Raw genomic sequence first — 54,772 nt, forward strand, 5'->3', positions numbered from 1 at the left:
CCTGCGTCGCGCCCTGCCAGGCCATGACGGCCGCATGGACCACGCTCGACCAGACGGTGAACCAGACAAGCGAAGCGTTCGCCATCGGGTCCCTCGCCGCGCGGATCAGAAATACGCCGAGCGTGGCGTACACCCCGACGATCATCATGTAGTAGTCGTTCGAAGCGGGTGAGCCCTCATGCCAGGCCCAGCCCGAAGGCCAGACAAGCGCGAGAACATAGAGCAGGCAGCACGCCGCTCCGGAGAGGACCAGGGCAGCGGAAAGCAGGGGGTCCTTCGTAGACATTTGAGTTCACCTTTCCTGAGCTAGCGCGACCCGTTTCGCGGTCCCGTTAGTTCGCTTGGAGTCTTCGATGCCAATTGAAGATCATGCGTGCCCCATAAGGCAGACTTATGGATTCGAGGGGCGACCTAGCTCTTCCAAACCGTCTCTGCGCTTCCAAGCCGATTCCCCGCTTGCGCTCGCCCCTCGCTGTGGCAGGATAAAGTCAACGATAAGGGAGAGGGGGAGCCATGGCCCTGCAGGCCTATCCGGACGTGCCGCTGTTCCGGTATCCGTATACCGATCTCGGCGAAGCGCAGATCGCCGCCGCGCTGGCCGCGCCGGGACGGGTCGGGCCGGCGGGCAAGGGGCCGCTCGACAACAACCTCTCCGGCAAGGTGCTGAGCTTCACCGGCGACGGGGGCAACAAGCTCTCGTGGACTTTCGGCAGCGGCAATCGGGTGACTTTCGCCGGCAAGCAGGCCGGCTACGGCTCCCTCGATCTCGATCACCTGACGCTGTTCGCCCATCTTGTGCCCGGCACGACCACCGGCTACGCGGTCGCCTGGGACCGCCAGACGGGCGCGGCGACGGTGTTCGAGCTGTGGTTCGGCGGCGGCCCGGCGCCGCGGGCGCGCGAGCTCAATCGCGAAGTCTATTTCGGTCGCATGGCCGGTGCGATCGATGCGAAGGAGAAACACGGCCGCACGCTGCGGGTCGAGGGCCGCGCGTTCATGTGGCAGGAAGACACCGGCAACCGCACGATCGAGTACTACCCGAGCTCGACTTACAGCCACTGGGTCGAACTCGACCGGTTGAAGGATTACCGCGGCTATTCGGCGCCGACCGACTACGTCCAGCTGACCGAGGACGTCTACGCCGTCGCGCGCATCGAGGCGGAATTCTCGGGCCTCCTCCAGCTCTACATTGCGGACGTCAACCGGCTGCAGCAGGTCGGCGTGCGCCTGGGCTTCAATGGCGCCGACGCGCTCGAGTTCTACATGTTCCGCGGCACTGGCGAATGGCTCGGCCAGATCGCCCGGTTCGAGAAGCTCGGCGATTTCTCGGCCGACCCGTTGCCGATTCCGAATGGCAAGAAAGGCGAACGACGCGTCTATCGCCCGCTGGCGACGATGGACAAGATGACCCGCGCCGAAGTCGACGCAGTGGTCGCCAAGGGCGTCCACGTGTTCGACAGGCCGAGCCCGATGGCCGGCAACGGCACGGCGGCCAGCGGCGCGCTCGCCGGCAAGGTCTTCGCCATCGAATACGACGGCGGGCAGCGGATGGAATACCGCTTCACCGGTCCCGACACGCTGCAGTGGTCGATGAACGGCGGGGACGTCGTGCCGGCGCGCTACAACGCGTGGGAAATGATGCCCGGCGCGTTCATCTTCGGCCACTTGCTCGAAGGCCAGCCGAACCACGACGGGCACATCGTCGTCGTCGACCTCTCGACCGGCATGGCGACGAACTACCACGGCTATCTCAACACGCCTTACTTCGCCAACGAGGCGGGTTGCGAGACGCTGTTCGGCAAGGTCGTCGGCCAGGGCATTCCCGATCCCGGCCGCAAACGGCACGAGCGCACGCGCGACATGCTCGGGCGGGCGTTCACCTGGGAATATTCGCCCGGGCTCAACTCGATGCACCTCTATTCGACGCCGTGGACCACCTCGTGGATCATCCCGACCCCGGACGGCCACTTCGCCACCGAATGGAGCGGCAGCGGCGACTTCGTGAAGATCCGCGACCAGCTCTATTTCGGCCGCTGGCAGGAGGAGGCCTGCAACGGCACGCTCGGCACCGTGCTGATCAACATGCGCACCATGCACGATGCCGGGATCGGCTATCACTGCGGCAAGCAAGGGGGCCTGAGCATGAGCGCCGTGGGCGCGCCCAGCCGCCACGCCGGCAAGTTCGACGTCGAGCGTTTCTTCCCGGTGCGGAAAGGGAACTGACCATGGAAAAGACCGCTACCGCCACCGATCGCCGGAGCTTCATCAAGAGCGGAGCCATCGTCGCCGCGCCTCTCGCCGTGATGGCGCCGGCGGCCGCGTTTGCCGCCGACGACGGCAGTAAGGCGAGGCTCGTGCGGCTCGAGGACGAGAAAGCGATCCAGGCGCTCCACCGCGACCTCGTGCGCGAGGTGAACGGCGGCGAGCACAAGCTCGCCGAGGGCCTCACCGCCCTCGCAGTTGATCCCGCGGACGAGTTGCAGATCGCCTTCGCCGAGGACGGCCGCAGCGCGCGCTGCCGCCGTGCCTGCACGGCGAGCTTCCGCACCGAATTCACCGGCCACTCGACTCTCGAGCAGATGCACCGGCTGCAAGGCCAGGGACAGCACAGCCATGAGGAATCGCGCGAGCTGGTCGTCGAATATGAAAAGGGCAAGCACGGCTGGGCCATCGCCCGCGCCCGGCTTGCCTGAGGTCGCAACAGGGAGAGTACCATGCGTTACGCACTGATCGCCGGACTGGCGCTGCTGGCTTGCGGCTGCACCACGACCACTTCGAGCGGTGGCACCGCCACCGGTGCGGGTTCAACCGCGGGCTCAGCCGCATGCACGGCGTTCGACGCCTCCAGGCTCGGCCTCGCCGACGCCACGGCAACCTACTTCCCGGCCGACGCGGCCAAGGGCCTGCCGGCCAATTGCGACATCAAGGGCACCCTGCACCCGGTCGCCGGATCGAACATCGGCGTGGTCTATCGCCTGCCCGACAACTGGAACGGCAAGGTCTACGGCATCGGCGGCGGCGGCTGGGCGGGCAACGTGACGCTGCAGGCGGCCACCGAAGCGCTGCAGGCCGGGTATGCGACGATGCAGACCGACGGCGGCCATCCCGGCACCGGGGTGTGGGACAATGCCTGGGCGCAGAACCCCGAAACCGCGAAGGACTTCAGCTACCGCGCGATCCACGAGATGACGGTCGCCGGAAAGGAGCTCGCCACCGCTTATTACGGCCGCAAGTTCGACAACGCCTACTACGTCGGCTGCTCGACCGGCGGGCGCATGGGATTGATGGAGGCGCAGCGCTTCCCCGACGACTACGACGCCATCGTCGCCGGCGCGCCGGTCTACACGCTGCAGACTCAGACCACCGGGCTGATGCGCACTAATGCGTTCGGCGCGCGCGGCGCGGCGTTCAGCGCCGACGACCTCAAGCTGGCCCAGGATTCCGCCCTCGCCCAGTGCGACGCCGACGACGGGCTCAAGGACGGGCTGATCAACGATCCACGCGCTTGCCACTGGGACCCGGCGACGATCGAGTGCTCGGGCGCCAAGACCGCCAGCTGCCTTGCCGCGCCGCAAGTCACCGCGCTGAGGTCGCTCTACGACGGGATCAAGTCGCCCGACGGGCAATGGGCGATGTGGCCGATCAGCCGCGGCGGCGAGACCGGGTGGAGCTTCTTCATCGGCACCAGCGGCAAGCCCGACACCACCGGCGGCGGCGGGCTGCTCGGCCTCAAGCCGCTGGTGTTCCCCAATCGCGACATCGACTGGGCGCATTTCTCGGCGGCGACCGACGCGCCGCAGGTCCGCAACAGCGCCTTCGCGAAAATGTACGAGGCCAAGGACCCCAACCTGTCGAAGTTCTTCGCCCGCGGCGGCAAGCTGCTCGTCTGGCACGGCGAGAGCGACCCCGGCCCCGCGCCCACGGGCACGCTCGACTACGCCCGGCAGGTCATGGCGCAGAATCCGCGTGCGGCGCAGCAGTTCCGCACCTTCCTCGCCCCCGGTGTCGGCCACTGTGGCGGCGGCCCCGGCGCGGACGTGCTGCCGGTGGCGCAAGCGATCGACAGCTGGGTCCACACGGGCACCGCGCCCGAGAGCCTGATCGCCACCAAGCGCGACAAGTCGCTCACCCGGCTCGACTGTGCCTGGCCCAAGGTCGCGCACTACGCCGGCGTCGGCGATCCGAACGATCCCTCAAGCTGGCGCTGCGTGGCGCGTGCCGGCGCCGGCAAGGTCTCGGGGCCGGGCGAGCGCGGCTAAGCGCACAAAGAAAGGGTGGCCGGACGGGCCACCCTTTCAGCTTTGCCGCGTGCGAGGGGGAGGTTACGCCGCCTTGTGATACTGACGGCGCAGCTCGGGCCAGTTGTTCGGATACTGGCTGAGGTCGATGCGCGGCTCGCGGTCGAAGGTCACGCCGAGCGACTGCATGATCAGGCGCGCGCGCTTCATCCGCTGGCGACGGTCGGTGAACGGGTTGGCCCTGTCCGGCCGCGCGTTGGCCATGCGTTCGAACAGCGCATTCCGTTCCTCGTAGCCCTCGGGCAGCGTCGCCGGCAGGTCGACCGCGGCGCCGTCGCTCGGCAGCGCACCGGCGACAGGGCTCGGGTCGCGGCGGCGAAGCATCGTCGGCGCCGCCAAAGGCGTGGCAACGACCGGTTCGGCAATCGCCGTTTCGGCGACCGGGCGTCTCACCAGCGGGTCCTCGATGGTTTCGCTGATGACCGGATTGCGGCGACGGAAGAACATCAGCCCCACGGTCAGGATCGCCAGCGCGAGCAAGCCGAGAAGGATCAGGCCAAGCGTGCCGGTCACGTTCTCGGTCTGTGCGGGAGCCGGCTCGGCGGCGGGAACCGGTGCGGCGTCGACCGGCGCCGTATCGACCGTTTCGGCAGGCAGCGGCGCGACGTCGTTGGCCGGCGGGGGAACCGCGGCGAGGGGTGCGACACCGGCCGGCGCCGTCGTGCGGCTAACGGTGGTGTGAGTTGTCTTGCGTGCGGACGGAGCAATAGTGGTCTTGGTGGTGGTCTTCGTGACGGTCGCTGAAGGCTCGGACGCTGGCTCTGTATCGCCCGCGCCGGAAGCCGCCTGAGCGGTGATGTCGGGGATGACGACCGTCGGCGCCGGGCTGGCGGCGACTGTCGGTACCGGATCGACCGGCTGAACCGGCGACGGCTCGGTTACGGGGGCGGCGGCGTCCTGCGCCGCGAGCGGGGTTGCGGATAGCGCAAGCGCTGCGGCAATCGCGGCGGTAGCACTCCATGAGGTGTGATTTTGATGTTTCATAGCAAGCACAAAACGGGCCACGCTGATGCGCTGTTCCCTTCCCGAATCTTTCAAGACTGCCTCTAATCGTTGATTTAGATTGCTTTTGTCTTAGCCAAGCGACGGCGGGTCGGGTTTGGTTTACGGCCAACGGAGCCGCGCCACATGGCGCGACTCGGACATTGACCGACTCAAAAAGCGGCGAGCGGAGCCGCCCCGGCGTTTACTTTTCGTTCTCCCCACAGCATCGTCGCGGCGATGGACTCGCTCGCCCTTCCCGCGCTTCACGCCAGCCACGCCGGCAGCTGGCTTCGCGGGCCGGAGGGCACCACGCGGACGGTATCCAAGGGCGACGCGATCATGGCCGCGGCGGACACGCCGCTGCTGCTGCTCAACGCCCCGCTGGTCGCCAGCCGGCTCGGCTATCCCGACCTCTCGGGCCTCGACCTGCTCGAGCTGTTCGCCTTCGTGCACCCGGCGCGCTTCGTCGTGCCGACTCCCAAGGGCCTCGCCCACGCGCTCGGCCTCGACGAGCCGGCGAGCGACGACGCCGTTCCCGCGCTGCTCCAGCGTGCCGCCGCCGCGCTGCTGGCGGATTGCGCACGCGAGGACTGGCCCGAACGTGAGGGCGCGTGGTCGGCGCTGCAGTCGCTTGCCAAGCTACGCTGGCCGTGGGCGGGCGTGCTTGCGCCGCACGTGCGCCAGCCCGACAAGGCCGAGAAGTGGCTGTTCTCGCGCCTGCCGGAATGGGAGGAAGCCCCCGAGCGGCCGCAGCCGGCGCAAGTCGCGCTCGACGAGGCCGAAGTCGAGGCCAGGCTCGAGCGGCTAACCGGAGACGGCGCCGAGCGCCGCGAAGGCCAGCGCAGCTATGCCCGCGAGGCCGGCCGGGTATTCGCCCCGCGCGAGAAGCGCCGCGCGCCGCATATCCTGCTCGCCCAGGCCGGCACCGGCATCGGCAAGACATTGGGCTACCTCGCCCCCGCATCGCTGTGGACCGAGAAGTCGCAAGGCACGGTGTGGGTCAGCACCTTCACCAAGAACCTCCAGCGCCAGCTGCGCCGCGAGAGCAAGCGGGCCTGGCCCGAGGCTCGCGCCGACGGCAGCAAGCCGGTCGTGGTGCGCAAGGGGCGCGAGAACTATCTCTGCCTGCTCAATCTCGAGGACGCGCTGCAGGGGGGCTTCGGCGGGCGAGCGGCCATTCTCGCCCATCTCGTCGCGCGCTGGGCGGCCTATTCGCAGGACGGCGACATGATCGGCGGCGACTTGCCCGGCTGGCTCGGCACGCTGTTCCGCAACCGCGCGATCCGCAGCCTGACCGACCAGCGCGGCGAATGCGTCTACGCCGGGTGCCCGCATTACCGGAAGTGCTTCATCGAACGCGCCGCGCGGGCCAGCGCGCAGGCCGACCTGGTGATCGCCAACCACGCGCTGGTGATGGTCAACGCCGCGCGCGGGCGCGATCACGCGCAGCGGCCGACGCGGATCGTGTTCGACGAAGGCCATCACGTGTTCGACGCCGCCGACAGCACCTTCGCCGCCGCGCTGACCGGGCAGGAAACGGTCGAGCTCAAGCGCTGGGTCACCGGACCCGAGCGCGGCTCGAAGGGGCGGCGCCGCGGCCTCGCCGCGCGCCTCGCCGATGTCGCCAGCTACGACGAGGACGGCGGCAAGGCGATCGCCGCCGCGCGCGAGGCGGCCGAGGCGCTGCCGCAGGACGGCTGGCTCCAGCGCCTGGCCGACGGCATGCCGTCGGGGCCGATCGAGGCGCTGCTCGCCGCTGTGCGTGCGGTGACTTACGCCCGCGACGAAAGCGGCGGGCAGGAGGCCGGCTACGGCATCGAGACCGAAGCCGCGCAACTCGACGGCAACTTCGTCGAGCTCTCCCAGCAGGCGGCGAGCGCGCTGGCCGAGATCCGCCGCCCGCTGATCAAGCTGGGCGTCCGGCTCGAGGCGCTGGTCGAGGACGCGCCCGACTGGCTCGACGGGCAAGGCCGCGCGCGGATCGAAGGCGCGCGCCACTCGCTCAGCTGGCGCGCCGACACCTTGCAGGCCTGGGAAGCGCTGCTCGACCGGCTCGGCGGCGCGGCCGATCCCGATTTCGTCGACTGGCTGGCCGTCGAGCGCTCCGACGCGCGCGAGTTCGACGTCGGCATCCACCGCCGCTTCGTCGACCCGATGAAACCCTTCGCGCAAGTCGTTCTCGAACCGGCGCACGGCGTCATGCTGACCAGCGCGACGCTGCGCGACGGCGACGATTGGGAGGCGGCGATCAGGCGCTCGGGAGCGCGGCATCTCGAAACCCAGCCGCTGCTCGCGAGCGCCGAGAGCCCGTTCGACTACGCCGGCAACGCCGAAGTGCTGATCGTCACTGACGTGAAGAAAGGCGACCTCGCCGGCCTTGCCGGAGCCTACGCGCGGATCATCGAGGCCTGCGGCGGCGGCGTGCTCGGGCTGTTCACCGCGATCCGCCGGCTGCGCGCGGTGCATGGCCGCATCGCCGACCGGCTCGCCCGCAACGGGTTGCCGCTCTACGCCCAGCACGTCGACCCGATCGACACCGGCACGCTGGTCGACATCTTCCGCGACGACCCGCGCTCGAGCCTTCTCGGCACGGACGCCCTTCGCGACGGCGTCGACGTTCCCGGCGAGAGCTTGCGCTGCGTGGTGATGGAGCAAGTCCCGTGGCCCAAGCCCTCGATCCTCCACCGTGCCCGCCGCGCCGCCAACGGCGGCAGCGCGCACGACGACGCGATCATCCGCGCGCGCCTTGCGCAGGCGTTCGGGCGGCTGATCCGCAGCAAGGACGACCGTGGGCACTTCGTGGTGCTTTCGCCGGCCTTTCCCAGCCGGCTGCTCGGGGCCTTCCCCAAGGGCACGCCGATCGTCCGCTGCACGCTCGACGAGGCTTTACAGCGGCTCGGCGCGCGGCTTTCATCCGACCGGGCGGGAATCGCTTCGCGGGAAGAGGAAATGCGGTGAAACGGCTCGGGCTGCTGCGTCATGCCAAGTCCGACATGGACGACGCCGCCCCGCGCGATTTCGACCGCGGCCTCAACGACCGCGGCCGGCGCGGCGCGGCGCTGATCGGGCAGCACATTGCCGGGCTCGGGATCGCCTGGGAGGCAGTGATCGCTAGCCCCGCGGCCCGCGTCAGGCGCACGCTCGAGGCGAGCGGCCTTGCGGTGGCGCCGCAATTCGAGGAGCGCGCCTACCTCGCCGACGCGCCTACGCTGATCGAGCTGTTGCGCCAGGTCGAGGGCGATCCCGTCAGCGTACTCGTCGCCGGGCACAACCCGGGTTTGCACGAGCTGCTGTTCCGGCTGGTCGACCCGGACCACGAAACCGCGCTGTTCGCCCGCGCGGCGGAAAAATTTCCGACCGCGAGCTTCGCTTTGCTCGAGCTGCGAATCGACAAGTGGGCCGACCTGGCGCCGGGTTGCGGCACGCTGGTTCATTTCGCGCGCCCCCGCGACCTGGATCCAGAGCTGGGGCCAGAGCGGGTCGGGTAAATTAGCTATTTGAACGAATTGAGGCCGATTGTTGCAGCATCTTCGGCAAAGGTTTTCGCGCCCCTCAGGGCAACACGGCTAATAAAATCTTATCCGTGTTTGCAATTCGGCAATCACTCTGCGGCAAAAGCGGCCTCGCAGAGAGGCGAGACCCTTGATCGAGATCGAAGTCCAGAACGAGACCCACCAATCCGAGATCCGGATGAAATTCGTGGTCGTGCCGCGGATCGGCGAAGGCATTCGCCTGCTCGAGCCGAATGGGCAGTGGGCGTCGTACGACGTGCTCGACGTGTGGTACCAGAAGGCCGAGTACGGCGACATCTGGGTACCCTTCATGCACGTCCGCCAGACGCCGCCCGAGAAGGATTACGGCGCCGTGTTGCGTCCGGATCTCGAAATCTATCCGATCGAGAATTAAGCCGCTTCGAGCGCCTGGGCCAGCCGCGCGCGGATGGCGCGCAAGTGCGGGAGGATGTCGGTCACCTCGATCGACGGCGCCTGCGCCGGCTGCACCGCCCCGCCCGCCAGCGCCTGGCGAGCGCCCTTCAGAGTGTAGCCCTCGCGGTTGACCAGCCGGTCGATCGTCTGGACCAGCGCGACGTCCTCGGGCCGGTAGTAGCGGCGGCCTCCGCTGCGCTTCAGCGGCTGGAGCATCGGGAACTGCTGCTCCCAATAGCGCAGCACGTGCTGGCGCAGGTCGAGGGCCTTCGCCACCTCGCCGATCGTGCGCAGGGCCTGGGCATCCTTGCCGTCGTCGAAACGCAGCTGACCAAGCCCGCCCTCGCTCATCCTTCGCCGATCCGGGCTTTCAGCTTCTGGCTGGCGCGAAAAGTCAGCACCCGCCGAGGGGTGATCGGCACTTCGACGCCGGTCTTCGGGTTGCGCCCGATGCGCTCGCGCTTGTCGCGCAGGATGAAGCTGCCGAACCCGGAAATCTTGACGTTCTCGCCGTCAGCCAGCGCGTCGCACATCTTGGCGAGAATCGCCTCGACGAGCGCCAGGCTCTCGGCGCGCGAGAAGCCCATCTTGCGGTTGATTGTTTCGGCCAGGTCTGCCCGCGTTAGCGTGCCCACGGATCGCATCATCGGTGCAGTGACTCCCCACTTAGCGACCGTGACTAACATTTAGCAAGATTGCGGGGCTTGGCAAGCCGGGCTTTGGTCAGATTCCGGCGTTTTTCACAGCCTTATGAGGCTGGCGCCCCAGGTGAACCCGCCGCCCATGGCTTCGAGCATGACGAGGTCGCCCTGTTTGAGCCGACCGTCGCGGCGTGCCTCGTCGAACGCCAGCGGGACCGAGGCCGCCGAGGTGTTCGCGTGACGGTCGACAGTGACGATGACCTTGTCGATGGGAAGGCCCAACTTCCTGGCGGTGGCGTCGAGAATCCGCCGATTGGCCTGGTGCGGCACGACCCAGTCGATGTCGGCGGCGGTGTAGCCGGTCGCGGTGAGCACTTCCTCGAGCACTTCGGCGAGGTTGACGACCGCGTGGCGGAACACCTCGCGGCCCATCATCCGCACCTTGCCGACGGTGCCGGTGGTCGAGGGGCCGCCGTCGACGTAGAGCAGGTCGCCATGCTCGCCGGCGGCGTGGAGGCGGCTGGCGAGCACGCCGGGGCCGTCCTCGGCCACGTCTTCGGCGCTGAGCACCACCGCGCCGGCGCCGTCGCCGAACAGCACGCAGGTCGCCCGGTCTTCCCAGTCGAGGATGCGGCTGAAGGTCTCGGCGCCGATCACCAGCGCGCACTTCGCCATGCCGGTCTTGATCATCGAATCCGCCGTCGCCAGCGCGTAAAGGAAGCCCGAGCACACGGCGGCGACGTCGAATGCCGCCGCGCCGTCGCAGCCGAGCGCATCCTGCACCAGCGTGGCGGTGGCGGGAAACGTCCGGTCGGGAGTCGCGGTGGCGAGGACGATCAGGTCGATCGCCTTGGCGTCGATCCCCGCGTCGGCCAGCGCGGCGTGCGCCGCGGCCGTCGCGAGGGTCGAGGTGGTCTCGCCCTCGCCGGCGATATAGCGCTGGGTGATCCCGGTGCGCTCGCGGATCCACTGGTCGCTGGTGTCGACGGTCTTGGCGAGTTCCTCGTTGGTGACCACGCGCTTCGGGAGCGACGAGCCGGAGCCCTTGACGACTGAACGGATCACTTGGCGGTCGCCGCGGCGTTGTTGCTGCGGGTTTCCTTGAGCCGCGCTTCGCCAAGCTCGGCGAGGTCCGCGGTGATCCGCTCGGTGAGGCTTTCCTCGAGCAGCCGCGCCGTCACCGCGACGGCGTTGGCGACTCCGGCGGCGGTGGCGCTGCCGTGCGACTTCACCACCACGCCGTTGAGGCCGAGGAAGACCGCGCCGTTGTGGTTGTTGGGATCGAGGTGGTGCTTGAGCAGCTCGGTCGCCGGACGCGAAACCAGGAAGCCGACTTTCGAACGGAACGAGCTGGTGAAGGCGTTGCGCAGCAAGTCGGTGACGAAGCGGGCGGTACCCTCGATCGACTTGAGCGCGATGTTGCCGGAAAAGCCATCGGTCACCACCACGTCGGTATCGCCGCGGTTGATCTTGTCGGCTTCGACATAGCCTTCGAAGGCGAGCGACAGGCCGGTCGCCGCGCGCAGCTGGGCGGCCGCCTCCTGCAGTTCCTCGGTGCCCTTCATCTCCTCGGTGCCGATGTTGAGCAGGCGCACGCGCGGGGCCTCGCGGCCGGTGACGATCCGCGAATAGGCCGCGCCCATGATCGCCCACTGGACGAGGTTGCGCGGGTCGCATTCGGTATTGGCACCGAGGTCGAGCATGACCACGTCGTGCTCTTCGAGCGTCGGCATCAGCGCGGCGAGCGCCGGGCGGTCGATGCCCGGCATCGTGCGCAGCGCCAGCTTGGCCATCGCCATCAGCGCACCGGTGTTGCCGGCGCTGACCGCGGCGCCGGCGCGCCCGTCCTTCACCGCCTGGATCGCCAGGCCCATCGAGGTGGTCTTGGCCCGGCGCAGCGCCTGGGTCGGTTTCTCGTCGCCGCCGACGACATCCTCGCAATGGAGGATTTCGGAGGCCTGGCGCATGTTGGGGTGGGCTTCGAGCGCGCGCTCGATCCGCGCCTGGTCGCCGACCAGCAGGAAGTGGAAGCGATCGTGCCGCCGGCGCGCCAGCGCGGCGCCCGAGATCATCGTGCGCACGCCTTCGTCGCCGCCCATCGCATCGACAGCGATCCGCGGCAGGCTCATGCGCCCCTCCTCAGCTGAATGACGGGCTTAGAGCCCGACCGAAACGATCTCGCGACCGTTGTAGTGCCCGCAGTGGCCGCACAGGTTGTGCGGCCGCTTGAGCTCGCCGCAGTTGCCGCACTCGTGGAAGGCTTCGACCTTCAGCGCGTCGTGCGAACGGCGGTTGCCCCGGCGATGCGGCGATACTTTTCTTTTTGGGACAGCCATTGCGGCACCTGTTCCTTAAGTCTCTGAAACCGAAATTTGTTGCGGCCGCCCTAGGCCAAGGCCTGTGTCCGCGCAAGCGCGGCGGCGGCCAGCCGTGCGGTGAAGGCGCGCGCTATAGCGATTTTTCGTCTCGGTGCAAGCACGGGCTCAAGCGCCCGCCGCCATCACCGCATCGCCGACGAACGGATTGCTTTCGCGCTCGCGGCCGAAGGTGCTCGGGCGGCCGTGGCCGGGGACGAAGGTGACCTCGTTGCCGAGCGGCCAGAGCTTGAGCGTGATCGAATCGAGCAGGTCCTGGTGATTGCCCATCGGGAAGTCGGTGCGGCCGATCGAGCCTTCGAACAGCACGTCGCCGACGAAGGCGAACTTGGTCGGGCGGTGGAAGAACACCACGTGGCCGGGCGTGTGGCCGGGGCAGTGGATCACCTCGAGCGTCTGCTCGCCGACGATGACGGTGTCGCCGTCCTCCAGCCAGCGCGTCGGCTCGAACACCTGGGTCGTCATGCCGAAGCGCGGGCCGTCCTCGTCGAGGCGGCTGATCCAGAAGCGGTCGGCCTCGTGCGGGCCCTCGATGGGCAGGCCGAGCTCGGCGGCGAGCATGCCCGCCTGCCCGCAATGGTCGGCATGGCCGTGAGTGAGAATGATCTTCTCCAGAGTGACCCCGGCTCGTGCGACCGCGTCCTTGAGCTTGTCGAGATCGCCCCCGGGATCGACCAGCGCGCCCCGCAACGTCTTCGAGCACCACACCAGCGAGCAGTTCTGCACGAACGGCGTCACCGGGATGATCGCGGCGCGCAAGGGGGATTCCTGGGTCATTTGGGCCTCGTGACCCTATGCCAATGGCATTGCAAGGAACTCAGTCTGGAGGCGGAGAAAATTGCAAAGCACGATCATCGGTTGACGTGAAAGACACTCGTTCATTCTCATAGCCTACTCGAAACACGTTCCCGTAGCCCGCAGGCCCTAGTGCCCAAAAGACCGGAGCGCGCCGTTCCCGCAGGGCCATGACCTTCTTGTACGCGTTGCGTTCGCGTCCAGATGGAGGTGGTGGCGCATCCGGATCTTGGCCGAAATGCACCATCAGATTGATGAGCGCATCGATCTCGGAGGCAGATTTCTTCACCTCACCTGCAACGTGTTCAATCTCACTCCCGGGACGAAAGCAGACGACGTCAAAGGCCCAATCGTCGGATTGTGTACCGATCAAGTCGGCAGGCCAGCCGAAGTCGAGATGAAGCCGCGCCAATGCTGCGAATGATATCAGCGGCTCCAGCCAGAGCGTATAAGAGCGAGGAACAGGAACCTTCGGACCGTCCCAGAAGAACTGCTCAAGGGCAGCCCCTCGGTGCGCGCGATAACACCCGGGTCTTTCGCGCCGGACCAAGCCCGAATTCCAAGCCCTGAGAAAGTCGAGAGCGTCAGACGCTGCCAATCGAACCGACCCCCATTTGAACCCGCACGAGTTCATCTCGCGAAGCGGATCGGCACACCAATCGGGAATAAGCTCTTGCTGGAGCAGGCTCGCAAAATCTGCCAGCGGATCGTCCATTCTCAACGCGGCCGCCGCGCCGCCATTTCCTTCACCCACTCCTCGGCCGTCGGCATTAGAGGGTGGTCGATGCGGTGGAAGATCTTCCACTCGCCGTTCTCGCGCACGAACTCGTCCTCATACCAGCCGGCGAGCGTCGGCGTCGGGTGGCCCTGCTTGTCGCGGGTCATCATCAGGTGGCGCGAGCGGGCGTGCGCGTGATCCCCGTCAACGTCGACCTCGACGTTCGAGACCAGGTGATAATCGGCGCCGTTGACGTATCCGGGCGGCGTGGCGCCGAACAGGCCCACCAGCATCGCCTTGATCTCGCCCGGGCCGCGGCGGACGGTCTGGCCGGTCTGCCAGGTGCCGTCATGCGCGAACAGTGCGGCGTAGCCGTCGAAGTCGCGCGCATCGAGCTTCTCGGCGTAGTCGACGATCACCCGCTCGATGGCGATGTGATCCTCGGCGCGCTGCAGGCGCTGGTCGGTCGACAGCGCGGGCGAAGCCGCCGCTGGGCCGCCGCCGGCCGCCGGCGGCTCGTTCGGATCGCGGAACGGGATCGCGCCCCAGGTCGCCCGCTTCGCAATCTTCCACTGCCCGTTCTCGCGCACGAAATCGTCGACGTAGCGCCCGGCGAGCAATGGCGTCGGCTTGTTGTCGGCCGACTTGGTCCAGAACAGGTATTTCGAGGTCACGTGCGCGCGGTCGCCGTCGATCTCGATGATCGGGTTGCTCAGCAGGTGGAAGTTGGCCTTGTTGACGAACCCCGGCTCGGGCGCGCCGAGGTTGTCGACCAGCATCTTTTCGATCGCCGCCGGGCCGGTAAAGGTGCCGAACCCGCCCTGCCACACACCCTGGCTGGCGAAGAGCCCGGCGTAGGAATGGTAATCCTTGGCATCGAGGAACGCGCCGTACTCGATGAGCACTTTGCGGATCGCGGATTCGTCCTCCATCCGCTGCACGCGCTGCTCGAGCGAGGGTTTGGCGTCCCTTGCCTGAACGACGCCCGGCACGGTCAGCAGAAGCGCCATGGCCAATGCGCGATAGCTCATGAGTCCCTCCCCCGAATCAATTCTCCGGCTGCGAGCCTAACACCGACCCGCCGCTCGCACCCAACTTCCGTCACCCGGGCTCGACCCCGGGGGCCGCTTCCCTTGCGAAGCTCGCGCGGTCCAGACTCGTCCGCGCACGGGCATCTTAACTCTTCCGGCCCTACGACGCTGCCATGAAAACAATTCGGGACGAGTCCAAATGACTGAGTCGGCAGCAAATCTCGTGGCGATCATCCTGGGGGTGGGCATCTTCCTGGTCATCGTCGCCGTCGGATGGCGGGGCGTGCAGAACCGCCGCATCCTGCGCGTGCAGGATGCCGACGGTCACGAGACCATCATCGTAGCCGGGGAAGACGATGACGTAAGCAGCATCGTCACCACCACGACCGAGGCGCCCGTAGTCGCATCGCCCGCGCCCATCGATGACGCGAAGAGGGTGGCCGACGCGTAAGCCCCGAGGCTGCGTGCGCTGAACGTCCGCTTTCGACCCATTGCGGACAATGGCCAACGGGGTCTACATCGTCGCATGCCCGTCTCGATTAGCCCTTTGTGGTCAATCTTCTTTTCGATGCTCTTAGGGCTCTTGGTTCTTGTCCCAATCGCATTAGAGCGGCCAAATGGCATGTGGAACCTGCCTATTCGGGAGCGTTTGCGATACCCCTACTTTTGGTTGGTTCTGATTGTTGCGCTCGCCGGTGTTAGCAGCGCAGCGCTATATCTTTTCGGCGCTCTACGCGGTTGAACCACCGGGCGAAGGGTCCGCTTTCCACCCATTGCAGACCTTCCCCTAAATCCGCCCCCCCTTCCACACCACGCGCCCGACCACGTCGACGTCGCTCATCGGCACTTCGACCGGCTCATAGGCCGCGTTCTTGCTGATCAGGCGCAGGCGGCCCGGGGGGACTGCCTGGAGCAGCTTGACGTGGAGCGCTTCGCCGAGGCGGATCACGTGGACGCCTTCACGGAAGGCGCGCGGCGTGCGGTCGACGAGGATCTCGTCGCCGTCGCGCAGCAGCGGGTCCATCGAATCGCCCATCACCCGGATCGCCGAAAGCTGTGCCGGCTCGAGCCCGTTCTCGCGCAGCCAGCGGCGCGAGAAGCGGAACGCGTCGAAGGGAATCTCCTCGGCCGCCGTGGCGCCGGGCCCCGCGGAGGCTTCGAGCGAGATGCGCGGCACCTCGACCCAGTCGCCGCGATCCTTCAAGGATTTTTCCTCCGGTGCACCGAGCTCGGCTTCGGCCACGCCGAAGAATTCGGCCAGCCGGCGGCGGTCGTCCTCCTCCAGCTTCCGCGGGCTGCCCTTGCTGATGTACTGCTGCAAGTAGCTGGAATTACGTCCGATCATCCGCGAGAGCGCGGACAAGCTGGTGCGGGCCTGCCCGGCCAGTTCGGTCAGCCGTTCGCGCGGGTCCATCGTCATCTCCTGCGTTTCCTACAAAACGTCGTAAACGAAAGATTTTTCCTAGACAAGTAGGAAATCGCTTGCGAGGTTTCCAACATCGAGTCGGGAACCAGTCAGGAGGTCGCACCCATGCTCATCCGCAAGATCGAGGCGTTCATGCGCCAGACCAAAATGCCGCAGACCAAGTTCGGCCGTCTGGCCGCCGCCGACCCGCGTCTGGTCGACGACTTGCGCAAGGGCCGCACGCCCGGGTCGCGACTGGAACGACAGGTGGAACATTTCATGAACAAATATCGGGAGGACCTCCATGCAAATTGACTTGCTGCCACTGCCGCGCGGGCCCCGCCGCGGCGCCACCGAACGCCTGCGCGAGGAACTCCAGGCGCTCGCCCGCGGTCACGCCGAGTTTCTCTCGCACTCGGAGAAGAGCTGGGCGAGCGTGACCTTCGCCGGCACGCGCCACCGCCTCGACATCGCCTTCGCCGGCGAGGACGCGGTGGAGGCGGCGGAGAACTTCATCGCCTACCTGCCCGAGCACGAGTTCACGATCCCGCGGCAATTGGTGGCCGACGCGGCGGTGACCGCGGTCGATCACCGCATCGGCCCGGCCCCGCGCATGGAAGTGCGGATCGAGCTGCTGCTGCTGGACGAGGATTGATCGCCCGCGGGTGTTTCGAGTTGGAAAGGTGTCACCCTGTCGCCCGGGCGCAAAGCCGCGGAAATGCGTGGTTTCCAGGGCGACACCTGGGTGACAGAGTCCGTAAAGTGTCACCCGGTTTTTTCGCCTGCGGGGCGCGCCTCAGTAGCCGAGTGCCAGGTCGACCCGGGCTTCGAGCGGCTCGCCCTTGCGGAACCGCTCGCAATTGCGCGCAAACCGCTCGGCGGCGCGTTGGAGGCTGGCGGGGGTGGGTATGCCCGAGAGGTGCATCGTGATGTGGGCATTGTCGAGCGACCATAGCGGATGGCCCGGCGGCAGGGGCTCGGGATCGGTCACGTCGAGCACCGCGGCGGCGATGCGCTTCTCGCGCAAGGCGTCGGCCAGCGCGGCCTGGTCGACGATGTCGGCGCGGGCGAAGTTGACCAGCACCGCCTCGCGTTTCATCGCCGCCAGCTCCGTGGCGCCGATCAGCCCGCGCGTCTCGGACGTGCCGGGGAGCGCGAGGACGATCCAGTCGAACTCGGCCAGCCGCGCCTTCCAGCCCACGCCGTCCCCGCGGCGCACGGCGGCGGTCTCGACTTCGAAGCCTTGCAGCATCCGGTCGATCGCCCGCCCGATCGCGCCCTGGCCGAGGATCAGCGCCCTGCTGCCGGCCAGTTCGCGCGTGCCGGGGGCGTGCTCGAGCCATTCGCCGCGATCCTGCGCGCGGACGACGGCGGGATAGCCTTTGGCCACGGCGAGCATGGTCATCACCGCGAACTCGGCGACCGCGGTGGCGGTCAGGCCCCGGCCGCAAGTGAGCGCCACCCCGCGCCGCTCGAGGTCGGCCAGCGGCAGCCAGTTGACCCCGGCGTAAGCGGTGTTGAGCCAGCGCAGCTCCGTCGCCCCGGCGACGGCCGCCAGCACCGGCGGCTTGTCGTGCAGGTCGAACCAGCCGATCTCGGCTTGCGGCGCGAGCGCGACCAGCTCCTCGGGCGAGTTCCACCAGCGTGGCGCGAGCCAATCCGGCAGCAGCGGCTCGACCAGCGCGCGCATCCGGCCGGGGAGCACGGCGAGAGTCACCGTTGCCGATCGTCCGCGGTCGTGCGCCGGATCGTAGCCTTGAGCCCCGAGGCGAAATCGGGCGCGAGCATGTCGTCCAGCTTCCACGCGCCACCTTCGAGATTGAACAGCAACCGCGCCGAACGCCATTCGCCGGGCGACAGCTGGAACCGCACGTCGACCGCGGCGTGGCCCGGTGCGCCAAATCGCGGAGGGCGGACCGTCAGCTTGAAGGCGTGCTCGTCCCAATCCTGGCACTGGCACAGCCAGTCGCCGTCGCTGAGGTCGTCGACCTCGTCGCTCGGCGTGACGCGCCGCCAAGCCGCGATCAACTGGGCCGTCTCGCGCGACCAGATCGGCCGCTGCCACACCGCCGGCGTTCGCGCGGTGGCGGGGCTGGAATACGGCTCGAACAAGCCCTCGACGGCCTGCAGCAGCGCGGCCTGTTCGAGTGGGAACGGGCCGGGCTGCGCGGCAAGCAGCAAAGCGGGAAGGATCGTCAGCACCACCGTTCAGCTCCCCAGCTTCCACTCCCAGCCGAGCGGGTCGCCGTCCATGACCTCGACGCCCTTCGCGGCGAGCTCGTCGCGGATCGCGTCGGAGGTGGCGAAGTCCTTCTCGGCGCGGGCGGCCTTGCGGCGGGCGAGCGCGGCTTCGATTTCGGCTTCGGCGATCGCCGCGGCTTTCGGGCGCAAGCGGAGGTCGGAGCGTGTCAGGGTTGTCAGCTTCAGCCCGAGCACCGTGTCCATCGCCGCCGCCGCGACGAGCTTTTCGCGCGGGTCGGCCTTCTTCAGGGCGAGCAGTTCCTCGAGCACGGTCAAGGCGACGGGGGTGTTGAGGTCGTCCGACACCGCCGCGTCGAAGCGCGCGAGGTACGGCAGGAACACCGCGTCGAGCTCGTCATGCGCGCGCAGCTGGGTCCAGCCGCCCTCCGGCTCCGCGACGGGCTCCGCCACCTGCGCCCTCAGCGCCTCGACCGCCATCACCAGCCGCTTGAGCCGGGTCAGCGCCGCGCCCAGCCCGTCCCACGAAAACTCGAGCTCGCTGCGGTAATGCGCCTGCAGGCACATCATCCGGTAGGCGAGCGGGGGGTAGCCCTTGTCGACCAGGAGCTGCAGGCGAAGGAACTCGCCCGCGCTCTTGCTCATCTTGCCGCTGCGCTCGACGAGGAAGTTGTTGTGCATCCACACGCGCGCGCCCGAGCAGGCGGCATCGTCGAGCGAGCCGCATTCGGTGAACGCCTGGTTCTGGGCAATCTCGTTCGGGTGGTGGATCTCGCGGTGGTCGATGCCGCCGGTGTGGATGTCGAACGGGAAGCCGAGCAATTTGCCGCTCATCACCGAGCATTCGAGGTGCCAGCCCGGCGCGCCGCGGCCCCACGGCGAATCCCATTCCATCTGCCGCTTCTCGCCCGGCGGGGTCTTGCGCCAGATGGCGAAGTCCGCCGGGTGGCGCTTGCCTTCGACGGCTTCGATGCGGCCTTCGCCCTCGTCGGTAGAAGCACGCGCGAGGCGGCCGTAGTCCGCGACGGTCGAGACGTCGAAGTAGAGCCCGCTGTCGAGCTCGTAGCAGTGCTTCGGCGCGATCTCTTTCGCGAACGCCAGCATCGGCTCGATGTAGTCGGTCGCCACCGACCACCGCGCCGGCTGGCGGATGTTGAGCGCGTCGATGTCGGCCCAGTAAGCCTCGGTATAGTGTTTCGCGATGTCCCAGATCGACTGCGCGCGCTCGGCCGCCGCCTTCTCCAGCTTGTCCTCGCCCGCGTCGGCGTCGTCGGTCAGGTGGCCGACATCGGTGATGTTGATCACGTGGGTCAGCGCGTAGCCCTTCCAGCTCAGCGTCCGCCCGAGAATGTCGGCGAAGACATAGGCGCGCATGTTGCCGATGTGCGGGTAGTTGTAGACCGTCGGCCCGCACGAATAGACCCGCGCCTCGCCGGGGTGGACCGGGTGGAAGGTCTCGAGCTCGCGGGTGAGCGAGTTGAACAGGCGGAGGGGTGCGGTCATTTTTCTGCCTTCTCGTGCAGATCGCAGCTCATTGAAATAGGTCGTCGCGCAGCTCGTCAATTAACGGCCCGCAGAATTTGTCGTGCAGCTCGATGGAAGTACCGGCCGAATTGAGATCAAGATCGAGTAAGTCCTTCGTCCTCTGCCTCAAGCCAATGCTCGTCCCATACAATTTGACCCCACTGTTTCGAAAATACTCTGGAAGTATCAGCTCGATATTACGAGGATGAAAGCCGAAGCCCAAAAACACGATCTTATCAGCCTCGCGCATAAGCTCTTGAATGGCGGCTCTGTGCTCGGATTCCGACTCCTCGGTGAAAGTGCGGATGCTCGAAGCGCCCCGCTGAATATCATACGGGGCTTCGGAGCCGAGAGGAACGACACCATCATTTGGAATGGGCAAGCCTCCGAGGCTTCCGTAGGCATGTTTAATGGGAATGAACCGATACTGCTGGACGGCTTGGTCCTGAGGTTGGTTTTGACCAAATCGAATGAACCAATAGAGCGCCCGCTCCAACAGCCTATCATAATTGAACGTAATGAACGAAATACCGCGCAAGCAATCGTTTACCTGCCGGCGGGGAGCTCCAGGATTGGCGTAGCGAAGGACGAGTCCTAGCCAAGAGTCTCTGATTGCCGTCATGACGGGCGCGATCGCTCCCGAGTTCTCTTCTTTCAAGAAGAACGGCGTCGCTCGCTCGCTAGTCAAGATTTGATGAGATATGGCTAGCTTGCCCACGGTGAGCATATCCGGGACATCACGCCATTCATCGAGGAATTCGTCAATCGAGTCCTTGAATGTGATTCCGCTCTCGATTTGCCTCATTGCTTGGATGTGCGAATCCCGCAGCCCTGGAGTCCTAGACAGAGCATCCGAAATGGGACCATCTGGCCACCGAGAACCATTCTGAAGCTCGGCTGCAAACCCCTGTTGAATTCGGTTAGCCAGTTCGCTTCCGACCGGCATGAAGCCATTGGAATCGAGCTCCTTGTTTGCGGCAGCGCCAAGCACAAACACAATGCGTGGGTCGGAACTCACCTCACTCCACCTCGAACAACCCGGCCAGCTGCTCGATGATCGTGCCGCCGAGCTGCTCGACATCCATGATCGTCACCGCGCGCTTGTAGTAGCGGGTCACGTCGTGGCCGATGCCGATGGCGACGAGCTGGACTGGGCTCTGCTTCTCGATCCAGTCGATCACCTTGCGCAGGTGCGTCTCCAGATAGCCGGCGTTGTTGACGCTGAGCGTGCTGTCGTCGACCGGTGCGCCGTCGGAGATGACCATCAGGATGCGGCGGTCCTCGGTGCGGGCGAGCAGGCGGGTATGAGCCCACAGCAGCGCCTCGCCGTCGATGTTTTCCTTGAGCAGCCCCTCGCGCATCATCAGGCCGAGGCTCTTGCGCGCGCGGCGCATCGGCTCGTCGGCCTTCTTGTAGATGATGTGGCGCAGATCGTTGAGGCGGCCGGGCTGCGGCGGCTTGCCTTCGGTGAGCCATTTCTCGCGTGATTGCCCGCCCTTCCACGCGCGGGTGGTGAAGCCGAGGATCTCGACCTTCACGCCGCAGCGCTCGAGCGTGCGGGCGAGAATGTCGGCGCTGATCGCGGCGATGGAGATCGGCCGCCCGCGCATCGAGCCGGAGTTGTCGATCAGCAGGGTGACGACAGTGTCCTTGAACTCCTGGTCGCGCTCGACCTTGTAGCTCAGGGAATGGCCGGGGCTGACCACAACCCGGGCGAGCCGCGCGGCGTCGAGCAGGCCTTCCTCCTGGTCGAAGTCCCACGCGCGGTTCTGCTGCGCCATCAGCCGCCGCTGGAGCCGGTTGGCCAGGCGGGTGACGATCCCCTGCAAACCGGTGAGCTGGCTGTCGAGATAGGCGCGCAGGCGGTCCAATTCCTCGAAGTCGCACAGCTCGGTCGCCTCGACGACCTCGTCGAACTCTTCGGTGAAGACCTTGTAGTCGAAAGTTTCGGGCAAGTCGGTCCACGGGCGATTGGGGCGGACCGGCATCATCGCCTCCTCGCCCTCGTCGCCGACTTCGCCTTCGCTCATGTCCTGCTCGGAAGGGACCTGCTGCTCGCCTTCCTCGTCCTCGCCCTCGCCCTGCTCGGCGCTGGTCTGCTGCTCGCGCAGCTCGTCGCCGGCGTCCTGGTCGTTCTCGCCGTCGCTCTCCTCGCCGCCGTCTTCCTCGTCGCCGGTCTCGTCCTCGTCGCCGGTCTCGTCGATCTCGTCGCTGGCAACGAGCTCGAGGTGGCGCAGCATGTCGATGGCGAGAGACTGGAACGCCTTCTGGTCGTCGAGGAGCGTGGCCAGCCGTTCGAAATCGTCGCCGATGCGCGCCTCGATGCCCGGGCGGACCATCTCGACCGCGGCCTTGGCGCTTTCGGGGATCGGCTGGCCGGTCAGGGCCTCGCGCAGCATCAGCGAGAGCGCGGTCTGCAAGGGCACCTCGCCTTCGTTCGCGGCGCGCGCGATCGGGTCCGAGCGCGTGCGCAAGTCTGTCGAGGCGGCGAGGTTGCCGCGCATCCCGGCGTAATTGTTCTCGCCGAGCGCCTCGTAGCGGGCCCGCTCGATGGCGTCATAAGCCGCGCGCGCGCCGGGCTCGGCGGGCATGCCGCGCAAGTGCATCCGCTCGTTGTGGTGGCGCAGCTTGAGCGCGAAGCTGTCGGCGAACCCGCGCGCCTCGCGCGCCGCGTCGGGCGGCAGCGTGCGGCCGGGCATCGGCAAGCGCATCGCCTTGCCTTGCAGCGTCGGCGCGTCGGCCGACCAGCTCACTTCCGCTTCCGGTTCGTGCGCAATGGCCCGCGCGGCGCCGGTCAGCGCGATCTTGAAGCGGTCGAGGGGCGATTCGTCGGCCATGGGCAGCGCTATATGGGGCCAGGCGGTTCGGTGCCAGCCCGCGACGAATTCGCTTTCCTACACGACCGCGTTCTGCTTATGTTCCGGACACGTGCTCGCCGTGCCATTTTCGTCCGCGTCTGGCGCGCGTTCGCACGAACCTGTCGCTACCGGCGTGAAAATGCCGAACCTCGAATGCCAGGAGCGAGCGAAGCCGGTGGGAGAAGTGTCACCCTGTCGCCTTGTCGCCTTTCGGCGTTTATGTAGTTGAATTATAACATAAACCTGTAGGCGACAATTTGGGTGACAGGGTCCGTAAGTGTCACCCTGGATCGGAGGGCAGGCGAGCAACGGAGGACAGGCGGCCGAGGGGCGCTTGCCGCGCCGCCCAGGGCCCTCCCATATAGGCTCACCTTCATGAACCGCGTCCGCCTCCTGATCTTCAACGCCGCGCTCGGCCCGCTCGATTACCGGGTGCCGGAGGGGATGGAGGTCGAACCGGGCTCTGTCGTGGTGGCCCCGCTCGGCCCGCGGCAGGTCGTCGGCATCGTCTGGGAAGCCGACCGGCTGCCGGCGAGCGACGTGCCCGAGTCCAAGCTGCGGCCGCTGGTCGGCGTGCTCCCGGTGCCGCCGCTCAAGGCCGAGCTCAGGCGGCTGATCGAATGGACCGCCGACTACTACTGCGCCTCGCTCGCTTCGGTCGCGCGGATGGTGCTGGCGAGCGGCGGCGCGCTGCGCGGGCCGGCGACGATGATCGAGTATCGCCTGACCGGCGGCCTGCCCGAGCGGATGACCCCGCAACGGCTGGCAGCGATCGAGGCGCTCGAAGGCGAGCAGGCGACGATCCGCGAACTGGCCGGAATCGCCGGGGTGAGCGAAGGCGTGCTGCGCGGGCTGTGCAACCAAGGCGTGCTCGAGCCGGTCGAGGTCGATTGCGACCGGCTCTACCCGCGTGCGAGCGCCGACTTTGCGGTGCCCGACTTGTCGGAAGATCAGCAGGAAGCCGCCGACACCTTCGTCGCGGCGGTGAAGAAGGGCAGCTTCGCCCCCTTCCTGCTCGACGGCGTCACCGGCTCGGGCAAGACCGAGGTCTACTTCGAAGCGATCGCCGCGGCGCTGGCGAAGAAGCGGCAAGTGCTCGTGCTGCTGCCCGAGATCGCGCTGACCGAAGCTTTCCTGCGCCGCTTCGAAGAGCGCTTCGGCGCGGCGCCGGTGGTGTGGCACTCCTCGCTCAAATCGACCGAGCGCAGGCGGGCGTGGCGGGCCATCGCCAGCGGCGACGCGCAAGTCGTCGTCGGGGCGCGATCGGCGCTGTTCCTGCCTTACGCGAAGCTCGGCCTGATCGTGGTGGACGAGGCGCACGAGGTGAGTTTCAAGCAGGACGAGGGCGTGCGCTACAACGCCCGCGACGTAGCGGTGATGCGCGCGCGGTTCGAAAAGATTCCGGTGATCCTCGCCAGTGCGACCCCTGCCCTCGAGAGCCTGCAAATGGCCGAGAGCGGGGTCTATGCGAAGGTCGACCTCGCCGACCGCTTCGGCGGCGCCCAGCTGCCGAGCGTGGCCACGCTCGACCTCACGGTAGAGAAGCCCGAGCGCGGCCGCTGGCTCGCCCCGCGGCTGGTCGCGGCGATGCGCGAGCGGCTGGCGCGCGGCGAGCAGTCGCTCTTGTTCCTCAACCGCCGCGGCTACGCCCCGCTGACGCTGTGCCGCAATTGCGGGTTCCGCTTCCAGTGCCCCAACTGCAGCGCCTGGCTGGTCGAGCACCGCCTCAGCCGCCGCCTCGCCTGCCACCACTGCGGGCACGAAACCACGCCGCCGGCGAATTGCCCCGAATGCGGCGAGCCCGAGTGCCTCGTCGCCTGCGGCCCCGGGGTGGAACGGATCGCCGACGAGGTCGCCGAGCTGATGCCCGAGGCACGGGTCGCGATCGCCACCAGCGACACGCTCAACTCGCCCGAGAAGGCGGCGGCGTTCGTGGCGATGGCCGAGGAAGTGGCGATCGACGTGATCATCGGCACCCAGCTCGTCACCAAGGGGTTTCACTTCCCCGAGCTGACGCTGGTCGGCGTGGTCGACGCCGACCTCGGCCTCGAGGGCGGCGATTTGCGCGCGGCCGAGCGGACCTACCAGCAAGTCGCCCAAGTCGCCGGCCGCGCCGGACGCGGGGCCAAGCCGGGCGAGGTGCTGATCCAGACGCGCCATCCGACCGCGACGGTGATCGCCGCGCTCGCCGCCGGCGACCGCGACGCGTTCTACGAAGCCGAGACCGAGGCCCGCCGCCACGCCGGCGCGCCCCCCTTCGGTCGCTGGGCGGCGATCATCGTGTCGAGCGAAGACGAGGCCGAAGCGCGCGACGCTGCGCGCGCCATCGGCGGCACCCGGCCTGAGTTGCCCCACGTGGCGATCCTCGGCCCGGCGCCCGCGCCGATGGCGTTGCTGCGCGGGCGCTACCGCTACCGGCTGCTGATCAACGCCCGCCGCTCGGCCGAGCTGCAGAACGTGATCCGCACCTGGCTCGGCGCGCTGGACTTTCCCAGGGGCGTGCGGGTCGCGATCGACGTCGATCCTTACAGCTTCGTCTGATTTCGGGACCGATCGGGCGTTTCGGCCGTTCGCCTGATATCGCTCAACGAATTCAAGGACCTCCCCCATGGCCCGAGAGGCGTTCCTACCGCGCGTGGCGATCGGCGGCGTGCCGCTCCACGCGATGCTCGTCCCCTTCCCGATCGTCTGCTTCACCGGCGCGATGCTGACCGACATCACCTACAGCAACAGCCCGCAGGTCCAGTGGGCCAACTTTTCGGAGTGGTTGCTGGCGGTCGGCCTGATTGTGGGCATCCTCGCGGCGATCTTCGGGCTGATCGATTTCCTCGCGGCCGGACGAGCAAGACCGCGCATCGGCTGGTTCCATCTTCTCGGCAACGCGATCGTGCTGGTGGTCGCGATGTTCAACAATCTCGTCCATTCGCGCGACGGCTGGACCGGGGTGGTACCGACCGGGCTCACCCTTTCGGTGATCACGGTGGTGCTGATGGCCGTCACCGGGTTCCTCGGCTGGCGGATGGCCTACGTCCACGTCGGCCGCACCGTGGGAGAACGCCCATGACTCGCGCTCTGCTCCTCGTCGCCAGCGGATTGGCCCTGGCGCTCGGCGGCTGCTCGAAACCGCACTTCACGCCCGACAAGCAATACGGCACCGCCGTGCCGCTGCCCGATCCGGTGCAGTACCTGTTTCCGCCGATGGGCATCGCCAAGCCGATCGGCTGGAAGAACGGCGAGATGCCCAAGGTGCCGGCCGGCTTCACCATCGTACCCTTCGCCACCGACCTGAAGACCCCGCGCCGCGTCTTGCCACTAGCCAACGGCGACGTGCTGGTGGTGGAATCCAGCAGCCCGGGCACAGAACCGGCCCTGCGGCCGAAGGACCTGGTCTTCGCCTTCGTGATCGGCCAGGCGCACGGCCCGACTAAGGCCGGCAACGACGTCGTCCTGCTGCGCGACACCGACGGCGACGGCAAGGCGGACCAGCGCAGCGTGCTGATTCCAAAGCTCAACTCGCCGTTTGGCATCGCCTTCAGCAATGGCAAACTGTACGTCGGCGAGACAGACGGCGTTCGCGAGTGGGACTACACGCCGGGGCAAACCACCGTCTCGGGCCCCGGCCGGGTAGTCACCGAACTGCCCGGCCCGCCGATCGATCACCATTGGACGAAGGACATCGTCGTCAGCCCAGACGGCAGCAAGCTCTACGCCGGGGTCGGCTCGAACAGCAACATCGTCGAGAACGGTCTGGAAGCCGAAAAGGATCGCGCACTGATCTTCGAAGTCGAGCTGCCGAGCGGGGCTAAGCGACCCTTCGCCACCGGCCTTCGAAATCCCAACGGGCTGACATTCAATCCCGAGACAGGGCAGCTCTGGACGGTGGTCAACGAGCGCGACGAACTCGGCAACAACCTGGTCCCGGACTATCTCACTTCGGTGAAGGAGGGCGCATTCTACGGTTGGCCCTGGAGCTATTACGGCCCGCACGTCGACGTCCGCGTGAAGCCCCCGCGGCCCGACAAGGTCAAGCAGGCGATCGCGCCGGATTACTCGCTGAGCTCGCACGTGGCGCCGCTGGGTCTCGCCTTCGCTCCGGCGGACTGGCCGGCAGGCTTCGCCGGCGGTGCGCTCATCGGCGAGCACGGCAGCTGGGATCGCACGGTATTCAACGGCTATGAGGTCGCTTTCGTACCATTCGCAGGCGGGCGGCCGGCGGGCAAGTTGCAGCACTTCGCCACGGGCTTCATCGCCGACGGCAAGGCGAAAGGTCGTCCTGTGGGAGTTGCCTTCGGCCCCACAGGAGCGCTCTACGTGGCCGACGATGTCGGCAATGTAATCTGGCGGATCGCTCCATATAACTCCGCGGTGGCGAAGCCGGCAGCCGGTTAGCCGCGAGGGCGCCGCCAGATCGGCGCGACGAAGGTGCCTTTCTGGTGCGCCTTCCAGAGCATCCACAGGCCGCCGGCCGTCGCGACGAACACCGCCGCCATCGAGGCTTCGAGGCCGAAATCGCCGCCGGTCAGCCACTCGGGGCCCGTCCGCCGCGTCACCAGAATGCCTACCGTCTGGCCGGTACCCGATACCGGCACGCTGAAGACCCACGCCTGGGTGAAGTTCCACGCCGCATGCATTCCCGCCGCGAGCCACAGCCGGCGGGTGTAGAGGTAAGCCGCGCCGAGCAGGATGCCGGCCTCGATCATGATGCTGATCGCTCCGGTCCAGGTCGCATCGGGGTTCATCATGTGCACCGCGCCGAACAGCACCGAAGTCGCCGCCAGCGCCCACCATGTGCCGACGAGCCGCTCGAGCTGGCGCAACAGGATGCCGCGGAACAGCGTTTCCTCGAAAATGCCGCTGGCGATGCCGAGCGCTGCCCACGCCCAGAACTGGGTCTGACCGAACGGGCGCGTGCCGACGATCTCGATGCCGCCGAGAAGCGCCACAAGTCCGGTCATGATCGTGAACAGCAGGAAACCCGCGAGCAAGCCCGCGCCCAGCTCCTTGCCGGCGCCCGGCAGGGTGAACTCGTGGTCGCGCTCGCCCTCCAGCCAGCGACGGGAGGCTTTCCACACGAGGATCAGCACCACCGCGCCGACCACGGTAAAGATGAAGGCACCCACCGGCGTGAAGCCCATCCGCTTCACGGCGCTTGCCGCTTCGAGGGAGCCGCCGATCAAGATGAAGACGATCGCCTCGAGGACGATCAGCGTGAGCGGAAAGCGCAGGATGCGCAGGGCGAGGTTCGGCTTGGCCGACGGAGCGATTGTCCCCATCCGCGGAGACTAGAACGCCGCCCGACAGCCGTCGAGCGCGCGCTCCACCAAGTCCCCAGTCTTATCGATAAAGCGCGGCAGCTTCCTCGGTCAGGCGGTCCATCGCCCAGATCCACGGGCGCGGGCCCCAGCTGATCCGCGCGACGCCCGCTCGGGCGAGGGCGGCAATGTCGTGGTCCGCCGGTTTGATCACGTTCACCGGCAGCGGCGAGGCGGCGCAGATGTCGGCAATCAGCGACAGATCGCTCACGCCCGGCACGAAGAAGCTGTGCGCCCCGGCCTCGGCGTAGGCCTTCGCGCGCTCCAATGCCTCGTCGAACAGCGAGCGGTCGTTGGGATTCTCGCCGGCGATCAGCTTGCGCAGGAACAGGTCGGTGCGCGCATTGACCCACAAGCCGCTCTCGACCACCGCGGCGACGCGCTGGGCCTGGTGCTCGATCGGGTGCAGGCCCGGCCCGCCGACTTCCTGGTCCTCGAAGTTGCAGCCGACCGCGCCGGTCTCGGCGAGGTAGCGCGCGTGGTCGGCGACACGCGCGGCGTCGGCCGCGAAGCCGCCTTCGAAGTCGGCCGAGACCGGCAGGTCCACCCCCTGCACAATCCGACGAATGCAATCGAGGAACAGGTTGAACGGAATCCGCTCGCCGTCGGGAAAGCCGTTGGCCTCGGCCAGCGAATGGCTGCCGGCCGCCAGCGCCAGCGCCCCGCCTTTGGCCACCGCCTTGGCGCTGCCGACGTCCCAGATGTTGTACAGCAGCACCGGATGGCCGGGCACGTGCAGTTCGGCAAAGCGCTTCCGCAGTTGTGAATTCACTTCGTGGCCTCCCTCGCGAGCAGTTCGCGCTTGATGTCGAGCCCGTAGGCGTAGCCGCCGAGTGAGCCGTCGGAACGGATAACGCAATGGCACGGAATCAACACCGGCACATGATTGGCGCCGTTGGCCGATCCGGCCGCGCGCACGGCGGCGGGATTGCCGGCAGCGGCGGCGATCTCGGCATAGGAGCGGGTTTCGCCGGGCGGGATCTTGCGCAGTTCCTGCCACACCCGTTCCTGGAATGCGGTTCCGCGCACATCGACGGGAATTTCGCGCCCGCTGGCCGGATCGTCGACCGCGGCCACGACGCGCTGCACGAGGTTCGCGAAATCCGCGCCGCCTTCGACCAGCTCAGCGTTGGGGAACAGCCGTTCGAGCTCCTCGCGCCCGCGGCCGAACGACAGGCGGCACACGCCCTTGTCGGTCGCGGCGACGAGCATCGGCCCGAGCGAGCTTTCGACCAACGCCCAGCGGATCGTCACTCCCGTGCCGCCCTTGACCCATGCCGACGGTGCCATGCCCAGCTTTCCTTCCATCGAATCGTAGAACCGCGAGGCAGCTTCAAAGCCGGCCTCGTAGATCGCCTCGGTGACCGAACCTTCGCTAGCGAGAGCCTCGCGCGCCCGCTCCTCGCGCAGGGCGCGGGCATAGGCGGCAGGAGATAGCCCGGTCGCGCGGGTGAACACGCGCTGGAAGTGCGTCGGCGAATAGCCGACCGCCTGCGCCAGTTCCTCGAGCCGCGGCAAGCCTTCGCTCGACTTGATCTCGTCGATAGCCGCGAGGACCGCGGCCTCGTCGCGCGCCACCTCGTCCGGACGGCAGCGCTTGCAGGCGCGCAGCCCCGCTGCCCGCGCCTCGTTGCCGTCCGCGAAGAAGCGCACGTTCTCGCGCCGCGGCTGGCGCGCCGCGCACGACGGGCGGCAATAGATGCCGGTCGTCAGCACGCCGATCACGAAACGCCCGTCGAACGATCGGTCGCGGCGGGTGAATGCCGCCCAGGCCTTCTCTGTGTCGATTGTCATGCGGCCTCCATATAGCGTTCGATCCGGGCCGAGAAACAGCCGTGCCCGGCGTTGTGTGCGTCGATGTGGTCGACTTGCGGGTCGGCCAGCAGCTCGCGGATCGCCCGATCGTGCTCCTCCGGACCGGCGACCCGCGAGGCGACGAGGTCGCCCGCCGCATCGAACGCGCGCAAGCTCATGGTACGCCGCTGGAAGACCGGCGGGGTGCCGTCGACCAGCGGCGCGATCTCTTCGGCCTGTTCGCGGACGAGGATCGCGTGCGTGGCGCGATAGGGCCCGTCGACGTCATGGCTGACGTGATTGAGCAAGATCAGCGCTTCGCCCGCCGCCGCGTCCCTCAGGCTCACCCGGCAGGGAAAGCCGAAGTCGGAATCGGCGACGACGCGGCGGGCGCCGCACGCGGCCAGCTCCGCATCGCTCCGGCCGAGCAAGTCGGCGAAGCGGTCCCGGGCCAGTCCTTTGACTATATAGGTCATGCAACTCTCCATTCCTGATGACCCGCCTTTGCCACGCCCGGCCCCGCCGCGCTTCCCGCCGCTTGCGTTCAAAACCCCCACTGCCGTAGAGGCGCCGAATGTTGCGTCTCCCCAGCGCCCTGCTCGCCTGTCTTGCGTTGTTCGCGGCGCTGCCCGCGCAGGCCGACCCGTCGGACATCGACGCGGCGGCCCGCGGCGTGGTGCGGGTGATCATCGTCGAAAAGGACGGCGACCAGCTGGTGCCGGTCTCGCACGGCACCGGATTCGCGGTCACGCCCGAGAGGGTGGTCACCAACTCGCACGTGGTCGAACAGGCCCAGAAAGATCCCAACCTGTTCATCGGCATCGTGCCTTCGGACGGCGGCGAGGCGGTCTATGGCCGGCTGGTCGCGGTCAGCCAGCGCAACGACCTTGCCCTCGTGGCCACGACCAAGTCGATGCACCTGCCGCCGCTGACCATCGCCGGCAATCCGAACGCCGAATCCGGCGCCGTCGTGGCGGTCGGCTATCCGCAGAACGTCGACCGCGCGCAGGGTCTGAACATGGCCGACTTGTTCCGCGCCCAGCCGCCGGTCGAAGCGAGCGGCTCGCTTGCCGGGCGTCGCCCGAGCCGGCAGTTCGACACCTTGCTGCACACCGCGCCGATCGCACGCGGCAATTCGGGCGGCCCGCTGCTCGATTCGTGTGGCCGGGTGATCGGCGTCAACAGCTTCGGCGCGGAGACCGCCTCTGCGGAAGCCGGGTTCTATTTCGCGATCTCCACACGCGAACTGCTGCCGTTCCTGCGCGCCAACGACATCAGCCCGCAAATCAACGACCAGCCCTGCCGCAGCCTGTCCGACCTCAACGCCGAAGAGCGCCAGCGCGCGGAGGAGCAGAAGATCGCCGGCGAAGCGAAGGCGCGCGCCGAGGAAGAATCGCTCGCCAAACGGCGGGAGGAAGCCCGCCGCAAGATCGATTTCCAGATTCTCGACGAACGCGACAACGGCATGGCACTGGCGCTGGTTCTGATGGTCGTTGCGCTCGGTGGCGCCGGCTTTGCCTGGCTGGCCTACGACGATGGCGAGAACAAGCGGATGAAGATCGGCGCGGCGGTGGCGGTGGTCGCATTGGCCGGCGCCGCTCTGGCCTGGGTGTCGCGCCCGGGCTTTTCCGAGGGCGACGATCGCCTGCAGGACCTGCTGCGCCAGGAAATGACCGCTGACGACCACGGCGCAATTCCCACTCCGCAGCCGGCGGGCGCGCTGGTCTGCACGCTCGTTCCCGAGCGCAGCCGGATCATCGGGGCCGCCAACCAGACCGTGCCGTTCGACTGGAAAGACGACGGCTGCGTCAACGGCCGCACCCAGTATGGGCTCTCGGGCGGCTCCTGGACCCGGGTGTTCGCCCCGGAGAGCGAAGCCAGCGTTTCCGTCAACACTTTCGATCCCGCGACCGGCGAGTATCGGATGGACCGCTACCTGCTCGACAGCGACGCGCTGTCAAAGGTGCGCGCGGCGCGCGGCAAGTTCCAGGCTCCGGCGTGCGGCGCCGGCGCGGACGCCGCCAGGACGCTCGGGACCGAGCAGACGGCGGTATTGTCGCTGCTGCCCGCCCAGCCGAACGAGCGGCTGGTCTATCACTGCGCCGAGCAGGCCCCGTCTGGCGGTTAATTGGCGGTCAGCGCCCCTGCCTCGGGCCAGTCGCTATCACCGATGCGCTGGAGGTTCATTTCGAAGATGCGCACCGGCGGCTTGCCTACGGCGATCAGGTCGCCGACCTCGTTCCAGCTGGTAGCGGTGATAGTCGCGGTATAGCGAACGCTGCCGCCCGCCGCCGGGGTGCTCCAGACGTAGCCTGTCGGCGTAACCTCGAACGGGAATGTACCGGCGTAACCCTGGGCATAGCTGCGGAACTCGTAAGCCTGCTTCTGCGCATCGTAGGACACGACGCCGAAGGCGTTGAAGCCGACATCTTGCCCATCGGAAAAGCCGCGCCCCTCTATCACCTTGATCGTGCCGCCGAGCATCGGCCCGATACGCTCGGTCTGGGTCACCCGCCGTTCGCCGGCGCGCGTTTGCGTCACGGCGGGGCCGCGCCAGGCGCCGTCCATAAACTTCAGCCGCGCCATCGCCTCGGCCTCCGCCTTGACCATCGCCGCCGGGTCGCGGCTGACCGGCGCTCCGGCCGGTGCGCTCTGGGCGCCCAACATCGCTATCGGCGACGCCACGAGCGCCGCGGCAAGAATTAGACGAACCTTCATCGAAACACCTCCCACATCAACTCTTGCCGCGAGAAGCCGCCGCTGCCAGCCTGCGTCCATGGCAAATTCGGCTAACATCGCGCCCCTCCGAGAGGGCAACGGCGAATTCGCGGATCGCGCCCCGCGCGTCGCGAAGCGCGATTCGCGCGCGCCGGACAGTATTGGCCCGGCCCTCGTCGCTTACGCCGCGTTGATCGTGGTCGCATCGCTGAGCGGGGCGTTCGGGACGCACCAGCTTGAAGCCGGACCGCGCTTCGCTTTCTGGACCGCGCTGATCCTGTGGAATGCGATGAAGTGGCATGGCTGGTTCGCGCTGGCGCGCCGCCGCCTCGGCTGGCCGCTGGCCATCGCCACCGGTGGACTCCTGCTAAACCTGCCGCTGCCGTTCGAGACCCGTCTCGCGCTCGGAATGCGCCCCCTCCTGCCGTGGGACGAGTTTCTGGCCACCTACTTGTCGGCGCTGGCGATAAGCTGGGTCAGCGGCGCGGCGCTGACGCTGGCCATCCGCCACTTCTATAGAGCCGGCCCTGTTGGTCCGATCGAAACCCCCGCAGAGTCGCCGGTCGAGCGCATTGCGATCCGGTCGCTGGGATTCGCGGAGGACGCTTTGTGGGCGATCGAAGCCGAGGACCATTATGTGCGCCTCCGGCTCGCCGACGGACGCGCCCCACTTTTCACCGCGCGCTTCGGTGACGCGCTGGCGCAAGTCGCGCACCTCAAAGGCTGCCGAATCCACCGCGGCTGCTGGGTCGCGGACGCGGCGGTCACCGCGGTCGAGCGCGAAGGCCGCGGCTGGCGCGTGGTCTTGCCGGACGGTCCCCGCCTGCCCGTGAGCACGAGCCACGTCGGCAGCATTCGCGAGCGCGGCTGGACCGGGCGAAGGCCCTGATCGCGGCTTAGCCCGACAAGCTTCGCCGGACTCGGGTTGCATCGCAGCAAAGCCGATGATAGGGGCGCGCCAGCCTTGCCGGGGCCGCTTCTGCGCGCCCGCGAAGGCAGGCGAAAATTCTGTTTCTTCTGACCCAAGAGGACCCCCTCGCGTGGAGCTTTCCGCCGGTATCAAGGCTAGCCTGGCAGGGCGTTACGCCAGTGCCCTGTTCGATCTCGCCAGCGAGGCCGGCACGGTCACCGCGGTCGAGTCCGACCTCGACAAACTGGCCGAAGCGCTCACCGAATCGGGCGAGCTGCGCGCGCTGATCAGGAATCCCGAGGTCAGCCGCGAGCAAATCGGCCGGGTGCTCACCGGCATGGGCGACTACCTCCGCCTCGCCGAGCTCACCCAGAACTTCCTCGGCGTGCTGGCCCACAACCGCCGCATCGGCGACTTGCCGGCGATGATCCGCGCCTTCCACGCGATCGCCGCCGCTCAGCGCGGCGAAGTGACCGCCGAGGTCGCCAGCGCCCACGCGCTGACCGACGCGCAGATCGCCACGCTCGAACAGAAGCTCCGCGCCCGCGAAGGGCGCACCGTCAAGCTCAAGACTCGCGTCGACCCCGACCTGCTCGGTGGGCTGGTCGTCACGGTCGGCTCGAAGCGGATCGACGGCTCGATCCGCACTCGTCTCAATTCCCTCGCGCAAGCGATGAAAGGCTGAAAATGGAAATCCGCGCCGCTGAAATCTCCAAGGTCATCAAGGACCAGATCGCCAACTTCGGCACCGAGGCCGAAGTCAGCGAGGTCGGTTCGGTGCTGTCGGTCGGCGACGGCATTGCCCGCATCCACGGGCTCGACAAGGTCCAGGCCGGCGAGATGGTCGAGTTTGCCAACGGCGTGCAGGGCATGGCCTTAAACCTCGAGGCCGACAACGTCGGCGTCGTGATCTTCGGCTCGGACTCGGAGATCAAGGAAGGCGACAGCGTCAAGCGCACCGGCACCATCGTCGACGTTCCCGTCGGCAAGGGCCTGCTCGGCCGCGTGGTCGACGCGCTCGGCAACCCGATCGACGGCAAGGGCCCGATCGTGTCCGACGAGCGCAAGCGCGTCGAGGTCAAAGCGCCCGGGATCATTCCGCGCAAATCGGTCCACGAGCCTGTGCAGACCGGGCTCAAAGCACTCGACGCGCTGGTGCCGATCGGCCGCGGCCAGCGCGAGCTGATCATCGGCGACCGCCAGACCGGCAAGAGCGCCGTGGCGATCGACACCTTCATCAACCAGAAGGGCCTCAACGCCGGCGACGACGAGAGCAAGAAGCTCTACTGCATCTATGTCGCCATCGGCCAGAAGCGCTCGACCGTCGCCCAGCTCGTCCGCACGCTCGAAGAGAACGGCGCGATGGAATATTCGATCATCGTCGCCGCGACGGCGTCCGAGCCGGCGCCGCTGCAGTACCTCGCGCCTTACACCGGCTGCACGATGGGCGAATTCTTCCGCGACAACGGCATGCACGCCGTGATCGTTTACGACGACCTTTCCAAGCAGGCGGTCGCTTACCGCCAGATGTCGCTGCTGCTGCGCCGCCCGCCGGGCCGCGAGGCCTATCCGGGCGACGTGTTCTACCTCCACAGCCGCCTTCTCGAGCGCGCGGCGAAGATGTCGGACGCCAACGGCGGCGGCTCGCTCACCGCGCTGCCGATCATCGAAACCCAGGCGGGCGACGTCTCGGCCTACATTCCGACCAACGTGATCTCGATCACCGACGGGCAGATCTTCCTCGAGACCAACCTGTTCTACCAGGGCATCCGTCCGGCCATCAACGTCGGCCTGTCGGTCAGCCGCGTCGGCTCTGCCGCACAGACCAAGGCGATGAAGAAGGTCTCCGGCTCGATCAAGCTCGAGCTCGCGCAGTACCGCGAGATGGCCGCCTTCGCCCAGTTCGGCAGCGACCTCGACGCCTCGACGCAGAAGCTGCTCAACCGCGGCGCGCGGCTGACCGAGCTGCTGAAGCAGGCGCAGTTCTCGCCGATGCCGTTCGAGGAGCAGACCGTGTCGATCTTCGCCGGCACCAACGGCTATCTCGACTCGATCCCGGTCGAGCGGGTCACCGAATACGAAGCCGCGATGCTCGCCTTCATGCGCGCCGAGCACGGCGACGTTCTCGCCGAGATCCGCGACACCAAGGCGTTCGAGGACGCGACGAAGGGCAAGCTGGTCAAGGCGCTCGACGCGTTCGCCAAGCAGTTCGCTTAAGGGATAGCCGGTGGCCTCGCTCAAGGAACTCAAGGGTCGGATCAACTCGGTCAAGTCGACCCAGAAGATCACCAAGGCCAAGCAGATGGTCGCGGCGGCCAAGCTGCGCAAGGCGCAGGCCGCGGCCGAGGCCGCGCGGCCTTATGCCACGCGCCTGAATGCGGTCATGGCCAGCCTCGCCGGCAGGGTCATCGGCCGCGAGGGCGCCCCCAAGCTGCTTGCCGGCACCGGCAAGGACCAGCGTCACATGCTGGTCGTCGCCAACTCCGACAAGGGCCTCGCCGGCGCGTTCAATTCGAACATCGTCCGCGCGGCGTTGCTCAAGGCCAAGGAGCTTCGCGCCGAGGGCAAGGACGTCGACTTCTACCTCGTCGGCCGCAAAGGCCGCGCGCCGATCCGCCGGGCGTACCCGAACAACATCGCCCAGATGTTCGACACCACCGAGGTGCGCGAGCCGGGCTACGCCGAGGCTGAGCGTATCGTCGCCGAGCTTATGGAGATGTTCCAAGCCGGCAAGTTCGACGTCGCCCACTTGTTCTACAGCACCTTCAAGTCGGCGCTGACGCAGGACCCGACGCGGGTGCAGATCATCCCGGTGCCGGCGCCCGAAGTCGCCGACACCAGCACTGCCGCGGTCGAGTATGAGCCCGACGAGGAGGAAATCCTCGCCGAGCTGCTGCCGCGCTACCTCAAGACCCAGGTCTTCGGCGCGCTGCTCGAAAACCAGGCGTCCGAGCAAGGCGCCTCGATGACCGCGATGGACAACGCCACCCGCAACGCCGGCGAGCTGATCCAGAAGCTGACCATCCAGTACAACCGCAGCCGCCAGGCCGCGATCACCACCGAGCTCATCGAAATCATCGCCGGCGCCGAAGCGCTGTAAGTTTCAGACCAAGGAAAATACCATGGCCACCGCCGCCAAGACTAAGAGCAAGCCCAACCTGACCACCAACGGCACGATCGCCCAGGTCATCGGCGCCGTCGTCGACGTGACTTTCGAAAGCGACCTGCCGGCGATCCTGACCGCGCTCGAGACCGACAACAACGGCAACCGGCTGGTGCTCGAAGTCGCCCAGCACCTCGGCGAGAACACCGTGCGCACGATCGCAATGGACGCCACCGAGGGCCTCACCCGCGGCCAATCGGTCACCAACACCGGCAAGCAGATCTCGGTCCCGGTTGGCCCGATGACTTTGGGCCGCATCGTCAACGTGATCGGCGAGCCGATCGACGAGCGCGGACCGGTGAACGCCGAGAAGACCGCCCCGATTCACGCGCAGGCGCCGGCCTTCGTCGACCAGTCGACCGAGAGCGCGATCCTCGTCACCGGCATCAAGGTCATCGACTTGCTCGCGCCTTATGCGCGCGGCGGCAAGATCGGCCTGTTCGGCGGCGCCGGCGTCGGCAAGACCGTGCTGATCCAGGAACTGATCAACAACATCGCCAAGGGCCACGGCGGCGTCTCGGTATTCGCCGGCGTGGGTGAGCGCACCCGCGAGGGCAACGACCTCTACCACGAGTTCCTCGACGCGGGCGTCATCGCCAAGGACGCCGAGGGCAACCCGACCCCGGAAGGTTCCAAGGTCGCGTTGGTGTTCGGCCAGATGAACGAGCCCCCGGGTGCCCGCGCCCGCGTCGCGCTCTCGGGCCTGACGATGGCCGAATACTTCCGCGACGAGGAAGGTCAGGACGTGCTGTTCTTCGTCGACAACATCTTCCGCTTCACCCAGGCGGGCTCGGAAGTGTCGGCACTGCTCGGGCGCATCCCGTCGGCGGTGGGCTACCAGCCGACCCTGTCGACCGACATGGGCAACCTGCAGGAACGCATCACTTCGACCAACAAGGGCTCGATCACCTCGGTGCAGGCGATCTACGTCCCCGCGGACGACCTGACCGACCCCGCGCCGGCGACCTCGTTCGCCCACTTGGACGCGACCACCACGCTCAACCGCGCAATTTCGGAAATGGGCATCTACCCGGCGGTCGACCCGCTCGACTCGACCAGTCGCGTGCTGACCCCCTCGGTCGTCGGCCAGGAGCACTACGAGACCGCGCGCCGGGTGCAGGAGACGCTCCAACGCTACAAGTCGCTGCAGGACATCATCGCCATTCTCGGCATGGATGAACTTAGTGAAGAAGATAAGCTGATCGTCGCCCGCGCGCGCAAGATCCAGCGCTTCCTCAGCCAGCCGTTCCACGTCGCCGAAGTGTTCACCGGCATTCCCGGCAAGTTCGTCCAGGTCGAAGACACGGTCGCCTCGTTCAAGGCGGTCGTCGACGGCGAATACGATCACCTGCCGGAGAGCGCCTTCTACATGGTCGGCGGCATCGAAGAGGCGGTCGAGAAGGCCAAGAAGATGGCCGAGGAAGCCTGAGTCCGATGGCCCTCCATTTCGAACTCGTCACCCCGGCCCGGCTCGTCCGTTCGGAGGATGTCTACATGGTGGTCGTCCCCGGCACCGAGGGCGAGTTCGGCGTGCTTGAGGGCCACGCCCCGGTGATGTCGACCATCCGCGACGGCGCGGTGCAGATCTACCGCACCGAAGGCGCGGCGCCCGAAAGCATCGAAGTCCGCGGCGGCTTCGCCGAAGTCGGCGCCAATGGGCTAACGGTGCTGGCGGAGCACGTCGAGGGCTGAACGCGTCGACAGCGATGACGAAGTGGGCGCCCTCGTGGCGCCCATTTTGTCGGATTTCGCGAGCAGAAAACGCTTTCCCACGAGCAGTAAAAGCTGCCAGCGTCGTTTCAATGATTCAATCTCCACGCCGCCTGCTCAAGCTGCCGCTTGCCGGCTGGATCGTCGTCGGGCTCGTGCTCGGCGCGGCGGTCGGGCTGGCCCTGCCTTCGTCCGGGACCGCCGGGTGGAGCGACGCCGTAGTTGCAAGCGCGGACGTGATCGCGCGGCTGTGGCTGGCGGCGTTGCAGATGACGATCCTGCCGCTGGTATTCGCGCTGCTGTCGACCGCCTTCGTGCGCTCGGGCGGCCTCACCGACAGCGAAGGTGTGGCGCGGCGTGCAATCGTTACACTGCTCGCGCTCTACCTTCTCGCGATCGTTGTCGGGCTAGTCTTCACCCCGATCCTTCTCGCCATTTCCCCGGTCACGCCGGAGATCGCCGCGGCGATGCGCAGCGCGGGCGGCACGCCTGTCGACGTGGCGCACTTGCCGGTCGCCGACATGATCCTCGGCATGGTCCCGACCAACATCGTCTCCGCCGCGGCGAGCGGCTCGCTGCTGCCGGTGGTGGTCTTCGCGCTGGTGTTCGGCGCCGCGCTGGCGCGGATCGGGAGGGAGCGCAGCGCCGCCATCATTGCGGTGCTGGAGGGCCTCGCCGCCGCGATGTTCCTGGTCGTCGGCTGGGTCATCGCGCTGGCGCCTGTCGGGGTCGCCGGCTTCATCCTGGTGGCCACCAGCAACGCCGGTGCGGCGCTGCTGTGGGGCATCGCGCATTACGTCGCGCTCTACAGCCTTCTGATGCTGATCCTCACTGCGTTCGCCTACCTGGTGGCGGCCCTCGCCGGTCGCGCCCCGCTCGGCAAATTCGCCCGCGCCCTGCTGCCGGTGCAGGCGGTCGCCTTCAGTACCCGTAGCTCGCTAGCCTGCCTGCCGCTGGGCATCGCCGCGGCGCGCGAGATCGGCGTGCGCGAGCCCGCGGCCGATGTCGCCTTGCCGCTCATTGTCGCCCTGATGCGCAACAGCTCGTCGACCTCGGCGGTGTTCTACGGAGCTTACGGCGCGATCGTTTACGGCCTGCCGCACGGGCTGGCGCTGCTGTTCGTGGCCGGCCTGGTGAAGACGCTGATGGAAATCGGCTCGGTCGGCATTCCGGCGCAGGCGACCCTGGCCGCTACCGCCGCGCCCGCCTTGGCGGTGATGAGCATCCCGCCCGAATTTCTCGCCATCGTGATTGTCGCCGAAACCGTGCCCGACATGATCAAGACCGTGTGCAACGTCACGATGGACGTCGCCGCGACGACGGTGGTCGATCGCGATCGCGCGCGGCACCCGGCCTAGGTTTCACCTTGCTCGGCGCCGATTTCTTTGTATTCGAGTGCGTTCCACAAGGGATTGCCGGCCATGAAGGATCCGCAAATCGGCGCCGTCCAGCGTGAGCTGTCAGTCGTCGTGCCGGTTTTCAACGAGGAGGCCGGGCTCGACGCGCTTCTCGCCCGGACAATTCCCGTCTGCGAGGCCGAATTCGGCGCCAACTTTGAAATCGTCCTCGTCGACGACGGTTCGACCGATCGCAGCTGGGCGATCATCGCCGGCCATGCCGACGCCTCGCCCAACATTGTCGGGGTCAAGCTGTCGCGCAATTACGGCCACCAGCTGGCGCTCACCGCCGGCCTTAAGCTCGCTCGCGGCGACTATGTCTTCGTTCTCGATGCCGACCTCCAGGATCCGCCGGAGCTGCTGCCGCAAATGCTCGCCAAGGCGCGCGAAGGTTATGACGTCGTCTACGGCCAGCGTATCGCGCGTGCCGGCGAGACGGTATTCAAGCGCGCCACTGCCAACTTGTTCTACCGCCTGCTCAGCGCGGTGGTCGACGTCTCGATCCCCCGCGACACCGGCGATTTCCGCCTGATGACGCACCGGGTGGTGGCGCACTTCAACGCCATGCCGGAACGGTTTCGCTTCGTCCGCGGCATGGTCGGCTGGCTCGGCTTCAAACAGATTGCCGTCGAGTACGAGCGCGATCCGCGCTTCGCCGGCGAGACCCATTATCCGGTGCGCAAGATGCTGCGCTTCGCCATCGACGCGATCACCAGCTTTTCGACCATCCCGCTGCGCTTCGCTTCGCTGCTCGGCATGGGCTTCGGCGTGGCCGGCCTGCTTGCGCTCGTCTGGGTCGGCGTGTCGTGGCTTTCCGGTGGCGTCGTGCTCGGCTGGACCAGCCTTGCGGCGCTGATCCTGATCCTCGGCAGCATGCAGTTGATGATGCTCGGCATCTTCGGCGAATATCTCGGGCGGATGTACATGGAAGCGAAGCAGCGGCCGCTGTACTTGGTGGACGAAGTCTACAAGCAGCCGGACATGGCCGCCGGCGCAAGCGCCGAGACGGAAGGGCTCCAGCGTGCCCTCTCAAGCTAGCGCGGAATTCGACCGGCACGCTTCGACTTATGCGCAGCAGCACGAAAGCTCGATCGCGCTCAGCGGCGAGGAGCCGGAATACTTCTCGCAGTACAAGATCGACGATCTGGTCCGCGTGTGCGAGCTCAACGGCATAATGCCGGCGCGGATACTCGATTTCGGCGCCGGCATAGGCAATTCGCTCGCGCCGATGCAGCGCGCCTTTCCCGGTGCGCAGATCAGCGGGATCGACGTATCCGCGGAGTCGCTCGAGGTTTGTCGCAAGGTCGCGCGCGAAGGCACCGATTTGCGCTGCTACGATGGGCGAACAATCCCGTTCGAGGACAGCACGTTCGACGTCGTTTTCACCGCCTGCGTGTTCCACCACATTCCGGCCGCGGAGCACGTAGCCCTGCTGGGGGAAATACGGCGTGTGCTCACCCCGGACGGTCGCTTCGTGCTTTACGAGCACAACCCGTGGAATGCGCTGACAGTTCAGGCCGTGCGCAACTGCCCGTTCGACGAAAATGCCGTGTTGATCGCCGCTCCCGAGATGGTGCGCCGCCTGCGATCGGCAGGGTTCGGCCGGGTCGAGCGGCGGTTCAGGGTGTTCTTTCCGCGCTTGCTGTCCGCGTTGCGGCCGCTCGAATGGTCGCTCTCCCCAGTGCCGCTTGGGGCGCAATATATGCTCGTCGGTTCTCCATGACCTCGCGCATTTGGCGCTTCGGGATTGTCGGCGTCGTTAACACAGCCGTCGGACTGGCGGTCATTTATGGCGCCCTGTTCGCCGGCCTCGGGGATTTTGCCTCCAATGCCCTCGGGTATGGTTGCGGGCTGGCCCTTTCGTTCGTGCTGCACCGGGGCTGGACGTTTGCCGGCAGGACCAGATCGCTGCCGCGCGATTCAGTGGGCTTCGTCCTTGCCTGGGGGGCAGCTTACGCGGCGAACCTGGCGGCAGTCGCAACGGGGCGAACCCTCGGCTTCATCGACAACCCGTTCGTGCAACTGGCCGGCGTGCTGGTCTTTGCCGCCACGTTCTATCTCATCACCAGCCGGCTGGTGTTCGTGGGTCCGGCGGACCGGGGCTGACGGATCTTGAGCAGTTCGACGGCAACGATTTCGGCGGCCGATGCGGCAGCACGCCCCGCGCCTGTTCGGTTCCTTTCCGGCCATTACGCGCTAATCGTCGGCCTGGCGGCCCTCGTCACGCTGCCGCTCCTGCTGCCGCCCGTCCTGCCGCTGGCCGATCTCGGCGGCCACATCGGCCGCTACGCCGTGCAACTCGACGCCGGCCGCGACCCGCAACTGGTGCGATGGTACTCGTTCTCGTGGCAGTTGCTGCCGAACCTCGGCGCGGACCTGCTCGTCGAAGCGCTCGGCCCGCTGATTGGCCTCGAGCCGGCGGTAAGGGCCATCGTCATGCTCGCGGTGTTCCTGCAGGCATTTGGGATACTCGCCACCTCACGGGTCCTTTACGGTCGCGTCACCCCATTCGCGATCTTCGCGCTCCCGCTCGTCTACGCGCACTCCACCCTGTACGGCTTTCTCAACTACATGCTCGCGCTAGGGTTGTTGTGGTGCAGCCTGGCGTTGTGGATTGCTATGAGCGCGGGTGCCGCGATCCGGCACCGCTGGGCGGCCTTCGCGGTGATCGCGACGATCACGTGGGTCTGCCATCTGGTCGGTTGGAGCCTGCTGTGCATCGCCGCCGGTTCGCAGGAATTGACACGCCAGCGCGAACGTAAGGGCGCGCTGATGCCCGCTGCCGTCGCGAGCATCGGCCCGTTGAGCTGTCTGCTGCTGCCGTGGGTCATCAAGCTGCTGGCTTTCGAGCCGGCGGGGGGAAGCGGCAAGAACTCCGGCTTCTTCCTGATGGCCGACAAGTTCGACGAGTTGCTCCAGGTCTTCCGCGACCAGTGGCATCACTTCGACATTGTCTCGCTGTCGATCGTTGCCGTCGTGATCGTCTGGTCGTGGATCAGTGGCCGGACCCGGCTCAACCGCGGCCTTGCGCTGGCGGCCCTGATCACCGCGGTCTGCGTGATCGTCGTCCCCCACCGTTTGCTTGGATCCTTCTTTGCCGACCAGCGGCTGATCGAGCCGGCGCTGGTGTTCGCGCTGCTGGCGGTCGGCTTTTCGGGCCGCGGCCCGGTTAGGCTGCCGCAAGCTCTGTTCGCGATGGCCGCGTTGTTTGCCGGGGCGCGGCTGATCGGCAACACGATCAGCCTATGGCAGCTCGGCAATCGCTCGGCCAACGAACTGAAGGTGCTCGAGGCGTTGCCGCGGCACGCGCAAATGGTCACCTTCCGCGCCTTGCGCTGCCCGCCGCCGATGCAGTGGACCATCGACCGCTGGACGCATCTTTCGGGTTACGCCGTCGCGCGGCGCCACGCTTTTTCAAACGACCAGTGGGATATCCCCGGCGCACAGCTGCTCAAGGTCCATAACCCTTCCGCCGGCCGGTTCCGTGCCGACGATTCGCAGATCGTCTACGAGCGCGCGTGCCGCGGGCGTTCCGGTGTCGTCGACCAGGTGCAACAAGTGCCCGCGGCGATTTCCTATCTGTGGGTCCTGTGGAGCGGGACGCCGAGGCCGCTGGCCGGCTGGGAGGCGATCGCGCGCAACGGCGGCTCGGTGCTCTACCGCCGGCCCGGTGCCGGCTAGCCTGCGGTCACAAGTCCGTTTTCGGCGCCACCTTCATCCGCCCCGTGCTCCATAGGTACAACCCCGCGCCGATAATGATCGCCGCGCCGAGCATCGCCAGGGCATCGGGCGTGTCGCCGAAGAACAGCCACCCGAGCACGACCGCCATCAGCAGCTGGCCGTACGTCATCGGCGCGATCGTCCCCGCCCCGGCCTTGACCGTGCCCATGTAGATCAGCATCTGCGCAAGCGTGGCGCTGACGCCGATGATCGCGCAGCGGGCAATCACGCTCCAGTGCGGCCAGGTCAGCTTGAACGTCTCCAGACCGCTGAAGTTCGCCGCGATGGTCACCCCGATGAGGAAGATCATCGCGGTCACCGACATGTAGTACTGCATGGCGAGCACGCTGGCGCGACCGGTCACCGCGCGATTGGTTATGATCGTCACCGCCATTCCCGTCGCCCCGATCAGCGGGAAGAGGCTGCCCCACCCGGCGGTCGCGAAGTTGGGCCGCAGGACCAGGAAAACGCCCACGAACGCGATCACCGTCGCAACCCATGTCGAGCGCCGGGCCCGTTCGCCCAGGATCAGTGTCGCGAGAACAGCGGTGATCATCGGCTGCGTGAAGGCAATCGTCGTCGCTTCCGATAGCGGCATCAGCCAGACCGCGAAGAACATCCCGATCGCCGAGCAGCTGATGGCGACGCCGCGGACCCACTGCAGCTTGTCTTTCGGCAGGCCGATGGCGGCTCGTTCGTGCCTTGCCAGCAGGACGATGAGCAGCGCGGTGCCGAACACGTAGCGCGTCGCCGCCATCGCCGGCGCGGGCCATTCGCCGGCCATGCCCTTGACGATCGCATCGCCGATCGAAAGCGTGCAGAAGCCGGCCAGCGCGTAAAGCAGTCCCGCCCTGTCCGATTGCTGCATTTTGAAAACTGCCTCCATATCCCGATCGCGCCCGCTTAGGGTTCATGCCCGTAGCTGGCAACGGCGGTGAGCCACCGCACTATTTGAGCGGCTTGCGGAGAATTGCGCCGCCGATGAAGCGTCCATTAGGAAATCTTCAGTATTTCCAGATTAACCATCGGGCCGAACGCCGGCGCAGGTCCGGTTACGGTATCGCCGGCACGCAGCTTCGAGGTTGAGGACAGAATGAGCGCATTCGGACGCAAGAACGGGGTTGGCGGAATGGCCGCGGGCGCCCGGCCGAGCTTCGGCGTCGCGCGGCCGATGAAAGGCGGGATCGCCAAACCCGAGCCTTTGCCCTCCGGCGGTGACCAGTTCCCACCGCTTCCCGCAGGCACCGGGGCACCGGACACGGGCGGTGCGGCGAACAAGGGCGACGCGATGACGCGCCTCGCCGATCGTGCCAACTCGATTCACGAGCAGGTCGAGGTCGGCGGTTTCGAAGCCAGCGTCCACAAGATCAAAGAGCAGGTGCTGCCGCGCCTGCTCGAGCGCGTCGATCCGGAAGCCGCCTCCACGCTGAGCAAGGAGGAGCTCTCCGAAGAGTTCCGCCCGATCATCATGGAAGTTCTGGCCGAGCTCAAGGTCACCCTCAACCGACGTGAGCAGTTTGCGCTCGAGAAGGTGCTGATCGACGAGCTGCTCGGCTTCGGGCCGCTCGAAGAGCTGCTCAACGACCCCGACATCTCCGACATCATGGTCAACGGGCCCGACCAGACCTACGTCGAAAAGAAGGGCAAGCTGCAAATCGCCTCGATCCGCTTTCGCGACGAGCAGCACCTGTTCCAGATCGCCCAGCGCATCGTCAACCAGGTCGGCCGCCGCGTCGACCAGACCACGCCGCTGGCCGACGCGCGTCTCAAGGACGGCAGCCGCGTCAACGTCATCGTCCCGCCGCTCTCACTGCGCGGCACGGCGATCTCGATTCGTAAGTTTTCCGAGAAGCCGATCACGCTCGACATGCTGCGCGAGTTCGATTCGATGTCGGACAAGATGTGCACCGCACTCAAGATCGCCGGCGCCTGTCGCATGAACGTCGTGATCTCCGGCGGTACCGGCTCGGGCAAGACGACCATGCTCAACGCCATGTCGAAGATGATCGACCCGGGCGAGCGCGTGCTGACGATCGAGGATGCCGCGGAGCTGCGCTTGCAGCAGCCGCACTGGCTGCCGCTCGAAACCCGCCCGCCGAACCTTGAAGGCCAGGGCGCGATCACCATCGGCGACCTGGTCAAGAACGCCCTGCGTATGCGCCCTGACCGGATCATCCTCGGCGAAATCCGCGGCGCGGAATGCTTCGACCTGCTCGCCGCGATGAACACCGGCCACGACGGATCGATGTGCACGCTGCACGCGAACAGCCCGCGCGAATGCCTCGGCCGTATGGAAAACATGATCCTGATGGGCGACATCAAGATCCCCAAGGAAGCCATCAGCCGCCAGATCGCCGAATCGGTCGACCTGATCGTGCAGGTGAAGCGCCTGCGCGACGGCTCGCGCCGTACGACCAACATCACCGAGGTCATCGGCATGGAAGGCGACGTGATCGTCACCCAGGAGCTGTTCGCCTTCGAGTACCTCGAAGAGAGCGACGACGGGAAGATCATCGGCGAGTTCCGCCCCTCGGGCCTGCGCCCTTACACGCTCGAGAAGGCCCGTCAGTACGGCTTTGACCAGGCGTATCTGGAAGCCTGCCTCTAGGCTTTCATCCAGCCGCTCACCGCCATCGCCATCAGCACGGCGCCGGCAAATGCGGAGAGCGCCGAGAGGTCGCGCCACGGCACCCAGCCGACCGCGTTGATGTCGCTGCGCCGGCGCCGGCGCCAATCTCCGAGCATCGCCACCAGCGACAGCAGCAGCAGCGCGCCGCCCCACAGGCCTGCCATAGTCGCATCGCTGGCGAAACGGATGAAGTCGGGCGGCCAGGCCATTCGCGGCGATATGGGGCGACAGGCTCGCGCGGACAATCCTCGCTTTCGGCGGACGGACGCTTGATCGCTCGGCTGGGCCGCCTATGGCCCGGCCTGTGGACGGCACCCTGACGAATCCAAGACCGTTGCTGGCGCTGCTGATCCGTCTCGGCGCGATCGCCGCGCTGGCGACGATGTCGGCGTTCATCAAGCTCGCCTCGCAGCACGGCATTCACCTGCTCGAAATCATGTTCTGGCGCCAGCTTCTCAGCATCCCGCTGATCCTCGGCTGGCTCGCCGCCACGCGCCGTCTCGACATGCTGCGGACCCAGCGGCCGAAAACTCACTTTCTCCGCGCGCTCTACGGCACGATCGGCATGCTGTTCAATTTCGGCGCGGTAATCCTCCTCCCGCTCGCCGAAGCGACGACGATGGCCTTCACAGCACCGATCTGGGCGGTGATCCTGGCGACGGTGCTGCTCAGGGAGAAAGTCGGCGTGTGGCGCTGGTCGGCGGTTCTGTTCGGCTTTGCCGGCGTACTGCTGATCGCCCAGCCCGGCAGCGGCGACATTCCGCTCTACGGCGCGCTCGTGGCGCTGGCCGGCGCGTTCATGGTCGCGCTGATCTCGATCCAGATCGCCGACCTCAATCGCACCGACAAGCCGGTGACGATCGTGTTCTATTTCGCCCTGTTCAGCATTCCGATGACCGCGCTGGCGTTGCCGTTCGTGGCGACTGCGCACGACGGCACCGGCTGGCTGCTGCTGCTCGCTATTGGCATCACCGGCGTGATCGGGCAGCTGCTGCTGACCGCGGCGCTGCGCTTCGGCGCGGTCGCCAGCGTGATCGTGATGGATTATTCGTCGCTGTTCTGGGCGACCCTCTACGGCTGGCTGTTCTTCGACAGCCTTCCGCCGGCTAGCACCTGGCTCGGCGCGCCGCTGATCATCGCCGCCGGCCTCGTAATAGCGTGGCGCGAGCACCGCCTGTCGCGCCCCACTCTGCGTGACGTAGCAAGGGTGGAAGGAACCTAGGGTTGCGGCAATGGTTTCCCGCTTCACCACTCGTCTTGGAAGACGTGCGAAAGGAAACCACCATGCTCCGCAAAATCATCGTCGCGCTTACCGCGAGCGCCATCGCGCTCAGCGCCACCGCCTGCCATACGGTCAAGGGCGCAGGCAAAGACATCCAATCGGTCGGCGAAGCGGCTGATACCGATCACCGCTAACACGGGATTTGGACGCAGTCCGCTGACAAACGATTCGATTTGAGGCTATGAATTGGCTCACCATGATGGGAGTTGAGTCGATGACGAAGAAGCTTGTTCTCACGCTGGCCGCCGCGGCTTTCTGCCTCGGGGCGACGGCGTGCAACACGGTCAAGGGCGCTGGGCGAGATATCGAATCGGTCGGTCAGGCCGGTTCGGACGCGATCCACTAAGTCCGGCACACAAGTTCAGGCGCCCGCGGGAGCGATCCGGCGGGCGCTTGTCATGAGGGCCCGCCGTTTCAGCCGAAACCGTCGAGGCGATGTTCCAGCCGCAGGATGGCATCGTTCTCGTGAACGAAGGTGCCGCGCGCCTTCTCCCTTGCGCCAACCAGGGCGGCCCTGGCAACGATCCGTGCATCGATCGCGCGCAGCCGCCGGCGGCCGCCATGGAGGAACAAGTTCATCAGCGGACTGAGCAGGACGGCCAGCCGCTCTCCCGGCCGCCGGTCGCCGCCGCGCGGCCCGCGCAACAGTCCCGGACGCAGGATATCGAGCCGGTTGAACTTCAACTTGCGCAGCGCCGTCTCGACCTCGGCCTTGACCCGCAAGTAGAAGGCCCGGCTGGCCATGTCGGCGCCGACCGAGGAAACCAGCAAAAAATTGCTCACGCCGGCGGCTTTGGCCGCGCGGGCCACGCGCTGTACCAGTTCCTGGTCGACCGCTCGGAACGCGGTTTCGTCGCCGCCGGCCTTGCGCCAGGTGGTGCCGAGCGCACAGATCACCGCGTCCGGCGCGACGGCGGCCACGGATCGCTCCCATTCGGCAGGATCGGCGACGAGCATGTCCATGCGCGCGCCTTTGGGCATGGGCGCCTCGCGCCGGGTCAGCGCGATCAGCCTCACGTCGGAGCGGCCGACGCATTCCTCCATCACCCGCCTGCCGACGAGCCCGGTCGCGCCGACGAGCAGCACGCGGCGAGCTTCAGACATTCGAGAGGCCTTTGGGCACCGTGCCGAAGACCTCCCGATAGCGAGCGATCGCGTAGTAATCGGTCATGCCGGCGATGAAGTCGGCGATATGCCGGCTGCGCACCGGTTCGCGATCCGGCAGGGCCAGCCGCCACGACTCGGGGAGCAGCTTGGTATCCTGATGGTAGGCGGCGAACAGCTTGGCGATGACGCTGCGCGCCCGCTCGGCGGTCTGCTTTTGCCGGTCGTGGTGATACAGGTTGGCATACATGAACCGCTTCAGGGCCCGCTCCTGCTCGGCCATCGCTGGCGAGAACGCGGCGAACGCTTCGGGCGCCGCGCGGACTTCCTCTACGGAACTGATTCCCTCGAGCTTGGCACGGGTGGTAACAATCGCGTCATTCACCATCAGGCCGATCTGTCCGCGCACCAGCTCGCGCAGCAGCGCCGCGTGCGAAGCGCCATGGAAGCGAGCTTCGACCGCGCGCCACTGCTCGGCCAGAAAATCGAGTTGGATCAGCTGATCGAGATCGAGAAACCCGGCGCGCAGGCCGTCGTCGATGTCATGGTTGTCGTAAGCAATGTCGTCGGCCAGCGCGGCGACTTGTGCTTCGAGCGACGGCTGGCGGGCTAGATCGAGCGGGAACGCGGCGTCGAGGTCCTCCAGCGCCCACCCGGGCCGCTTGACGGGGCCGTTGTGCTTGGCGAGTCCCTCGAGCGTCTCCCAACTAAGGTTCAGGCCGGAATGGCCGCAATAAGGGCTGTCGAGGCGCATCAGCGTGCGCAGGCACTGCTCGTTGTGGTCGAAGCCTCCGCGCGCCTGGAGCGCCGCCGAAAGGGCCTCCTCGCCGGGATGCCCGAACGGCGGATGGCCGATGTCGTGGGCCAGGCACAACGCTTCGGTCAGGTCCTCGTCGAGCCCGAGCGCGCGTGCCATCACGCGGCCGATCTGGGCGACTTCGAGGCTGTGCGTCAGGCGGACCCGGTAATGATCGCCGTCGGGCGCGATGAAGACCTGCGTCTTGCCGGCGAGGCGGCGGAAGGCGATCGAATGAAGCACCCGGTCGCGATCGCGCTGGAACTCGCTTCGCGGCCCGCGCGGACCCAGCCGGTCCTCGACGAATTCGCGCCCGCGCGAGCGGGCCGGGTCGGAAGCATAAGGGGCCCTGTCCATCTGCGCGCGGGGTTACGGGCCGCGCCGCCCGATGACAACGGGAACGCGTCGGGAACGCCGGCTTAGTCCTGCCCCAAAATCCACTCCGCGGCCTTTTCCGCATGGATCCGCGTGCTGTCGTAGATCGGCAGCACGTTGGCGTCGACGTCGACCACCAGTTCGAGCTCGGTACAGGCGAGCACGATCGCCTCGGCGCCTTCCTGCTCCTTGACGGTGATCATGGTCTTGAGCGCGCGCTCGGCGTCGCGGGTGACCTTGCCGACCACGAGCTCGTCGTAGATGATCCGGTCGAGTGTCTCGACGTTGGCCATGTCGGGCGGGAGCAGGTCGATGCCGTGGGCGACCAGGCGGCGGCGGTAGAAGCTCTCTGTCATCACGTTGCTGGTGCCGAACAGCGCCGCCGTGGCAACGTTGTCGGCTTTCATGCGCTCGCCCACGCAGTCGGCGATGTGAATGATCGGCACCGAAACCGCGGCGGCGACGGTGTCGTAGACGGTGTGCATCGAGTTGGCGGCGATGATGATCGCCCCGGCCCCGGCGCCTTCGAGCCGCTTGGCCGAATCCGAGAGAATTGCCGCCGCACGGTCCCATTCGCCGGCCTCGCGGATCGCATAGAGCTGTGAGAAGTCGAGGCTCTCGATCAGCAGCGGCGCGCTCGCCCGGCGATCGACCCGCGCCTGCACGATCGTGTTGATATGCGTATAGTACGTGCGGGTCGAGACCCAGCTCATGCCGCCGATCAGGCCCAGCTTGCGCAAACGTTGTTCCTCATTCGTGGTGCGTCCACGGCCGTTGTCCGGCCTATCGGTGAACATCGGGTGAGCGGCGCGGTTCCGCGCCTGGTCAGTCGGCGAGCGCCTTGTTGATCTCCTCGACCATCTTCTTAGCGTCGGCCAGCAGCATCATCGTCTGGTCGAGGTAGAACACGTCATTGTCGACGCCCGAATAACCGACACCGCTCATCGAGCGCTTGATAAACATGATCGTCTTGGCCTTCTCGACGTCGAACACCGGCATGCCGTAAATCGGCGAGGACTTGTCGGTCTTGGCCGCCGGATTGACCACGTCGTTGGCGCCGATGATGAAGGCGACGTCACACTGCGAGAACTCGTGGTTGATGTCCTCGAGCTCGAACACCTCGTCGTACGGCACGTTGGCTTCGGCGAGCAGCACGTTCATGTGCCCCGGCATGCGGCCCGCGACCGGGTGGATCGCGTACTTCACGTTGACGCCGTGTTCCTTGAGAATGTCACCCATCTCGCGCAGCACGTGCTGAGCCTGGGCGACCGCCATGCCGTAACCGGGGATGATGATGACGTTATCGGCCTCCTTGAGCAGAAACGCTGCGTCCTCGGCGCTGCCGCGCTTGTAGGGCCGTTGCTCCTTAGCCTCGCCCCCGGCGCTGGCGGTGGCGCCGAAGCCGCCGGCAATCACCGAGATGAAGCTGCGGTTCATCGCCCGGCACATGATGTAGCTGAGGATCGCGCCCGAACTGCCGACGAGTGCGCCGGTGATGATCATCGCGGTATTGTGCAGCGTGAAGCCCATCGCCGCCGCCGCCCAGCCCGAGTAGGAGTTGAGCATCGAGACGACGACCGGCATGTCCGCCCCGCCGATCGGAATGATCAGCAGGAAGCCGATCGCGAAGCTGAGCGCGACGACCACCCAGAACAAGTTGTTCTCGCCAGGCCCGGCCTGCCCGGACGCGGTGAACATGCCCGTCAGCACCACGATGGCCGCGAGCGTGCCGAGGTTGATCACATGCCGCGCGGGCAAGATGATCGGTGCGCCGGACATGTTGCCGTTGAGCTTGGCGAAGGCGATCACCGAGCCCGAGAAGGTGATCGCGCCGATCGCGGCGCCGAGCGTCATCTCGATGCGGCTCACGGTGAGGATGTTGCCGTCGGTTCCGAGAATGCCAAACGCGCCTGGGTTGAGGTAGGCCGCGACCGCGACGAGCACGGCGGCCAGGCCGACGAGCGAGTGGAACGCCGCGACCAGCTGCGGCATCGCGGTCATCTGGATGCGGCGCGCGGTGACGAACCCGATGGTGCCGCCGATGGCGATGGCGATCAGGATTTCGAACAGGGTCGATGTGTCCAAGACAAATGAGCTGCCCCAAGTGTAAGACTCACCTGCACCCGGAATATGGGTGACCAAGGTAGTCACCACCGCGAGCAGCATGCCGAGCATGCCGAAGCGGTTGCCAGCTCGGCTGGTCGCCGGGGAGCTCAAGCCCCGCAGCGCCAGAATGAACAGGACGCCGGAGACGAGGTAAGCCACCGCCACCCAGGGATTGACCGCGTGGACGGCTTCGGCGCCGGTTCCCATCGACGGCGGAGTCAGCGCCACGATATAGTCGGTGTGCGAAGCCATCAGGATTGGCCCTCGACCTTGGGAGCCGGTCGCTCCTTCTTCTTGTACATCGCCAGCATCCGCGCGGTGACCGCGAAGCCGCCAAAGATGTTCACGCTGGCGAGCGCCACCGCAACCAGCCCAAACCACTTCGCCCCGCTCGCTCCTGCCGCCGCGCTAGCGATCAGCGCTCCGACCACGATCACCGAGCTGATCGCGTTGGTCACGCTCATCAGCGGGGTGTGCAGCGCCGGGGTGACCGACCAGACCACGTAATACCCGACGAAGCAGGCCATCACGAAGATCGACAGGATGCTGATGAAGTCCATGGCCCGCTCAATTCCCCCCGGTTGTCGTCAGAGCTTCTGTGCGATCTCGATCGCGTTGCCTTCGGGGTCCTGGTAGTACATCACCTTGACCCCGAGCGGCGCCACTTCGGTGATGTCGAGCGCCGGGGTGAACCCCTGTGCAGCGAGCGCGGCCTTGGTCGCTTCGAGGTTGCTGCTCGACAACGTCACTTGCGAGAGGCCCTGAACGGCGGCGTGGCCGGGCGGCTTGGCGCGCGGAGTGGCCGGCGGCTTCGAGTTGGCGATCTGCAGCAGCTCGATCCGCTCGTTGCCGCTGGTCAGCCAGCGCACCGGGATGCCCGGGCCGAACTTGGTATCCAGCTCGACCTTGAAACCGAGCTTCTTGAAGAACTCGGTCTCGCTGTCGAGGTTCGCGACCGAGATCGCGACCATCCAGTGGCCGAGCTCGGGCGCGGTCGCCTGCTGGGCACTGGCAGTGGCGCAACCGGCGAGCGCGGCGCCGGCCAGCAGCGGGAACAGAAGCGACCTCATCCCTTGATCCTTTCGTTGACGACTTCGCCGCCGCGGGTCAGCCGCACGGCGTCGCCGATTTCCTCGTCGAGCACCGGCTTGCCCTGCTCGGCATCCCAGAACGCGGAGAGGAAGTTGTACAGGTTGCGCGCGAACAACGCCGAAGCGTCGGCGGCCAGCAAGGTCGCAGTGTTGGTATATCCGATGATCTTGACGCCGTGCTTTTCCACCACCTGGTCGGGCACCGAGCCCTCGACGTTGCCGCCTTGGGCGACCGCAAGATCGAAGATCACGCTGCCGGGCTTCATCGTCGCGATCTGCGCGTCGGTGATAAGCCTGGGCGCCGCCCGCCCGGGGATGAGGGCGGTGGTGATGACGATATCCTGCTTGGCGATGTGGCTGGAGACCAGCTCGGCCTGCGCCTTCTGGTACTCCTCGCTCATCTCGGTGGCGTAACCGCCGCTGCCTTCGCCTTCGATCCCAGCGACATTCTCGACGAAGATCGGCTTGGCGCCGAGCGACTGGATCTGCTCTTTGGTAGCCGAACGCACGTCGGTCGCGGAGACCTGCGCGCCGAGGCGCTTCGCCGTGGCGATCGCCTGCAGGCCAGCCACGCCGACGCCCATCACAAACACCCGCGCGGCGGTGATCGTGCCGGCGGCGGTCATCATCATCGGGAAGGCCCGGCCATAAGTGTCGGCGGCAGCGATGACCGCCTTGTAGCCGGCGAGGTTCGACTGGCTCGAGAGCACGTCCATCGATTGCGCGCGGGTGATGCGTGGCATGAATTCCATCGCCAGCCCCTCGAGCCCGGCTTTGGCGTAAGCGTCGACGCGGGCGCGGTTGCCGAAGGGGTCGAAGGTCGCGGCGACCCATGCCCCTTTGGCCGCGCCCTTGAGCGCAGCCGGGTCGGGCGCCTGCACGGCGAGGACGATGTCGGCGCCTTTGGTCACGGCGTCCGCCGAGCCGAGCTCGGCGCCGGCCTCGCGATAGGCTTCGTCGGAAATGCTGGCACCCTCGCCGGCGCCGGATTCGACCGCCACCTTCGCGCCCAAGGCGCTGAACTTCTTGACTGTTTCGGGCGTGGCGGCGACGCGGCTTTCGCCCGCGGCCCTTTCTTTCAGAACCGCGATCCGCATTCCCTTCCCCTCCCCCGGCGTTCGATCAGGAGATCAGGAAGATGACGATGAGGCCGATGATCGCCACCGTGGGAACGGCCCACTTCAGCAAGGTCACGAAGCTGCCGTAAGTCTTCACGTTCGCGTCCGGGAGCTTGTCTGCCGAAGCCATTGCCGTCTCGTTCCTCTCGGTTGGTCCTTGCGGATAGCTCTATCGTCCCCCGCGAGTGTTCTCAAGCCCGCTTAATGGCCTCTTTACCCATCATGACTAACCCGGGTTGCAGGACGGGCGCACGACCTAGAGGGCGGAGAACGAATGGCTGATCAGGAACAGCGTCTGCTGATGCTGATCGACGACGAGCCGGCACAAAGCCGGCTGATCACCGCGCTCGCCTCGCGCGAAGGCTGGCGCACGCTTGTCGTCGGCGACGCCGAGACCGCCATCGCCACCCTGGGCACGCGCGAAGGCATGCAGCTTTCGGCGATCGTGCTCGATCAGTGGGTTCCCGGCGACGATGCGTGCGGATTGATCGCCGAGCTCAAGGCGCGCCGCCCGGCCCTGCCGATTCTGATGCTCACCACCAGCGCCAGCCCGTTGCTCGCGGTCGAAGCGATGCGGGCGGGAGCGACCGACTACCTGGTCAAGCCGGTCGCGCCCGACCGACTGATGCAGGCGCTGCGCAATGCCACCACGCGCGAAGCGCCGAAGGACGAGCTCAGTCACCTGTCCGAAAAGCTGGGCGCGCCGCTCGATTTCGATGCGATGATCGGCACCGCACCGCCCTTCCGAGACGCGCTGGCCAAGGCTGCCAAGGCAGCGCGTGGCCACGGCCCG

60 protein-coding genes (2 of these 60 running past the window's edge) are annotated in these 54,772 nt (G+C 67.1%); 29 read left to right on the top strand and 31 right to left on the bottom strand.

Translation table 11 applies throughout. The annotated features are described in order from the left end of the window. Positions 1 to 286: the 5' portion of a DUF6632 domain-containing protein gene (locus G7B69_RS03230; RefSeq protein WP_166176008.1), read on the bottom strand. 113 nt of this gene lie to the left of the window's left edge; 286 of the gene's 399 nt are visible here — the first part of the coding sequence; its start codon is at positions 284 to 286; the stop codon falls past the left edge of the window. A gap of 227 nt (positions 287 to 513) precedes the next feature. Here G7B69_RS03230 and G7B69_RS03235 point away from each other — a divergent pair, with 227 nt between their 5' ends. Genes G7B69_RS03235 through G7B69_RS03245 form a run of 3 tightly spaced genes read left to right on the top strand, consistent with a single transcriptional unit; the run spans position 514 to position 4,259 of the window. Then, positions 514 to 2,223 (top strand): MoaF N-terminal domain-containing protein, encoded by a 1,710-nt coding sequence (locus tag G7B69_RS03235; protein WP_166176010.1) that lies wholly within the window; start codon positions 514 to 516, stop codon positions 2,221 to 2,223. A gap of 2 nt (positions 2,224 to 2,225) precedes the next feature. Next, positions 2,226 to 2,693, top strand: a complete 468-nt coding sequence (locus G7B69_RS03240) for a hypothetical protein (protein WP_166176012.1) — start codon at positions 2,226 to 2,228, stop codon at positions 2,691 to 2,693. Between the two features lie 21 nt (positions 2,694 to 2,714). Then, positions 2,715 to 4,259 (top strand): tannase/feruloyl esterase family alpha/beta hydrolase, encoded by a 1,545-nt coding sequence (locus G7B69_RS03245; RefSeq protein WP_166176014.1) that lies wholly within the window; start codon positions 2,715 to 2,717, stop codon positions 4,257 to 4,259. A gap of 63 nt (positions 4,260 to 4,322) precedes the next feature. Here the strand turns inward: G7B69_RS03245 and G7B69_RS03250 are convergent, their stop codons facing one another. Next, a complete protein-coding gene (locus tag G7B69_RS03250) occupies positions 4,323 to 5,282 on the bottom strand; it encodes a hypothetical protein (RefSeq protein WP_166176016.1) in 960 nt (319 codons plus the stop codon). A 237-nt stretch (positions 5,283 to 5,519) separates the two neighbouring features. On the opposite strand from G7B69_RS03250, the gene G7B69_RS03255 reads away from it, so the two are divergent. The 3 genes from G7B69_RS03255 (at position 5,520) to G7B69_RS03265 (ending at position 9,188) form a co-directional block, all read left to right on the top strand. Further along, positions 5,520 to 8,240 (top strand): ATP-dependent DNA helicase, encoded by a 2,721-nt coding sequence (locus G7B69_RS03255; protein WP_166176018.1) that lies wholly within the window; start codon positions 5,520 to 5,522, stop codon positions 8,238 to 8,240. Next, positions 8,237 to 8,770, top strand: a complete 534-nt coding sequence (locus G7B69_RS03260; RefSeq protein WP_166176020.1) for a SixA phosphatase family protein — start codon at positions 8,237 to 8,239, stop codon at positions 8,768 to 8,770. Before G7B69_RS03255 ends, G7B69_RS03260 begins: the two co-directional genes overlap by 4 nt. Before the next feature lie 154 nt (positions 8,771 to 8,924). After that, a complete protein-coding gene (locus tag G7B69_RS03265) occupies positions 8,925 to 9,188 on the top strand; it encodes a hypothetical protein (RefSeq protein WP_207785936.1) in 264 nt (87 codons plus the stop codon). Here G7B69_RS03265 and G7B69_RS03270 read toward each other — a convergent pair. The 8 genes from G7B69_RS03270 to G7B69_RS03305 form a co-directional block, all read right to left on the bottom strand. After that, a complete protein-coding gene (locus G7B69_RS03270; RefSeq protein ID WP_166176022.1) occupies positions 9,185 to 9,559 on the bottom strand; it encodes a MerR family transcriptional regulator in 375 nt (124 codons plus the stop codon). The genes G7B69_RS03265 and G7B69_RS03270 overlap by 4 nt on opposite strands. Further along, positions 9,556 to 9,855: an integration host factor subunit alpha gene (locus G7B69_RS03275; protein WP_207785937.1), complete on the bottom strand. Its 300-nt coding sequence runs from the start codon at positions 9,853 to 9,855 to the stop codon at positions 9,556 to 9,558. Before G7B69_RS03275 ends, G7B69_RS03270 begins: the two co-directional genes overlap by 4 nt. 93 nt (positions 9,856 to 9,948) lie before the next feature. Then, positions 9,949 to 10,914 carry a beta-ketoacyl-ACP synthase III gene (locus tag G7B69_RS03280; protein WP_166176024.1) on the bottom strand — a complete coding sequence of 322 codons (966 nt, stop codon included), beginning with the start codon at positions 10,912 to 10,914 and terminating at the stop codon, positions 9,949 to 9,951. Continuing rightward, positions 10,911 to 11,978, bottom strand: a complete 1,068-nt coding sequence (gene plsX / locus G7B69_RS03285) for a phosphate acyltransferase PlsX (protein ID WP_166176026.1) — start codon at positions 11,976 to 11,978, stop codon at positions 10,911 to 10,913. The genes G7B69_RS03280 and plsX overlap by 4 nt, the downstream gene beginning before the upstream one ends. Before the next feature lie 27 nt (positions 11,979 to 12,005). Continuing rightward, positions 12,006 to 12,185, bottom strand: coding sequence for a 50S ribosomal protein L32 (rpmF, locus tag G7B69_RS03290; protein WP_166176028.1), 180 nt, complete (start codon positions 12,183 to 12,185; stop codon positions 12,006 to 12,008). Between the two features lie 147 nt (positions 12,186 to 12,332). Further along, entirely contained in the window at positions 12,333 to 13,001 is a 669-nt protein-coding gene (locus G7B69_RS03295; RefSeq protein ID WP_279323137.1) for an MBL fold metallo-hydrolase, read from the bottom strand. Between the two features lie 40 nt (positions 13,002 to 13,041). Beyond that, entirely contained in the window at positions 13,042 to 13,734 is a 693-nt protein-coding gene (locus G7B69_RS03300) for a hypothetical protein (RefSeq protein WP_166176030.1), read from the bottom strand. Between the two features lie 2 nt (positions 13,735 to 13,736). Further along, entirely contained in the window at positions 13,737 to 14,768 is a 1,032-nt protein-coding gene (locus G7B69_RS03305; RefSeq protein ID WP_166176032.1) for a nuclear transport factor 2 family protein, read from the bottom strand. Between the two features lie 199 nt (positions 14,769 to 14,967). Here G7B69_RS03305 and G7B69_RS03310 point away from each other — a divergent pair, with 199 nt between their 5' ends. Beyond that, positions 14,968 to 15,219 (top strand): hypothetical protein, encoded by a 252-nt coding sequence (locus tag G7B69_RS03310; protein WP_166176034.1) that lies wholly within the window; start codon positions 14,968 to 14,970, stop codon positions 15,217 to 15,219. A 336-nt stretch (positions 15,220 to 15,555) separates the two neighbouring features. On the opposite strand, the gene G7B69_RS03315 is transcribed toward G7B69_RS03310, so the two are convergent. Further along, entirely contained in the window at positions 15,556 to 16,188 is a 633-nt protein-coding gene (locus tag G7B69_RS03315) for a S24 family peptidase (protein ID WP_166176036.1), read from the bottom strand. Between the two features lie 111 nt (positions 16,189 to 16,299). Between G7B69_RS03315 and G7B69_RS03320 the strand changes: the two genes are divergently transcribed. Further along, positions 16,300 to 16,488, top strand: coding sequence for a hypothetical protein (locus tag G7B69_RS03320; protein ID WP_166176038.1), 189 nt, complete (start codon positions 16,300 to 16,302; stop codon positions 16,486 to 16,488). Then, a complete protein-coding gene (locus G7B69_RS03325) occupies positions 16,478 to 16,828 on the top strand; it encodes a hypothetical protein (protein ID WP_166176040.1) in 351 nt (116 codons plus the stop codon). Before G7B69_RS03320 ends, G7B69_RS03325 begins: the two co-directional genes overlap by 11 nt. 141 nt (positions 16,829 to 16,969) lie before the next feature. Here G7B69_RS03325 and G7B69_RS03330 read toward each other — a convergent pair whose 3' ends face one another. Genes G7B69_RS03330 through cobT form a run of 5 tightly spaced genes read right to left on the bottom strand, consistent with a single transcriptional unit; the run spans position 16,970 to position 22,733 of the window. Next, positions 16,970 to 17,890, bottom strand: a complete 921-nt coding sequence (locus G7B69_RS03330) for a D-2-hydroxyacid dehydrogenase (protein WP_166176042.1) — start codon at positions 17,888 to 17,890, stop codon at positions 16,970 to 16,972. Next, a complete protein-coding gene (locus G7B69_RS03335) occupies positions 17,887 to 18,378 on the bottom strand; it encodes a DUF3828 domain-containing protein (protein ID WP_166176044.1) in 492 nt (163 codons plus the stop codon). The genes G7B69_RS03330 and G7B69_RS03335 overlap by 4 nt, the downstream gene beginning before the upstream one ends. Positions 18,379 to 18,381: 3 nt before the next feature. Next, positions 18,382 to 19,875 (bottom strand): cysteine--tRNA ligase, encoded by a 1,494-nt coding sequence (gene cysS / locus G7B69_RS03340; RefSeq protein WP_166176046.1) that lies wholly within the window; start codon positions 19,873 to 19,875, stop codon positions 18,382 to 18,384. A gap of 28 nt (positions 19,876 to 19,903) precedes the next feature. Then, complete coding sequence (locus G7B69_RS03345; RefSeq protein ID WP_166176048.1) at positions 19,904 to 20,914, bottom strand: hypothetical protein; 1,011 nt, start codon at positions 20,912 to 20,914, stop codon at positions 19,904 to 19,906. Position 20,915: 1 nt separating this feature from the next. Beyond that, a complete protein-coding gene (gene cobT, locus G7B69_RS03350; protein WP_166176050.1) occupies positions 20,916 to 22,733 on the bottom strand; it encodes a cobaltochelatase subunit CobT in 1,818 nt (605 codons plus the stop codon). A 396-nt stretch (positions 22,734 to 23,129) separates the two neighbouring features. Between cobT and G7B69_RS03355 the strand changes: the two genes are divergently transcribed. The 3 genes from G7B69_RS03355 to G7B69_RS03365 all read left to right on the top strand — a co-directional run bounded on the left by G7B69_RS03355 (position 23,130) and on the right by G7B69_RS03365 (position 27,143). Further along, complete coding sequence (locus G7B69_RS03355) at positions 23,130 to 25,295, top strand: primosomal protein N' (protein WP_166176052.1); 2,166 nt, start codon at positions 23,130 to 23,132, stop codon at positions 25,293 to 25,295. 67 nt (positions 25,296 to 25,362) lie between these two features. Beyond that, on the top strand, positions 25,363 to 25,818 hold the full coding sequence (locus tag G7B69_RS03360; RefSeq protein WP_166176054.1) for a DUF2231 domain-containing protein: 456 nt from the start codon (positions 25,363 to 25,365) through the stop codon (positions 25,816 to 25,818). Then, on the top strand, positions 25,815 to 27,143 hold the full coding sequence (locus tag G7B69_RS03365) for a PQQ-dependent sugar dehydrogenase (protein ID WP_166176056.1): 1,329 nt from the start codon (positions 25,815 to 25,817) through the stop codon (positions 27,141 to 27,143). Before G7B69_RS03360 ends, G7B69_RS03365 begins: the two co-directional genes overlap by 4 nt. Here G7B69_RS03365 and G7B69_RS03370 read toward each other — a convergent pair. The 4 genes from G7B69_RS03370 to G7B69_RS03385 all read right to left on the bottom strand — a co-directional run bounded on the left by G7B69_RS03370 (position 27,140) and on the right by G7B69_RS03385 (position 30,336). After that, entirely contained in the window at positions 27,140 to 28,027 is an 888-nt protein-coding gene (locus G7B69_RS03370; RefSeq protein ID WP_166176058.1) for a CPBP family intramembrane glutamic endopeptidase, read from the bottom strand. The two genes, G7B69_RS03365 and G7B69_RS03370, sit on opposite strands and share 4 nt — an antisense overlap. Before the next feature lie 61 nt (positions 28,028 to 28,088). After that, positions 28,089 to 28,838 carry an isocitrate lyase/PEP mutase family protein gene (locus tag G7B69_RS03375; RefSeq protein ID WP_166176060.1) on the bottom strand — a complete coding sequence of 250 codons (750 nt, stop codon included), beginning with the start codon at positions 28,836 to 28,838 and terminating at the stop codon, positions 28,089 to 28,091. Beyond that, positions 28,835 to 29,860, bottom strand: coding sequence for a bifunctional transcriptional activator/DNA repair enzyme AdaA (locus G7B69_RS03380; RefSeq protein ID WP_166176062.1), 1,026 nt, complete (start codon positions 29,858 to 29,860; stop codon positions 28,835 to 28,837). Before G7B69_RS03380 ends, G7B69_RS03375 begins: the two co-directional genes overlap by 4 nt. Next, positions 29,857 to 30,336 (bottom strand): DUF1203 domain-containing protein, encoded by a 480-nt coding sequence (locus G7B69_RS03385; protein ID WP_166176064.1) that lies wholly within the window; start codon positions 30,334 to 30,336, stop codon positions 29,857 to 29,859. Before G7B69_RS03385 ends, G7B69_RS03380 begins: the two co-directional genes overlap by 4 nt. A 98-nt stretch (positions 30,337 to 30,434) precedes the next feature. On the opposite strand from G7B69_RS03385, the gene G7B69_RS03390 reads away from it, so the two are divergent. Further along, positions 30,435 to 31,988, top strand: a complete 1,554-nt coding sequence (locus tag G7B69_RS03390; RefSeq protein ID WP_166176066.1) for a S1C family serine protease — start codon at positions 30,435 to 30,437, stop codon at positions 31,986 to 31,988. Here G7B69_RS03390 and G7B69_RS03395 read toward each other — a convergent pair. Beyond that, positions 31,985 to 32,578: a DUF1579 domain-containing protein gene (locus tag G7B69_RS03395; RefSeq protein WP_166176068.1), complete on the bottom strand. Its 594-nt coding sequence runs from the start codon at positions 32,576 to 32,578 to the stop codon at positions 31,985 to 31,987. The two genes, G7B69_RS03390 and G7B69_RS03395, sit on opposite strands and share 4 nt — an antisense overlap. Positions 32,579 to 32,636: 58 nt before the next feature. Between G7B69_RS03395 and G7B69_RS03400 the strand changes: the two genes are divergently transcribed. The 11 genes from G7B69_RS03400 (at position 32,637) to G7B69_RS03450 (ending at position 43,439) form a co-directional block, all read left to right on the top strand. Further along, positions 32,637 to 33,467: a LytTR family DNA-binding domain-containing protein gene (locus tag G7B69_RS03400; RefSeq protein ID WP_166176070.1), complete on the top strand. Its 831-nt coding sequence runs from the start codon at positions 32,637 to 32,639 to the stop codon at positions 33,465 to 33,467. Positions 33,468 to 33,618: 151 nt separating this feature from the next. After that, the gene (locus tag G7B69_RS03405; protein WP_166176072.1) at positions 33,619 to 34,173 is read left to right on the top strand and encodes a F0F1 ATP synthase subunit delta; all 555 of its coding nucleotides are present in this window, start codon (positions 33,619 to 33,621) and stop codon (positions 34,171 to 34,173) included. A 2-nt stretch (positions 34,174 to 34,175) separates the two neighbouring features. Then, entirely contained in the window at positions 34,176 to 35,705 is a 1,530-nt protein-coding gene (gene atpA, locus G7B69_RS03410; RefSeq protein ID WP_166176074.1) for a F0F1 ATP synthase subunit alpha, read from the top strand. Between the two features lie 10 nt (positions 35,706 to 35,715). Further along, entirely contained in the window at positions 35,716 to 36,588 is an 873-nt protein-coding gene (locus G7B69_RS03415; protein WP_166176076.1) for a F0F1 ATP synthase subunit gamma, read from the top strand. Positions 36,589 to 36,610: 22 nt separating this feature from the next. Then, positions 36,611 to 38,080, top strand: coding sequence for a F0F1 ATP synthase subunit beta (atpD, locus tag G7B69_RS03420; RefSeq protein ID WP_166176078.1), 1,470 nt, complete (start codon positions 36,611 to 36,613; stop codon positions 38,078 to 38,080). Positions 38,081 to 38,085: 5 nt separating this feature from the next. Further along, on the top strand, positions 38,086 to 38,343 hold the full coding sequence (locus G7B69_RS03425; protein ID WP_166176080.1) for an ATP synthase F1 subunit epsilon: 258 nt from the start codon (positions 38,086 to 38,088) through the stop codon (positions 38,341 to 38,343). Positions 38,344 to 38,453: 110 nt separating this feature from the next. Continuing rightward, positions 38,454 to 39,719: a dicarboxylate/amino acid:cation symporter gene (locus G7B69_RS03430; RefSeq protein ID WP_166176082.1), complete on the top strand. Its 1,266-nt coding sequence runs from the start codon at positions 38,454 to 38,456 to the stop codon at positions 39,717 to 39,719. 63 nt (positions 39,720 to 39,782) lie between these two features. Beyond that, positions 39,783 to 40,796 (top strand): glycosyltransferase family 2 protein, encoded by a 1,014-nt coding sequence (locus tag G7B69_RS03435; protein ID WP_166176084.1) that lies wholly within the window; start codon positions 39,783 to 39,785, stop codon positions 40,794 to 40,796. Then, positions 40,780 to 41,481 (top strand): class I SAM-dependent methyltransferase, encoded by a 702-nt coding sequence (locus G7B69_RS03440; protein ID WP_166176086.1) that lies wholly within the window; start codon positions 40,780 to 40,782, stop codon positions 41,479 to 41,481. Before G7B69_RS03435 ends, G7B69_RS03440 begins: the two co-directional genes overlap by 17 nt. Beyond that, positions 41,478 to 41,864: a GtrA family protein gene (locus G7B69_RS03445; protein ID WP_166176088.1), complete on the top strand. Its 387-nt coding sequence runs from the start codon at positions 41,478 to 41,480 to the stop codon at positions 41,862 to 41,864. The genes G7B69_RS03440 and G7B69_RS03445 overlap by 4 nt, the downstream gene beginning before the upstream one ends. Before the next feature lie 6 nt (positions 41,865 to 41,870). Beyond that, positions 41,871 to 43,439 (top strand): hypothetical protein, encoded by a 1,569-nt coding sequence (locus G7B69_RS03450; protein ID WP_166176090.1) that lies wholly within the window; start codon positions 41,871 to 41,873, stop codon positions 43,437 to 43,439. Between the two features lie 7 nt (positions 43,440 to 43,446). On the opposite strand, the gene G7B69_RS03455 is transcribed toward G7B69_RS03450, so the two are convergent. Next, on the bottom strand, positions 43,447 to 44,346 hold the full coding sequence (locus tag G7B69_RS03455; RefSeq protein WP_166176092.1) for a DMT family transporter: 900 nt from the start codon (positions 44,344 to 44,346) through the stop codon (positions 43,447 to 43,449). 225 nt (positions 44,347 to 44,571) lie between these two features. On the opposite strand from G7B69_RS03455, the gene G7B69_RS03460 reads away from it, so the two are divergent. Next, a complete protein-coding gene (locus tag G7B69_RS03460; protein WP_207785938.1) occupies positions 44,572 to 46,086 on the top strand; it encodes a TadA family conjugal transfer-associated ATPase in 1,515 nt (504 codons plus the stop codon). On the opposite strand, the gene G7B69_RS03465 is transcribed toward G7B69_RS03460, so the two are convergent. Beyond that, positions 46,083 to 46,316 carry a hypothetical protein gene (locus G7B69_RS03465; RefSeq protein WP_166176094.1) on the bottom strand — a complete coding sequence of 78 codons (234 nt, stop codon included), beginning with the start codon at positions 46,314 to 46,316 and terminating at the stop codon, positions 46,083 to 46,085. The two genes, G7B69_RS03460 and G7B69_RS03465, sit on opposite strands and share 4 nt — an antisense overlap. Positions 46,317 to 46,399: 83 nt before the next feature. Between G7B69_RS03465 and G7B69_RS03470 the strand changes: the two genes are divergently transcribed. The 3 genes from G7B69_RS03470 (at position 46,400) to G7B69_RS03480 (ending at position 47,735) form a co-directional block, all read left to right on the top strand. After that, the gene (locus tag G7B69_RS03470; protein WP_243415012.1) at positions 46,400 to 47,329 is read left to right on the top strand and encodes a DMT family transporter; all 930 of its coding nucleotides are present in this window, start codon (positions 46,400 to 46,402) and stop codon (positions 47,327 to 47,329) included. A 62-nt stretch (positions 47,330 to 47,391) separates the two neighbouring features. Continuing rightward, positions 47,392 to 47,523 (top strand): entericidin A/B family lipoprotein, encoded by a 132-nt coding sequence (locus G7B69_RS03475; protein ID WP_166176096.1) that lies wholly within the window; start codon positions 47,392 to 47,394, stop codon positions 47,521 to 47,523. 80 nt (positions 47,524 to 47,603) lie between these two features. Next, entirely contained in the window at positions 47,604 to 47,735 is a 132-nt protein-coding gene (locus G7B69_RS03480; RefSeq protein WP_166176098.1) for an entericidin A/B family lipoprotein, read from the top strand. Positions 47,736 to 47,803: 68 nt separating this feature from the next. Here G7B69_RS03480 and G7B69_RS03485 read toward each other — a convergent pair whose 3' ends face one another. From G7B69_RS03485 to G7B69_RS16915, 8 genes are all read right to left on the bottom strand, one after another. Further along, complete coding sequence (locus tag G7B69_RS03485; protein ID WP_341479164.1) at positions 47,804 to 48,475, bottom strand: NAD(P)H-binding protein; 672 nt, start codon at positions 48,473 to 48,475, stop codon at positions 47,804 to 47,806. 10 nt (positions 48,476 to 48,485) lie between these two features. Then, positions 48,486 to 49,646, bottom strand: coding sequence for a deoxyguanosinetriphosphate triphosphohydrolase (locus G7B69_RS03490; protein WP_166176102.1), 1,161 nt, complete (start codon positions 49,644 to 49,646; stop codon positions 48,486 to 48,488). Positions 49,647 to 49,708: 62 nt separating this feature from the next. Beyond that, positions 49,709 to 50,404: an aspartate/glutamate racemase family protein gene (locus G7B69_RS03495; protein ID WP_166176104.1), complete on the bottom strand. Its 696-nt coding sequence runs from the start codon at positions 50,402 to 50,404 to the stop codon at positions 49,709 to 49,711. Between the two features lie 85 nt (positions 50,405 to 50,489). Continuing rightward, a complete protein-coding gene (locus G7B69_RS03500; protein ID WP_166176225.1) occupies positions 50,490 to 51,977 on the bottom strand; it encodes an NAD(P)(+) transhydrogenase (Re/Si-specific) subunit beta in 1,488 nt (495 codons plus the stop codon). 44 nt (positions 51,978 to 52,021) lie between these two features. Next, on the bottom strand, positions 52,022 to 52,330 hold the full coding sequence (locus G7B69_RS03505; RefSeq protein WP_166176106.1) for an NAD(P) transhydrogenase subunit alpha part 2: 309 nt from the start codon (positions 52,328 to 52,330) through the stop codon (positions 52,022 to 52,024). 27 nt (positions 52,331 to 52,357) lie between these two features. Next, positions 52,358 to 52,840, bottom strand: coding sequence for a VOC family protein (locus G7B69_RS03510; RefSeq protein WP_166176108.1), 483 nt, complete (start codon positions 52,838 to 52,840; stop codon positions 52,358 to 52,360). Then, positions 52,837 to 53,958 (bottom strand): NAD(P) transhydrogenase subunit alpha, encoded by a 1,122-nt coding sequence (locus G7B69_RS03515; protein ID WP_166176110.1) that lies wholly within the window; start codon positions 53,956 to 53,958, stop codon positions 52,837 to 52,839. Before G7B69_RS03515 ends, G7B69_RS03510 begins: the two co-directional genes overlap by 4 nt. A 25-nt stretch (positions 53,959 to 53,983) precedes the next feature. Then, positions 53,984 to 54,109 (bottom strand): hypothetical protein, encoded by a 126-nt coding sequence (locus G7B69_RS16915; protein WP_279323138.1) that lies wholly within the window; start codon positions 54,107 to 54,109, stop codon positions 53,984 to 53,986. A 144-nt stretch (positions 54,110 to 54,253) separates the two neighbouring features. Here G7B69_RS16915 and G7B69_RS03520 point away from each other — a divergent pair, with 144 nt between their 5' ends. Continuing rightward, a protein-coding gene (locus G7B69_RS03520) for a sigma-54-dependent transcriptional regulator (RefSeq protein WP_166176112.1) crosses the window boundary here: on the top strand, positions 54,254 to 54,772 show its 5' end (the start). 906 nt of this gene lie beyond the right edge of the window; only the first 519 of its 1,425 coding nucleotides appear in the window; it begins with the start codon at positions 54,254 to 54,256; its stop codon lies off the right edge, out of view.

It is taken from the genome of Croceibacterium segetis (assembly GCF_011320115.1).
Lineage (GTDB): Bacteria > Pseudomonadota > Alphaproteobacteria > Sphingomonadales > Sphingomonadaceae > Croceibacterium_B > Croceibacterium_B segetis.

Bases quoted from the DNA above. Each gene is read 5' to 3' on its own strand.
- G7B69_RS03235 (WP_166176010.1), top strand. From the start codon at position 514: ATGGCCCTGCAGGCCTATCCGGACGTGCCGCTGTTCCGGTATCCGTAT.
- G7B69_RS03240 (WP_166176012.1), top strand. From the start codon at position 2,226: ATGGAAAAGACCGCTACCGCCACCGATCGCCGGAGCTTCATCAAGAGC.
- G7B69_RS03245 (WP_166176014.1), top strand. From the start codon at position 2,715: ATGCGTTACGCACTGATCGCCGGACTGGCGCTGCTGGCTTGCGGCTGC.
- G7B69_RS03250 (WP_166176016.1), bottom strand. From the start codon at position 5,282: ATGAAACATCAAAATCACACCTCATGGAGTGCTACCGCCGCGATTGCC.
- G7B69_RS03255 (WP_166176018.1), top strand. From the start codon at position 5,520: ATGGACTCGCTCGCCCTTCCCGCGCTTCACGCCAGCCACGCCGGCAGC.
- G7B69_RS03270 (WP_166176022.1), bottom strand. From the start codon at position 9,559: ATGAGCGAGGGCGGGCTTGGTCAGCTGCGTTTCGACGACGGCAAGGAT.
- G7B69_RS03275 (WP_207785937.1), bottom strand. From the start codon at position 9,855: ATGATGCGATCCGTGGGCACGCTAACGCGGGCAGACCTGGCCGAAACA.
- plsX (WP_166176026.1), bottom strand. From the start codon at position 11,978: ATGAGCCTGCCGCGGATCGCTGTCGATGCGATGGGCGGCGACGAAGGC.
- rpmF (WP_166176028.1), bottom strand. From the start codon at position 12,185: ATGGCTGTCCCAAAAAGAAAAGTATCGCCGCATCGCCGGGGCAACCGC.
- G7B69_RS03295 (WP_279323137.1), bottom strand. From the start codon at position 13,001: ATGACCCAGGAATCCCCCTTGCGCGCCGCGATCATCCCGGTGACGCCG.
- G7B69_RS03300 (WP_166176030.1), bottom strand. From the start codon at position 13,734: ATGGACGATCCGCTGGCAGATTTTGCGAGCCTGCTCCAGCAAGAGCTT.
- G7B69_RS03305 (WP_166176032.1), bottom strand. From the start codon at position 14,768: ATGAGCTATCGCGCATTGGCCATGGCGCTTCTGCTGACCGTGCCGGGC.
- G7B69_RS03310 (WP_166176034.1), top strand. From the start codon at position 14,968: ATGACTGAGTCGGCAGCAAATCTCGTGGCGATCATCCTGGGGGTGGGC.
- G7B69_RS03315 (WP_166176036.1), bottom strand. From the start codon at position 16,188: ATGACGATGGACCCGCGCGAACGGCTGACCGAACTGGCCGGGCAGGCC.
- G7B69_RS03320 (WP_166176038.1), top strand. From the start codon at position 16,300: ATGCTCATCCGCAAGATCGAGGCGTTCATGCGCCAGACCAAAATGCCG.
- G7B69_RS03325 (WP_166176040.1), top strand. From the start codon at position 16,478: ATGCAAATTGACTTGCTGCCACTGCCGCGCGGGCCCCGCCGCGGCGCC.
- cysS (WP_166176046.1), bottom strand. From the start codon at position 19,875: ATGACCGCACCCCTCCGCCTGTTCAACTCGCTCACCCGCGAGCTCGAG.
- cobT (WP_166176050.1), bottom strand. From the start codon at position 22,733: ATGGCCGACGAATCGCCCCTCGACCGCTTCAAGATCGCGCTGACCGGC.
- G7B69_RS03355 (WP_166176052.1), top strand. From the start codon at position 23,130: ATGAACCGCGTCCGCCTCCTGATCTTCAACGCCGCGCTCGGCCCGCTC.
- G7B69_RS03360 (WP_166176054.1), top strand. From the start codon at position 25,363: ATGGCCCGAGAGGCGTTCCTACCGCGCGTGGCGATCGGCGGCGTGCCG.
- G7B69_RS03365 (WP_166176056.1), top strand. From the start codon at position 25,815: ATGACTCGCGCTCTGCTCCTCGTCGCCAGCGGATTGGCCCTGGCGCTC.
- G7B69_RS03370 (WP_166176058.1), bottom strand. From the start codon at position 28,027: ATGGGGACAATCGCTCCGTCGGCCAAGCCGAACCTCGCCCTGCGCATC.
- G7B69_RS03380 (WP_166176062.1), bottom strand. From the start codon at position 29,860: ATGACAATCGACACAGAGAAGGCCTGGGCGGCATTCACCCGCCGCGAC.
- G7B69_RS03385 (WP_166176064.1), bottom strand. From the start codon at position 30,336: ATGACCTATATAGTCAAAGGACTGGCCCGGGACCGCTTCGCCGACTTG.
- G7B69_RS03390 (WP_166176066.1), top strand. From the start codon at position 30,435: ATGTTGCGTCTCCCCAGCGCCCTGCTCGCCTGTCTTGCGTTGTTCGCG.
- G7B69_RS03395 (WP_166176068.1), bottom strand. From the start codon at position 32,578: ATGAAGGTTCGTCTAATTCTTGCCGCGGCGCTCGTGGCGTCGCCGATA.
- G7B69_RS03400 (WP_166176070.1), top strand. From the start codon at position 32,637: ATGGCAAATTCGGCTAACATCGCGCCCCTCCGAGAGGGCAACGGCGAA.
- atpA (WP_166176074.1), top strand. From the start codon at position 34,176: ATGGAAATCCGCGCCGCTGAAATCTCCAAGGTCATCAAGGACCAGATC.
- atpD (WP_166176078.1), top strand. From the start codon at position 36,611: ATGGCCACCGCCGCCAAGACTAAGAGCAAGCCCAACCTGACCACCAAC.
- G7B69_RS03425 (WP_166176080.1), top strand. From the start codon at position 38,086: ATGGCCCTCCATTTCGAACTCGTCACCCCGGCCCGGCTCGTCCGTTCG.
- G7B69_RS03430 (WP_166176082.1), top strand. From the start codon at position 38,454: ATGATTCAATCTCCACGCCGCCTGCTCAAGCTGCCGCTTGCCGGCTGG.
- G7B69_RS03435 (WP_166176084.1), top strand. From the start codon at position 39,783: ATGAAGGATCCGCAAATCGGCGCCGTCCAGCGTGAGCTGTCAGTCGTC.
- G7B69_RS03445 (WP_166176088.1), top strand. From the start codon at position 41,478: ATGACCTCGCGCATTTGGCGCTTCGGGATTGTCGGCGTCGTTAACACA.
- G7B69_RS03455 (WP_166176092.1), bottom strand. From the start codon at position 44,346: ATGCAGCAATCGGACAGGGCGGGACTGCTTTACGCGCTGGCCGGCTTC.
- G7B69_RS03460 (WP_207785938.1), top strand. From the start codon at position 44,572: ATGAGCGCATTCGGACGCAAGAACGGGGTTGGCGGAATGGCCGCGGGC.
- G7B69_RS03465 (WP_166176094.1), bottom strand. From the start codon at position 46,316: ATGGCCTGGCCGCCCGACTTCATCCGTTTCGCCAGCGATGCGACTATG.
- G7B69_RS03470 (WP_243415012.1), top strand. From the start codon at position 46,400: ATGGCCCGGCCTGTGGACGGCACCCTGACGAATCCAAGACCGTTGCTG.
- G7B69_RS03475 (WP_166176096.1), top strand. From the start codon at position 47,392: ATGCTCCGCAAAATCATCGTCGCGCTTACCGCGAGCGCCATCGCGCTC.
- G7B69_RS03480 (WP_166176098.1), top strand. From the start codon at position 47,604: ATGACGAAGAAGCTTGTTCTCACGCTGGCCGCCGCGGCTTTCTGCCTC.
- G7B69_RS03490 (WP_166176102.1), bottom strand. From the start codon at position 49,646: ATGGACAGGGCCCCTTATGCTTCCGACCCGGCCCGCTCGCGCGGGCGC.
- G7B69_RS03500 (WP_166176225.1), bottom strand. From the start codon at position 51,977: ATGGGAACCGGCGCCGAAGCCGTCCACGCGGTCAATCCCTGGGTGGCG.
- G7B69_RS03505 (WP_166176106.1), bottom strand. From the start codon at position 52,330: ATGGACTTCATCAGCATCCTGTCGATCTTCGTGATGGCCTGCTTCGTC.
- G7B69_RS03510 (WP_166176108.1), bottom strand. From the start codon at position 52,840: ATGAGGTCGCTTCTGTTCCCGCTGCTGGCCGGCGCCGCGCTCGCCGGT.
- G7B69_RS03515 (WP_166176110.1), bottom strand. From the start codon at position 53,958: ATGCGGATCGCGGTTCTGAAAGAAAGGGCCGCGGGCGAAAGCCGCGTC.
- G7B69_RS16915 (WP_279323138.1), bottom strand. From the start codon at position 54,109: ATGGCTTCGGCAGACAAGCTCCCGGACGCGAACGTGAAGACTTACGGC.